This is a genomic window from Adhaeribacter sp. (genome assembly GCF_057359045.1).
In genome coordinates, this window is the sequence record NZ_JBMQUD010000039.1 from 1 (window position 1) to 50,448 (window position 50,448).

Below are 50,448 nucleotides of genomic sequence, written 5' to 3' on the forward strand. Positions count from 1 at the left end.
TACTTGTACCCCAAATAATTGGGCTAAATGCGGAATGGTGCGCAAATGGGTATTTTCGGGTGTAGCCGGGTAAGTGCTGGTGCATTTGAGCAATATTAGTTCCTGGCAGCCCCAGGCGCGTAATGTCCGGACACCTTCGTCGATATCGGCTGCTGTAGCAACCCCCGTAGACATAATAACGGGTTTGCCTGTGGCAGCTACTTTCTTTAGTAAAGGTAAATCGGTATTTTCGAAAGAGGCTATTTTGTAAACCGGCACCTTTAAAGTTTCCAGGAAATCTACCGCCGACTCGTCGAAAGGTGAGCTAAAGGGGATCATGTTCCTTTGCCGGGCGCGTTCAAAAAGCGGCGCGTGCCATTCCCAGGGGGTGTAAGCTTCCTGGTACAAATCGTATAGTTCCCGGCCCTGCCACAACGAGTCTTGGTCCACAATGGTGTAAGCGCCTGGCATGGTCATGGTATCGGCAGTGTAGGTTTGCAACTTTATGGCGTGGGCACCGGCATCGGCGGCGGCATCTACAATGGCCAAAGCCCGTTCTAATGATTGGTTATGGTTGCCCGACATCTCGGCAATAATAAAGGGCTTGTGCCCGGGTCCAATCAAAAAATCACCTATCTTAATGTCGTTCATGCTTATGTTCTGTTCCGTTGCCCTGCGGCAAGTTCTGGCTGAATTTTATTAAATTGGGATGCTGGGCATTGGTATAAGCCTCCTGGTAAAAACCGGCTCTTTCAAAAGCTTTTATCGAGGCCAGGTTATTTTTTTGTACCAATCCACTTATTTTAAAAGCTTTTCCGGTGGCGGCCCCAATAAACGCCTGGGTGCCGGCCTGCAGCAAAGCGGTGCCCAAACCTTTACCCCGGTAATTTATATCCAGCAAATAACTAAGCAGGGCTTCATTTTCGGTTACATCGTACCGGATCATACCCACAGGTTCGTCTCCCAATTCGGCTATAAAGATAAACGAATTTTTGTCGAGGATCTTTTTCCGGAACCAACTTATATGAATCTCACGCGGAATAGGTGCCGGGTTGATGGAAAATTTTCTTACCTCGGGTTCGTTTATCCAATTAAAAAGTATATCGCAATCCGCTTCAGTAGCCGGCCTTAGCCGGAGCCAAAGCGGCAGAACTTGTTTAAAAAATAAGGTTCGCCATTTACTCCTGCTTTGCCCATGAAAATATTGGTGCTGGTTGTTTATTTGGGTTTTAATTAAAGCTGGTAAAGCCGGATGCGACAGAATTGCAAGTAATTGTGCATAAGAAAATGCCAGTTTTTCCTCTAGTAAAAATTTTTCCAGGTTTACCTGGTTATCAGCCGTACGGATTAAAAACAAGAGCCCGCCAATGCAGCACCACTCGTAAGCAACTGTGCTCGGCGGACAAATGGCAGCATCGCAGCTTTGCATAAGCGCACAAATATGCTCGGCACTTAGAGATTGGTGCAGGTTTATGTTGGTCGATTTATTTTGGTCTATAAAATTTTGTAAAGTAGGTAATCCCTGGTAGGCGCTTCCCACAACCACCTCCAGTTGCAGCTTAGGTAAAGCCTGGCTAATTTCTGTTAATATTTGGTAGGTGTGGTTCTGCGGATCGGCACCACCCAGGTTTATAAAAATGCGCTGTACCTTTTTTACGTTTCTTTTACTGGCGGCCGCTTCTAAAAAGGGTTGCCGCAGCAAAGCATAATCAGGCCCGGTGTATAGTTGGGTAGAAGGGGCTAATTGGTACTCGGTAGCTAAAACGCCTCCGGCCGGGTTTATAACCACATCGGCTACAAACGGAAAAATATGAATATCATCGAGGCAAAATAATTTGGCGATGAGCGGTTTTATATAGGACTGGTACGGGGTATTAAAATTATAACCGTCCAGAACCAATACATCGGTAGGTTGTAAAATGTGTTGTTTTAGCCAGGCGGCTTCGGCTAAAAAATTTGCCGTAGTTGGTAAATCTATTAGCTGAATATTGTGGTTCTTAATTAAATTAACTAGGGCCGGACTGGGGTTTTGTACGGCAAAAAACAGTTTAAAGTCCGGCTGCAGCATTTCGGCCAGCGCCAGTAAACGCATTACATGGCCTAATCCAATTTGGCTGTTCCCATCGGCGCGTAAAATTATGCGCATAAATTTAGTTTAATTGTTTAGCCAGCAACGCGGCCGCCCGGTTTAATTCGTTTTGGGTTAATAAGATAATGGCGGCTTTTAATTCACTAACTAAATCCGGAAATATTTTTTTTTGAAAGTTGTGCTGGTTAATATCTAAAATCCAGGGCTGCTGTTGGATTAGTTCTGCCACTTGTTTCAGGCTAAAATCCGAAGTGGTTGGGTAAAGCAGATAATAAATTAAACTGGCCAAAGCATAATCTGATGGATTATCGACGGTTAAACGCCAGCTTTCTTCGCCTAAACCCTGGTTTTGTAAAGATAAAGTGTTCAACCGAAATAACTCCGGGTGTTGCTTCAGATAAGGCGTTACGTGTTCGCGGTGCTCCGGCAAAATGGCCGCCTGTTGCGCTTGGCTTAAAGCTGCGTAACTAAAAACTTCTATGTTGGTGCCTAAAGGTAAACCGGTGGTAACGGTATAGCTATTGTTCTGCGTAAGGTGGGCGTTAAGCGCAGCATCTATAACCGCGGCATCTATAAAAGGATTATCGGCGGTGAGCCGAACAATGGTATCTAATTCAAATTTTTGGGCGGCTTCGTAAAAACGGCCTAATACATCTTCTTCGGAGCCCTGGTAAAATTCCACCTGGTTTTTAAAAGCAGTTTTGGCCAGCTCGGCGTTTTCGGGGTTTGTAGAAGTGGCAATAATTATCGCGGGGTTTAAGCTACTTTTTTTTGCCCTCAATATTATTTGGTCCAGCAAAGTTTGGTCTGAGCCGTAGGGCAGGGGCAGCAACACTTTGTTGGGCAGCCGCGATGAATTTAATCGAGCCTGAATAATAAAGCCTATTTTATTTTCTACCATGCCGTCCAGCCTCCGTCTACCACAAAATTTTGCCCGGTTATGTAATTAGATAACTCTGAACAAAGTAAAACAAAAACGCCTTTTAAATCTTCGGGTTTACCAATGCGGCCCAAAGGTGATTTTTTCTCCAGATTTCTAATAAAACCTATATTTTCCTGTACGGCTTCGCTCGGGAATGGCCCCGGCGTAACCGCATTTACCAGAATATTATCTTGGCCTAAATAGCAGGCGAAATATCGGGTCAGTTGCAAAACACCCGCTTTGGCGGCTCCGTAATGCGGCGGATTTAAACTCTTAGGATGATCCTGGTACACGCTAAAATCCGGCGAAACCATCCCGTACATCGAAGATACATTAATAATGCGGCCGGCCTGTTGGTTTTGCATATAAGGTACTACTTCACGGATGCAACGGTACGTTGCTCCCAAATTACCATCGAGGCCTAAGGCAAATTCGGCATCGGTTAAAGCCAACGGATTTTGCCCCTGCGAATAATAGGCGTTGTTAATTAGCCCATCCAGTTGGCCAAATTTATCATAAACCTGCGCAAAAGCCTCTTTAACCGATTCGGTGCTGCTTACATCGGCAACCTGAAAAAATAATTCGGAGGGAACGGCCGGAAAGGCAGCGTTAAATTTTTCTATACTCCGGCCCAATACCACTACCTGGGCACCGTTTTCCAGCAGACCAGCCGTAATGGCCCGGCCCAGATAGCCGTAGCCACCGGTAATTAATATTACTTTGCCACCTAAAGAAAAAGGGTTCTGCATTAATTTGTTTTCCAGTTAAAGGGTAATAAAAAGGCTTCGTCGGTAATACCTAAACTTTTAAGTTCCGGTAGCAGGGGTTCTACGACCTTTAAATATTTAGTATAAGCTAGGTTAGATATTAAATCGGGTAAACCCGTAACCCCAATTACCAGTTTATTTACCGCTGAAAAAGAATGAGTAAATCCCAAGGCCAAATGGGGTAAAGAAATATTATGCTGCAGGCCCATATTCCGGATTTGCTCTACAACCGGTAATATAGGTTTAAAATAGGGTGATATTACTTCTGGTGGTGTGAGTAAAAGTCCTTGCAAAAACACAGAACGCACGTGCACCTGAATATTTTTTTTCTCCAAGATAGGAAATAAATAGGCAAACCGCTGGTCGAGCAAATTGAATGGTATTTGTATCAGGTCGCAGGGAATATTTTCTGTTAATAATAGTTCTAACTGGTGCGGGTAATACAACGAAAAACCAATATGAGTAATCTGGTTGGCTTCTTTTAATTTTAGCAGTTCGTCTAAAGTTGCGGGGTATTGCTGGTACGTTTTAAAATCGTGGTACAAGTAGCCGTACAGGCGCTTTTGCTTTAAGTGCTGTAACGATTGAGAAACCATTGCCGCAACCTGCCCCGGCTGACTATTGGGTGATAGTTTAGAAATAATATTAAAATTAGCCGGTTGGGCCGCTAAGCAATTGCCTATAACTTCTTCGCTAGTACCGTAAGCGGCTGCCGTATCAATAAAATTTAAATTCTGTTGTTGGCAATAATCCAGAATAGCGCAAACTTCTGTTGGTGGTACCTGACCGCGTTGGTTGCTAATGCCATAAGGTAAGCCAAACTGTACCGTACCCAGGGCTATTTTATTTCCTGCGCCAGCCATTCTTTTACTTTAAGGATAACATAATCCTGCTCCTCGTTGCTTAAACTAGGGTACAGGGGCAAGCTGAGGCAACGTTTATAATAAGCTTCGGCTAGCGGATAACTGCCCAGGTTGGTTCCGGATTGTCGGTAATAAGGCATGTGGGGTACCGGAATGTAATGTACCTGGGCTAAAATATTATTTTGCTGTAAAAAATCATACAGATTTTTTCGGTTATCAACCAGGATAACGTACAGGTGGTAGGCATGAACAAAAGTTTCGGGTGTACCTGTTTTGTTCGCTAGCGGATTTAATATTTGAAGACCATTCAGGTTTTTAAAGGCAGCATCATAGCGTTGTGCTAATTCCCGGCGCCGGGCTAAAGCGGCATCGGCCCGGTTTAGTTGCGAAATACCTAAGGCCGCCAGAATATCGGGCATGCGGTAATTATAACCCAGTTCCTGCATTTCGTAATACCAGCCGCCGTGGTTTTCGTGTAGTAAACCTGGGTCTTTGGTAATGCCATGCGTCCGGAGCATTAATAATTTTTGGTAAAGCTCCGGGTTGTTGGTAGTAATCATGCCGCCCTCGCCGGTGGCAATGTGTTTTACCGGGTGAAAAGAAAATATCGCCAAATCGGCAAACAAGCCGTTACCACTGCGCTGGCTTTTTCCGGTATTATCAATAAAGGCAGCGCCCGGAGCATGGCAGGCATCTTCAATTATCCATAAATCATATTCATCGGCCAGGGCCCGGAAAGCTTCCAGTTGAATGGGGTAACCGGCAAAATCAACCGGAATAAGGCCGGTGAAATAACCTTTGGGTTTACTTTCGAGTAAGGCCCGTACTTTATTTATATCCAGCAGACCCGTTTCGGCATCAATATCGGCAAACCACACCTGACCGCCACAATAACGCACACAATTAGCCGAGGCCGCAAATGTAATAGGAGTGGTAATAACCCGGCTATTTTCGTTAACCCCTAAAGCCAGTGCACACAAATGCAAGGCCGCGGTACCGTTTGCCACCGCTACCGCATATTTACTACCAATGTACTCAGAGAACCGGGTTTCAAATTCTTTTACTTTGGGCCCTTGCGTCAGAAAATCAGATTGCAAGGTGGCCGTTACCGCTTGTATATCTTCTTCTGTAATTAACTGCCGGCCGTAGGGAATGGGATGCATGGGTAAACTTTAATTTTAAACTTAGTGGTAGCCTAGTGAAGCAAAGGTAAAATTAATTTAAACGGGAATAAACAGACTGACCGTTTACTTTAACCGGGAGCGTGAAAATGAAATGGCCGCAACTTTTGTATTGCGGCCATTATATCAAATAATTAATAACTAAATTGATTAAACACTAAAATCCGGATCAACGTGAAGGCGAATTAATTCCCGTAATTGTTCGGGGTTCAACCATGAATCGTTCGATTGGGAATTATACCGGAAGCCAGGTTCTACTTTGCGGCCGTTGAAGGCTGCCAGAAATTCATCGTGAGACCAGCGGAAAGGTGTGGCAGGCAAAATAACGTAATACTTTTCTAGTTCTACGGTGCTAAACGAATCGGTTTCGGTTATCATTTCTTCGTGGAGCTTTTCGCCGGGCCGGATGCCTACCACTTCTTGCTTTGCCTGCGGCGCGATGGCTTCGGCTAAATCGGTTATTTTAAAAGAAGGAATTTTGGGTACAAATATTTCGCCGCCCCAAGCAAACTGTAGGGCATGCAAAACCAAATCTACGCCTTCGTCTAAAGAAATATTAAAGCGGGTCATGTCGGGGTGGGTAATGGGCAGCATGCCATCGTGGCGTTTATCCAGGAAAAAAGGCACCACCGAGCCCCGCGAGCCAATAACGTTGCCGTAGCGCACCACCGAAAAAGCTAAATCGCGGCTGCCTTTCATGTTGTTGGCGGCCACAAATAATTTATCGGAGCAAAGTTTAGTAGCGCCGTATAAATTTATGGGCGCAGCCGCTTTATCCGTAGACAAGGCTACCACCTTTTTTACCCCGCAATCCAAGGCGGCATTTATTACGTTTTCGGCCCCAAAAATATTTGTTTTAATACACTCCATGGGGTTGTACTCGGCGGCCGGTACTTGCTTTAAAGCTGCCGCATGCACAATTACATCAATATTTTCGCAAGCCCGGCGCAGGCGTTCTCCATCGCGTACATCGCCAATAAAAAACCGGATGGCTTTGTATTTACTTTGCGGAAATTGCTGGGCCATTTCGAACTGCTTTAACTCGTCGCGGGAGTAAATAACCAACCGCTTTACCTGCGGGTAGCGCTCTAAAATGGTTTTTACAAATCTTTTGCCAAACGAGCCTGTACCGCCCGTAACCAATATAGAAGTATTATTAAGGTCTAACTGCATTAAATAAATCGTGAAAACAGGTTTAAACTTTCCGGTAAATTATTTAAGTAAAACTTAAACTAACCGGTAGATATTTTATTCTCGAAAAATCAGGTAAAGATAAGAGGTTTGCCGGAGTAAGTACAACAGAAAGCGCCAACTCTCAAGAGAATAAATTTTTGGTTTATAATTATCTGTTCTACTTTTAAGCCTAAATAGCAAAGCCAGTATGGTTTTAAAAAAAATAGCTTTTAAATTATTTTCGTTGCTGAATTATTATTACTGGCCAGATAACCTGAACCGGCACGCTAAAATCGGGTACCAGGAACCAGAGGTGATTTTATTTTCGGAGCCAGAAGCAGCGTTTTTAAAGCTAAGTGCGCAATCGTTTCATTTTAATCCGGATTATGCGCGGGGGTACCGGCCCAAACCCATGTACCTGGCCCAACTAAGCAATGTTACTTTTTTGGGCAATTCGGGAGCAGTGGTGCGGCAGAATAAAATTATCTCCGAATCGGTTTACGACCATTTACGGCTAAGTATTTCTCCGGCTTACCGGAGCCCAGCCTGGATGTGGAGTCGCTCCAAAAAAGGCGTATATACTTCTATTATACATTTGCCCTGGGCCCAAAGCAGTAATTTTCATTGGTTTTTCGATTGCTTGCCGCGCCTGTATTTACTCGCCAAAATGGTTACACAAAATATTCAGGTAATTGTAAACGTCGATTTGCCGGATTTTCAGCGGCAAACGCTGCAATTTATTTTAAAGGATTTGCCCCACTTTAAGCTGGTGTATATCTCAAAAAATGAGAAATGGCACGTAGAGCAGTTTATCTTGCCCTCGTTTATAACCAACCACAACAGCGGCTATTTGCCAGAACCGGTAATTAATTTTATGCGGAATAAAATCTGGCAGGGCTACAACGTGTTAAATGTAACCCAGTCGGCAACGCGGTTGTACATTAGCCGAGGCAAAGCCTCTAAAAGAAAACTCCAGAACGAAAGAGAGTTGCTGCCGATATTAGCCCAAAATAATTTTAAAATTGTTTACGCCGAAGATTTATCGTACCAGGAGCAGGTGCAATTGTTTTACGGCGCTACGCACGTAATTGCCCCGCACGGTGCCGGACTTACCAATATACTATTTGCTAAAAATTGCGCGGTGCTGGAATTACAGGCCGCCGATGTAGTAAAACCGCATTATTTTTTAGCCGCCAAATCTTTGGGGCATTTTTACCACTACCTACTCGGTTCCGCATCCGATAATAAATTAAATTTTACCATTGATCCGGCAGCCTTTTCTGAAAAACTCCAGGAATTCTTAAAAGCTTAATTTCTATATAATATTTCCGGCCCATTTACTTAAGTGAATTCAGCTACTAAACGGCCGAACGGCTAATCTACTGCTTATCTATTCATGATAAATAATTGCACAATAGGGGTGAGACTCCAAATTTTTGAAATGTAGTTGTATTAAATTAGCTTGTTGCCGTCCATTCTGATTATTGAATAATTTAAAGTGACTCGATATAATTTATACTGGTAAGTTTATATAAATATTATAATTGGTATTATGCTAACAGGTTTGTATGTGATTAGTAAAGTGTAATTTTGATAATTGTGTTATTAGTACGAATAATAAATTTATTTTAATAAAATATTCCTTTTAAATCAATTTAATGGTGTTTTATATACTTTACGAGTGCTTGATTCATTTAAGCATAAATAATACTTTTAAAATTATATTTAAAATAATTATAAAACAGATATAATAACTATTTTACGGTTATTGAAAAAATAATATTATAAATGCTTTTAAAATTTAAAACTATCCTTTAATTTTATTTTGTCATTTAAGTTTTGTTACTCTCCTAAGTGGCACTAAAATAATTTTCTGTTTAGTAGCTCAAATTATATTTTATGAATAAATCTTTACCTAAGTATAAAGCTGTATTGCTGATGGTTTTGGCGTGGGGTGGGGTGCAGGTAGCAGAAGCGCAAACCAATCGGTATGTGTCGTCGGCCGGTACAGATACGGGTAATTGCCCGGTGGGTAGCCCTTGTGCATCTATTAATTATGCGGTAGCCGCCGCCGAGCCCGGCGATGTTATCTGGCTGGCTCCTGGTACTTACAATCAACAAGCAGTTATCTCTAAAAGCATTACCTTACAGGGAGCCGGCGCTGGCACCGACCCCGCTGTACATACCATTATTACCGGCGATGCACCTAATCTGGATGGTCGGGGTATTAGTCTGGCGCCCGGCGTAGAAAACATTACTATTAAAAATTTGCGGGTACAGCGCTTTGGCAACGGGAGCGGCATTTATGGGCAGGGCCAGAACAATCATCTTTCCATACAAGGGGTGCAGGTATATTATAACATCGGCAGCAGCAGTGCCGAGGCGGGTATTCACTTAAACGGACCCATTGCACACGTTAATTTAGAAAATATTGATGCCCAGTATAACGGCACCCGCGGCATTGTGATCTGGAACGGCCGGAAAGAAAATATTACTATTACTAATTGTATTGTTAAGTACAACACCGTTGCGGGCCTGGAACTGCAGGATGGGACGGCATCGGGCGTAACCATTTCTAATAATATTGTAGAAAATAACAAAGATTCTGGCATATCGCTGGTAGGTTTATCGGGTGGGGCCGGGGCCAACCTGGTGTCGGGTAATACGGTCTTAAACAACGGCCGCTTTGGTATGGAAATAAAATTACCCAATGGCTCGGGTCAGGAGTCCGGCGACGGTAGTATTTTAATTACCGGCAACCAAGTAGCATTAACCCAGCCAGTTGCCGCTACTGAACTCCGCGACTTAGCGGGCATTGCGGTATACCGCCGTAGCTGGACCGCAGATAATCCGGATGTGCCGCAAGGTGTGATAATTAAACAAAATACCATAAGCGGTTACCGCCAAGTTAGTACCAGCGATGGATTTGGGATTGTGGTAGAAGGCCAAAACATGACTGTGCAGGGCAACACCATTACCGACTGCGATGTGGCAACGCAATTGCAAGGGGGGCATTTACCTTACAGCCCCAATGCTGCTACCGACGGCGACCAAAGCAACCTGGCCGATGAATATTTTGGTCGCGGCAACTCACCTATTGGTTCCGGCAGTATTCAGGATAATATTTACAGCCAAAATACCGAGGATACCCGGTACGTAGGCGTGCCGGCACCGGTCGAAAACCAGATTACCTGGTCCGGTACAACTTCTTCAGAATGGGCCATGGCTACCAACTGGCGGGAAGAAATAGTGCCTAGTTCGGTCAACGATGTGGTTATTCCGGCCGGTACCCCCAACACCCCGGTTATTACTTCAGACCAGGCTGTGGGTAATATTGCGGTGGCCGAAGGCGCCAGCCTGGAAATTAAAAGCGGTAACCTGCAAATTGCCGGCGATTTAAAAAACAATGGCACTGTGGTAAACTCCGGTAGTGGCCAAGTGGCTTTTACCGGTCAGCAACAGCAGGTAGTGGGCAGTACCCAAACGTTAGCCCTTGAAAACTTTACGGTAGGTGCGGCCGGAGTAAAGCTGGAAGGTCCTTTGCTGGTTAAAAATAAATTAGTTTTAAACGGCGATTTAATTACCAATGGGCACGAGGTAACTTTAACTGCCAACCCGGCGGGTGGCGTGCTAATCGAGAACTTGGGGGAAGGCAAAATAATAGGCGCGGTTACAGTACAAAAATCAATGGCAAGCGCTACGGCTAAAGCCGGTAATTACCGTTTAGTTGCGTCTCCTTTTACTGATGCAAGCCTGCCTACTTTACACAAAGCTGGTGTCGAAGAAAATCAGATTACCCCTGAAATTTATTTTTATGCTAATTCGGATGCAGCCGCAAACCAGAATATTTGGCTAAAAGCAGATGATCTAAACCAAAAACTTGCTGCGGGTCAAGGCTTCCGGATTAACAGTTTAGAAGATGGTATAATGTCGCTCAGAGGTAATTTGCAAAATAAACCGGTAAAGGTAAGTGGTTTATCCCGTGCAAACGATTTAAAAGCGGGTTGGCATTTATTGGGTAACCCGTACACATCCTCCTTAGACTGGCGGCAAGTGCAGGTACCAACGGGTATGGGCGCGGCTTTATATACCTTATCGGCGAATGGCCACTACGAAAGTTTTGTAAATGGTATTGGTACTGCCGAGCAGGCTAACCTGATCTCCGCTATGGAAGGTTTCTTTGTGCGGGTGCAGGAAGGTACTGTAGATTTTCAGTTCGACCCTAAACAACTGACGACCAAAAAAACAGAAGCTGCCGCCAAACCCGAGAACCGGCCTTTGCTGAAACTGATAATGGAAGGAGCTAACCAAAAGGATGCCGCCATTTTATATTTTGAGCAGGGTGCCACAGAAAAAGCAGAAGAACGTTACGATGCTTATAAAATACCGGAAAAAAACCAGGATGGTGCCGCCTTGTACACCAAAGCCGGTAACGATTTACTCGCGATTAATGGTTTACCCACTTTGGAACCAGGTAAAAAACTGAGCATTCCTTTAGAAATAATTGTAGCACAAAGTGGTAATTTTAAGCTGAATGTAAATCAGTTTAATAATTTTACCAGCCAGGATTTAATACAGTTAGAAGACCGGCAAACCGGCAATATTTTAAATTTGGCCACTAATGTAACGTACGACTTTTATGCTCCGGCCGGAACCACTGCTAACCGTTTTTACCTGCATTTCCAGGCAACCGAATTAACCGCTTTGCCCCAAATGCCGGTTATTGATAAACCCGGTAAGCTTCTGGTTTACCCCAACCCGGTAATCGACGGAACTTTACAGGTGCTAGTACCCGATGCAACTGCCGGCACCCAATTAGAAGTAACTTTATTTAATAACTTAGGTCAGCCATCGATGAAAAAGAAAATACGGGTTAAAAAAGCCGGCAGCCCCGAAGAGCTTATCTTAAGTGGTTTGAAAAAAGGAATCTACTTCCTGAACCTGCAAACCCCCAAAGGCAATACCCAGCGCCAGATTGTTGTAGAATAAATTTATTCTATAAATGAACGAAAGACATATTTAACTGTAATAATAAATCAAAACAGATTTAAATAAATTATCTGTTTTGTAAATGCAAAAAGGCTTCTTCCCTTTATATTGGGTAAGAAGCCTTTTCTTTTTCAGCAAAGATTACTTAAGCGACATCCTTCTTTTTTGCCCCCTTATTTAGCCGAAATATTAATTCTAAACGTTATTAATCTAACTTACAAGAACGGCCTTAGTCTGGTCTGATAAATACCCGATAAATTATTTTAAAACCTGCTGTTTTGATAAAATGTGATATAATATTTTACGGGCATGTTCGCGGGAGTTTTCGATAAACCAGATATGGGTATCCATGCCGCCGCAAATTACACCGGCCAAATATACCTGTGGCAAATTGGTCTCCATGGTTTCGGGATTATAAAATGGATGCCTTTTCTGATCGGGTGATAATTGAATGCCAATTTTTTCTAAAAATTTAAAATTAGGCTGGTACCCGGTCATGGCCATTACGTAATCGTTGGCAAGGGTAATTGGTCCATCGGGCGTTAAAATATCTACCTCGTCGGGGCGAATTGCCGTAACCCAGGAATGAAAGTAAGCCTTTATCGAGCCTTCCTGAATCCGGTTTTCCAGGTCGGGTTTGGTCCAGTATTTTATGCGGCCCAATTCGGGCTCCCGCACTACCAGCGTCACGTCGGCTCCCTTACGCCAGGTTTCCAGGGCCACATCGGCCGCTGAGTTGTTGGCGCCAATTACCAGCACCTTCTGGCGGTAATAAAAATGTGGGTCAAAATAATAATGTTTTACTTTGGGCAAATCTTCGCCGGGCACGCGCAGTAAATTGGGTAAATCGTAAAAGCCTACCGCAATAATTACGTGCTGCGCCAAATATTCTCTTTTAGAAGTCCGGACGCTATATATATCACCCGCAGCTTGAATATTAGTTACCTCTTCAAACAGATTTATATTCAAACATTTGGTATCGGCTACGCGCCGGTAATATTCTAAAGCTTCAGGGCGGTTGGGCTTGGCGTGGATAGAAGGAAATGGCAGCCCGCCAATTTCCAGCCGGTCGGCCGTTGAAAAAAAAGTCATGTTAAGCGGGTAATTGTACAGCGAATTAACCAAACAACCCTTCTCAATAATTACATGACTTAAATTAGCTTCCTGGGCGGCAATGCCACAGGCTAAACCAATAGGACCGGCTCCTACAATTAATATATCTATTATATCGCTCAAAATAATTCTCTCTTAAAACCAGTAGTTGCTCTATTACTAAATGTTATTAGCATAAACCTAAATCCAGAGCCGGGCTACTTATAAATATTTCGGTAATCTCTACCGGGTAGTAATCTTTTACTCCAATACTTCTACGGTCATGTAAATTTCCTGGCTGGGCCAATCCTGGGTATCTACGGGAACGCGGGCAATTTTATCTACCACGTCCATGCCTTCCAGCACTTCGCCAAAAACGGTGTATTTTGTGTCGAGGGTAGGTACGCCGCCGTTGGTTAAGTAGTTTTTAATTTGGGCCGGTGTGTAAGTAATGCCGTAGCGTTTGCTTACTTCCTGTAGTTCATTTTCTGAAACCGGCGAACCCTGTACCATGTAAAAATTATCGGCCGAAGAAGCTTTGGTCGGGTTAAATTCATCGTCGTAACGGGCCATGGCCACTGCCCCGCGCACGTGCACAAAATCCGGATTTACTTCGGTAGGTACCCCGTATTCACCAATTTTCATTTTCTCGGTGCGCGAATCGCCGCCTTGCACCATGTGCCCTTTTATTACCCGGTGAAAAACAGTGCCGTTGTAATAACCCATTTTAGCTAACCGTATAAAATTAGCCCGGTGCAATGTCGTTTCCGGATATAATTTTAATTTAATATTGCCCATTCCGGTTTTAATCAATACTACTGTTTCCGGGTTTTCGCGGCCAAACTTTAAAAGTTCTTCGCGCACGTTTTCGTTGGTGAGCAGCTTAATATCACCAGCTTTTTTTTTCTCCTGGCAAAAAGTGAATAAAAAGGAAAATAGAGAAAGAAATAAAAAATTAAAAAAATAGTTTTTGCCCCGCATGGTTTACCTGATTTTTTACCCAAAGATACAAATTAGGGAGGTAATCTGTTGGGCCTGGCCAGATAAATGGTAATCGGAAAAATTTCCCATCAGAAAATCTAGAATAAAATAGGTAAAGCTACTGGTAAGCATTTTACCGGAAAGCAGATAGTTTAAAAGCCTGAAAAGAAGTATGTGCGCCAGGGGTGGTGTTATCAGCGCCTATTGATTAGCCTAAATTTTATTTATTATCGATAAAAGCACCAGGCAAGAGCGGCTATATAATTTGGTAATGAGATTGAATATAAGTTTGGTTGTAAATTAAAATTAGGTAAAATTTATAAATACATTAAGTATGGTTTACGGTAAAATATTAATATATAATAAATTCAGTAAACAAGAAATATACCTATTTGTATCTTTCGTTAGGATGAAGTTAAACGGTTTTATACCTTTGTAGAGGCCGGTAATTATTACCAGATTTAAGGTAAAGTAATTTGTTCCGGCTCATTTAAGTGAAAAACTCCCGACCCCACAAATATTTCCGTCGAAAAATAATAAATCCCTTGCTGGCCTTGCTTACCATGGGTATTACCCCACATAAGCTGGCTTTAACCGTAGCTTTGGGGTTTATGGTGGGCATCATGCCGCTGTTTGGGTTGGCTACGTTGCTTTGTACTTTGTTGGGGATTCGGTTTAAATTAAATATTCCGGCTTTGTTGCTGATTTGTTATTTGGCGGCACCCCTGCACTTGTTGTTGTACTTGCCATATATTAAAGCCGGTATTTATATTTTCGGTGCCGAAGAATTTAAGATAACTATCGACGAAATGCTGACTTTGTTCCGGCAGGACTGGTTAAAAACGCTTAAAAAATTGTGGTTGGCCAATTTATTAGGGGTAGCGGCGTGGTTGCTGTTCAGTTTACCGCTTACTACCATTATTTATTACTTAATGCTGCCGGTTTTTAACAAGTATGTGCGGACACCCATAAAAGATTCTGATAATACGATAGAGGTAGATTAGCCGGATATTCTAAAATGTTGCTTTAAGTAGAAGGAAGATTCTATCAATCTAAACCAAAAGCACTTACTGCATCTATTTTTACTCTAAAGCTTATAACCTAAAGGTTTTTGGCCATTATAAAATCATTCATCCAATAAGGGCCAATCGGAATATCTTCTTCGGCAATTACAGCAAAACCTAAGCGTTCATATCTAAGCCGGGCAGCGTTAAAGCGATTTACATTTAAAATTAACTTTTGGCCACCGTTAAGGCGTGCTTCCTGTTCTACGTGCCGCACCAAAAAACCACCAAACCCCTGACCCTGGTAGCTGGGCTTCACGTAGAGTTTATTTAGTTTAAAGGTATAGTTGGGCAAAGGGGAGTAGGAGGCAAACCCAGCGGGTGCCTGGTTAACATATAAAATAAAAAAAATCTGGTTAGCCGCTATTTGCGCTTGTAAAGCCGCCGTATTATAAATTTCATTTTCCATGTAACGGATTTGCTCCGGCGCTAAAATATCGCGGTAAGCGGGTTCCCAGGTCTCCGAAATTATTTCCTGAATATCCGGTATTTGTTCCGGGCCAACTTGTTTAATTTGGAAAGTATACATGGGGTTAATGGCTTAACTTAAGCCGGCACATTTGTTTGTTGCACCACAATATTGTCACCGATTTTAATTTCTGCCCCTAGATTTATCGGTATAACATTTTGCCCGAACAAAACTTTGTTTTTACCGGCTGGGGTACGGTAGGTAGCTAAGGTGCGCAGCGGTTCCGGACCTTTCTGGGCTGTATCCTGATCGATGGTAGTTAAAACGCAACGCGCCGATGGCTTTACTCCTTTAAAATGAACGTCGCCAACTGTAAATTGCTGCCAGGTATCTTCTACAAACGGTTCGCCGCCGGTAAATACTAAATTCGGCCGGAACCGGTTCATGGGCACGGGTTGCTCCAACCGATGATTCAGATCTGCTAAAGAAGCGTCTCCAATTAATAATATAGGAAAGCTATCGGCAAAACTGACCAATTCTCCGGGTTCCGCATAGTCTAAATCGGCTTGCCGTTGGGCATTATCGGGCATATACACCAACCGGCAAAACCGACCTAAAATTTCAGTAAACCATTTATTCGCTTCTTCCGAAACTTCTATTGCTTCAACGGTATCGTCCCATATTTGTACCTGCAAAGAGTGGCTGGTAGTGGGCAAAAAAGGAACCTGCAGTGGGAGCAGATTTTGGGTTTTATGCGTTACCAAAAGCCCGTAGGGTTGTAGTTGCACCTGCAGCAAGGCCATCGGTGCAAAACTTCGCTGGGTTAAAAACTGGTTATGCTCATCTACCAGCAACCAACGGCGGTCGTGCTGCAAACCCCGCAATTCTACCTGGGCGGCCGGCACCGAAATGCCACCCAAGGATTTAATGGGATAAATCAGTATTTCACTTAAAGTTAAAGCTGGCAGCATAACTAACCTACAACCGTTTTAAGCCGTTTACTTATACTTTTTTGGGCGGTAAATCAAAGGCTTCGGCATTGTGCTCAAAATGACCTTTGTGGGAACCATCGCAGAAAGGTTTATTTTTAGACATACCGCACCGGCACATCGAAACCAAGGTCCGTCCGCCTAACCCATAAGCATTGCCATGCTTATCAAAAACTTCAAAATCGCCTTCTATTTTAAGCGAACCGTTATCATTAACCGTTATTTTAGTTGCCATATTGTTTTGTTTAGGTCTGCAAAGTTAAAAACCCCCACCAGTTTTTTTGTATACCCCAGGTTTTAATTCCAAAATAAAACAGCCTTGTAAAAGAAATGCCGGCCAGTAGCTGAATTTATAGATAGGATTTATCTAAACAGGCTCTAAAAATATTGTCTATTTCAACCTCGAATATTATACTCATTTTAGAGCGGCTTTGTGCTACAAAATAAATTATTAATCCGGCTTTGCTGAGAGGCTCTTAGTGGCTCTTGAGAGTTAGTATAAATAAGGGGCTGTTTAAATTTCTGTTGGAGAAAGGCAAATACAAATTTTTAAGCGTTTTGCGCCAGCTAAAACAATTTCTAACCGGATGAGTTAAAGGCTTACTAATCTGTAAAAAACTATGTTAATTCAAAGAGATTTAAAATGGAGCGTCGTGTTCTTTTATACCTGGAAGAGCATGTTATATTATATAATGCTCGCCATTTTGGTTTTTCTGCTGCACGATTATTACGGCGTTTTAAAACTGCATTTACCCTTTAGCACCATTACCGCTCTGAGTACCGCCCTGGCTATATTTTTAGGTTTTAAAAATAACAATGCGTACGATAGGTGGTGGGAAGCCCGCCAGATTTGGGGCACGCTGGTAAATTATAGCCGCGCCTGGACCCGCCAGGTAATTACCATGATTATTCCGACTGACCCCACCGAAGCCGAAGCCGTGAAAGAATTACAATACCGCATGGTTTACCGCCATATTGCTTTTGTGCATGCCCTCCGGGTATTTTTAAGAAGACCACTTGCTTATAACGAAAACAACCAGGAAGAAATATTTGCCGAAACGAACGAATACACCGATACCATATCGTTTCTGGGTAATAATGAATACAAAGTTTTTTGCCACAAAAACAATCCGCCTAATTATTTAATCGAAATGCAGGGCGAGGATTTGCGCCGGGCTTACGACCATGGCTGGCTTTCGGATTATAGGTTTGCCAAGTTAGAAGAAACCCTGGTAGAATTTAACAATGTGCAAGGCCGGAGTGAGCGCATCAAAAATACCCCTTTCCCGCGGCAGTACAGTTTCTTTTCGCGGGTATTTGTTTTTATTCATGCCTCGTTGCTACCTTTTGTTTTTGTAGAAGAAATAGGCTGGGCCAGTATGCCTATATCGGTCATTATTTCTTTTGTGTTCTTGTGCTTAGACTTGGTAGGCGAACGGGCCGAGGATCCTTTTGAAAACCGCCTCGAAGATGTGCCTTTAACCGCGCTGTGCCTTACCATCGAAACCAACGTGAAAGAACAATGGGGCGATAAAAATTTCCCCAAAGCCAAAGATTTCAGCAAGGGAGTTATTTTGTAATAATGCAGTTACTCATTTATTTCTAACCAGCCTTTTTTGGTGGTACAATTGCTGGCGCTCCGGATAAAATAATAATACGTACCCTGGGTAAGATTGCTGCCATCCCAATTATTCAGGTAATTCTTATTTTCGTACACCAGCTTGCCCCACCGGTTATATACCTGCAATTCAGTATTGGGGCCACTGTTTTGGATTACAAAAAAATCGTTTTTACCATCTTTGTTGGGCGTAAAAATATTGGGCACTTCTAAGGCCGGCAGCGCCGCCGCTACGGTTACGCTGTCGGTTAGGGTGCAATTGCCTAAAGTTAAAGCTACCGCGTAAGTACCGGGTTGGGTAACGGTAATGCTTTGTTCCGTCGACCCCGTTGACCATAAATAATTATAGCCCGGATTACCCGCATTTAAAACAACTGTCTGGCTACATAAATATTGCGACTGCCTTGCTAAACTGGGGGCCGGAGGAGCCGCTACTGTAACGGTAAGAGTGGTTGTAGCCTGGGTTATACAACTGGTGGAGTTATTAGCCGCCAATGTTACCTGGTAATTACCTGGTTTCTGGTACGTGTGGCTGGGATTCGCTTCCGTAGAAGGAGGGCTGCCATCGCCAAAGTTCCAGGAATAAGTAACACCATTTTCAGAAGTATTCTTAAACTGCACATTATACGGAGCACAGGAAGGTGGCGGGGTATCGGCCCGGGCAATTATTTGATTAGAGATATAAGGCGAAAACTGGTATTTAATAATAGCGGCATCCGGCGAACTAAAATAAGTAGGATCGTAAGCCCCCGGCGTAACCGGCTGATTAGACGAATAAGTACATTCTATCTGGTGCAGGGTACCGCCCTCCGTAATTAAACTGTTATTGGCCTGGTGAATATGGGTTTGAACATCGGTGCCGCCTAAATAACTGCCGTAAATAAGCTGTTTGGCATCTTTGCTTAGCTGGCACACATACATGGTTTTACGGTTTCGCTCTTGGGCATCGGCGGTAAGCGGCGACACATTTAAAGCGTACCCGGCCAGGTAAATGGTTTCGCAAGTATTTACCCGGAAAGCCGTAGGCACTTTAAGTATATTGCCGTTGGCACCCAAATGCGTGGAAAAGATTGTTGTATTTAAAGTTGGGGAAAGTTTATGAATAAAATATCCGCCCGAAGCATTGGGCGTACCGTACGTTCCGGTGGTTATGGGGTAAGAGCCGGCAGTATAGCCGGTAGCATATACATTTTCGGTTTTGTCTAATTGCAGGTGTTTTACAAAATCGGCCTGGGGTGTACCCAGGAAAGTAGCCATCTCGAGCTGGGTGCCATTCGCCGAAATAATGGCAATAAATCCGTCGCGGTTACCGGCCAAGTTGGTTTGAATTGTACCTGGAGTAACCGGGAAATCCGAGCTAAAAGAACTGCCACCCAGGTAAATTTTACCGGTAACCCCAATTTTAAGGTCGTAAATTAAATCTTCGGAATTGCCCCCAATAAACGACGACCACAGTAAGTTGGTTAAATTATTGTTTAATTTGGCCACTAAGCCGTCGTAACCATTTTTTTTCGTTGTCTGAAAGCCGTTTACAATCCGAAAATCATTAGACATGGTACAACCGCCCACAAATATATTACCCGCATCGTCTAGGGCTAATTGGGCCGGGATGCTCCCAATGGTACCGCCTTCTGGGCCCGCACCACCCAGATAAGTTGAGGCCAGCAAAGCGGTGCCATTAGCTGATAACCGGGCTATAAAATAATCGCGGTTACCGTTGTAGCTGCGGTCGTAGGCCGAGCCGGTCGTCGGGAAATCTTCGGCAGTGGTATGGCCCAAAATATATAACTCGTTTTGCCGGTTAACCACTAAGGCTAACGGATATTCGTCGTTGTTCACGCCCGAGCCACCTAGGTAAGTAGCATATAGCAAGCCGGTTCCCTGTTCATTTAGCTTTGAAATACCTGTGTTATTTCCGCGTCTAACCGTTTGGTAAGCCCCGGTACTTACCGGGTAAAACGGACCCATGGTGCGGCTGGAAATATAAGTATTACCGGCTGCATCGGCGGTGGCACAATTAGCCGACAAGCCGGCATTGGCCCCGGCGTAAGTCATAAATATTAATTCCGGATCAATAATTAAAGGTAAATCGGGGCGGTGGTTACCGGTAATTTTAAAACCTAAAGTACCAGCTTGTAAGGTAAATTCGCAACCCACTTCTTTGCGTTCGCCGGCTATTTCCTGGTAAGCAAAAGGTTTTTCTTCTATTATTTCGCTTAACGAGGTTTTAATATAAAGTCGCCCATTTTGTAAGGTAAGTTTCTGGGCACCTTCGTATTTCATTTTAATGTGATCAATATTGGCCCCGGCTGCTACTACGTAATCGTATTTTAAACCCTTTTTGGCGGTATAAAGCCGTAGGTTTATTCCCGGAAAAATCCCTGAATATAATATTTCGCCGTAAGCTGGTACCGCCTTTGCCCACTGTGCCGGGTTGTTGCCAATAAAATAATTGCGTAAGCCGGAAAGTTTTTGCTGGCCCGAAATTTTGGTTTGCGGGTTGGCATTTATCAACTGCACCCGCAAGCCGTGCCCACGGTAAACATTTTTCTTATTTTCGGTTTCGTCGGCTTCGGTATCAAAATAATCTTTTTCTAGAAAATTATAAGTAAATCCTGCTTTTTCCAGAAACAGCCAGCCCTGCGGTAAGGTGGCGGTAAACAATGCTTTTTCGTCCCATTGACCACTGTTCTGGATAAACTCGGTTGTAAAGCTGCTTTCTGGGGCATGGGCCCAAACTTTAACCAGGCTCAGCCAAAAAAACAAAAGATAAACTAAATGGCGCATATTGTTAGCAATTTCATCAGCTTTAAAGGAGTAGAATTATTCGGGATAGTATATTACTAAATTTATATTAAATCTAAGCGTAAATTTTTTGGCTCAAAATGGTTAAATAATTTTCTAAAATTTGGAGCAGATTTAAAAAATTAAAAGAGAGAAGCTGCCGTTTTAAAAGTATTTAGTTAAAATTAAAAATGCGGTTTGTAACTGGTTACAATATAATATTTTATCCGGCAATTAAGCGGTAAGCCATTAAACAAAACTTTTAACCTATTTATTTAAATTCAATTATGTATTTATCTAAAAGCCAGTATTATATATCTGAATTATTTGTGCCTTGCTAATATTTCTGAAATATCTTATCTTAGTTAAGGTTAATTTTCCGTTGAGAATTTACCAAGGGGTACCAACCAGCTAAATAAATAATAGCTCGAAAAGCAGTTTGCCGGCAGCTACCCAGACGCTAAAGTAAATTTATTTACCTACCCGAATGAAAAAACTTTTACTTATTTTTTTATTGTTACTATCTTTTCGGATTACCTATGCTACCCACATTGTAGGCGGCGAATTTAATCTTAAATATTTAACCGGGTCTACTTATCAGGTAACCCTTAACATGTATTTTGATAAAATTTATGGTAACCCGGGGGCGATCGACCCGTTTATAACGGCCAGTATTTTTGAAAAAGGTACTAACCGCCGGATGGGCAATTTTAATATGTCTAACCCCCGTACTTTTCCGGTGGTGTATACTTCGGTGGCCTGCACCAGTTCCTCACTCAGCACCGACCGTATTGTATATACCCAAAATATTAACTTACCCGACAATGTATTTAACAACCAGAACGGGTACTATTTGGTTTGGGAAAGATGTTGCCGTAACGGCGTAATCACCAATATTACCAATCCGGGTGCAGCCGGGCAAACGTTTTACCTCGAGTTTCCGGCAGTTGTAAAAAATGGTCAGGCTTTCCGCAATTCCTCGCCCGAACTAATATCGGCGGTTAGTGATTATGCCTGCTTAAACGAACTGTTTACGTTTGACTTCAGCGGCAAAGACCCCGACAGCGATTCTTTGGTTTACGAAATGGCCACCCCGTTAAACGGCAGCAGCCGGCAAAATAACCCGGCACCCGTTGCGGCTTCGGCACCGTATTCATTGGTTAGCTGGGTTCCGGGGGTAAATACCGCCAATCAAATTCCGGGTAGCCCCAGCCTTTCGGTAAATGCCAAAACCGGGTTGTTAACGGTAAGGCCATCGCAACTAGGCTTGTTTGTGTTCTCGGTGCTTTGCTCAGAATACCGGAACAAAGTTAAAATTGGCGAAGTACGGCGAGATTACCAATTAATGGTTTTAAACTGCCCCCGCAACGAGCAACCGGGCATTAAAATGAAAACCGCTGATGCCCGCACCTTTTATCAGGAAGGAGAGGTGCTTACCATTTATGGCAACGAAAGCAAATGCCTGAATTTTTACCTGACCGATGTTGAACCGAATTCAGCTTTGAAAATAGAAGCAAAAGGCGTAAATTTTACTTTAACCGACCAACTCTTAAGCGTAAGTAGCGGCATTGTTAACCGGAACGGCCAGCCCGATACCATGGTAACCACCGCCTGTTTTAAACCTTGTCTCGATTCGCAAGGCAAACCTTACGTCGTAGATTTTATTGTTTCGGATAACGGTTGCAGTTTACCTAAAAAAGATACGGTGCGGGTATCGGTAATTTTTGTGCCGGCCCCCGATGTTCCGCCTACTGTCCGGACTACCGCTACCACAAATTTGCTCCAGGCTTACCTGAATGATTTAGTTTCTTTTGATGTGTTGGGCTTAGATACCGACGACGATGACATGACTTTAACTATAACGGGTAAGAATTTTGATATAAGTAAACACGCCATTAGTTTTCAGAATAAATCGGGCAAAGGCCAGGTAAGCAGCCCGTTTAGCTGGCGCATGGATTGCACTACGCTGGACCAGGAGTCTTATATCATCGATTTTAGCGTAGTAACTACTAAATGTGATAAACCGGTGACTCACACCACTACCATCGAAATTAACCCCCTGGGCTTAGGCGAAATTCCGGTATTTAACCCAGCCAATATTTTTACGCCCAATAACGATGGCCTGAACGATTATTTTCAGCTACCTACCTTACCACCCGATTTTTGCGAAAGTGTTTTTGCGGGTATAAAAATTTATAACCGCTGGGGCAAACTGGTGTACGAAACCGCTGAACGCAACTTTAAATGGGACGGCAAAAATGTAAGCGACGGTATTTATTATTACGTTGTAAAATATTCCGACAAAGAGTTTAAAGGCACCGTTACCAAAGTCCGGTAAAATTTATTTAAGCAATACAATATGGAGCAGTAATTTTACTAAAATTATTGCATTAAAGGCATCTTAAAATTTATATAAAAAAATATCTATATAAACCGAACAAAATAGCATAGCAGAAGTAAAACAAAGTATAAATCAGGTACTTAATCCAGATATAGTTTTTCTGAATGATAAAAATTTACTTTTGTTATGCTTCATTTACTTAAATTTTCCAGAACTGTTGTTAAAACCCGCGAAGATATTTACCTGGAGTTTAAGACTTTGGTCAACATGTCGCCGCTGGAACTCGAAAAATGGCTGGAAACCAAAACGGCCCAAATACCGGCGGGCGATAATCCCGAATCGGAATTAATTATAGATAAAAAGTTTTCGAAAAAGCTGATCAAGATTTTACTCAAACGTAAGTTTATGCTTACCAAAGGCGATTACGAGTGCCTGGAGAAAATCACCAATCATATTAACCAGCTTTACAAGCACCAACCTACCGACAACATGCCCATTTCGGCGTGGCGCTACGCGCTCATGAATCTGGGCCACGACCCTTTAAAAGTGCTGGAAAACTGATGCTTTGAAATATCTTAGTACTACCGTAAACAATAATACCTAAAACTGCTAATATGAGATAAAGCCGCCACCATGTAGCGGCTTTATTTTTTACTAACATCCTGCTCATTCCTCCTTTCCTTTAAAATATTATCCTGCACTATTCTGGCTAAACTTTTTAAATAATTCGCTTTAAGATATTCATAACCAATTAATTATCAGTAAATATCCGGTTATTCTGAAAAAATATATTTATTTTTCTGTAACTAATCGCCTGAAGCCTGGTTCCCCTAATCGCTTTAAATATTAAAACCATACACCTCGCTTGGAAGCAGCCACCGATAATGCCTTGATGCTAAAAGTTAAAGCCGGCGATAGCGACCGCCTGGGCTTACTGTTTGAGCGGTACCACCGGGCTTTGTACAGCTTTTTTTACCGGTTAACGGGGCAGTGCGAAGCAAGCGAAGACTTGGTGCAGAATGTTTTTTTGCGGATGTTAAAATATAAGCACACTTATACCGGCGAAGGCGAATTTAAAACCTGGATGTACCACCTGGCCCGGAATGTACATGCCGATTTTTATCGCAAAAACAAGCGCCTGGGCTTTGCCGATGATTATACCAGCCTGGAAAATAAGCTCCGGGACGATTATAACCCCGAGGAGCAAACCAGGCATAACGAGGAAATGCATTTGTTGCAGACGGCATTAAACTGCTTAGAAGTAGAAAAACGAGAGGTGTTGGTTTTGAGCCGTTTTCAAGGATTAAAATATAAAGAAATTGCTGAGCTGTTTAACTGCTCGGAAGGAGCTATTAAAGTAAGAGCCTTTCGGGCGCTCGACGAATTAAAAGCCATTTACTTAAAATTAGAAAGAAGAGAAATAGCCTAATGGAGGAGAAATACGAAAAGTTGGTAGACGCTTACCTGCTGGGAAATCAATCGGAAAACGAAAAACAGGCTTTGGAAAAAGCCATACATGAAGGACATATAGAGCCTAGCCAGCTAAATGAATTTGCCAGATTTAATACCCTACTAACGGCTGCTCCGGTGCCAGAACCATCGGAAAAAATGCGGAGCAATTTTTACCAGATGCTGGCCGAAGAAAAAAGAAAGAGCCAACAAAAACACTGGTTAAACAATTTTATAACCGAATTGCTTAGCAGCCTGCAGCGCGAATTTAGTTTTGGCCGGTTAGCATACGGCTTAATTTTAATGGCCTTAGGAGTTTTGCTCGGGTTACAGTTCCGGCCGATGAAAAACACCGACGATGAAAAATTATTGGCCTTAACCACCGAAATGCAGCAAATGAAAAAAATGATGATGCTGACCTTACTTGAGCAGCCCACGGCTACCGAAAGACTAAAAGCCGTTAACCTGACCAACGGCATGGAATTGGCTGATGATAAAGTAATTAAATCTTTGCTCCAAACCCTGAACTACGATCCCAGCGTGAATGTGCGCTTAGCCGCTATTGAAGCCCTGTACCAACACGCTGAAAATCCGGTGGCCCGCGAAGGGCTGGTAAATGCCATTGCAAAACAAGATTCGCCGCTGGTGCAACTGGCCCTGGCCGATGTAATGGTGGCCATGCAGGAAAAAACTTCGGTGCAAGCGCTTAAACAGCTATTGCAAAAGAAAGACCTGAACGATGCCGTAAAAACCAAAGTGCGCCAAAGCCTGGAAATATTAATATGAGCCGTAATTGTAAGTTATGAAAAAAAGTATAATGCTAATTTGGGGGCTGTGCCTGGCAACAGTAGCCAGTGCCCAAGCCCAATCGCAAAGAGAAACCATAAACCGGAGTGCCTCTTTTTCCAACGCAGCTGCAAGGGTATTATCGGTTGAGAATATTCATGGGTTTGTGCACATAGAAGGTTACAATGGCAATAAAGTGGAGCTGACTGCCGAAAAGAAAATTACCGCCAAATCCACTGCCCTGGTCGAGAAAGGAATGAAGGAAGTAGAAGTAAAGCTGGTGCAGTCGAACGATAGCATTTACGTTTACCTGGAAGCGCCCTTTATTTTCCGGAAGCAGCCCCGGAGCCGCAACATGATGGTAAACTTAGAGGAAAAAGAATACGACTACCAGGTAGATTTAACTTTGCGGGTGCCCAACAATGTAAGCTTAATTGCCTCTACTGTTAACCAGGGCGAAGTGCAGGTAAACAACGTTTCTGGCGATATTCGCGCCCGCCACGTAAACGGCCCTATTAGTTTAACCGGGGTAATGGGCAAAACCGATGCTACTACCGTAAATGGCCGCATTGATGTGTTCTACAAACAAAGTCCGCCGGCCGATTCCCGTTTTAAAACGGTTAACGGAAATATTAATGTATACTATGCGCCCAACATGAACGCCAACGTGGCCTTTAAAACCATGCACGGCCAGTTTTATACAGATTTATCTGAAGTGGAAATGATGCCTGTGAAAGTGGTTAAAAACAGCGATAAACAAGGCGAAGGAACGGTTTACAAAATAGATAAAGCCAACACCTATAAAATTGGGAAAGGTGGCCCCGCCCTTAGTTTCGAAACCCTGAATGGCAATATTTACCTTAAAAAGAATTATTTCTAAATACACGATTTATCCTTAGCTTTTATTTAACTCAATTATATGAATACTTCTTTAATAAGATGTCTGGCCGTGGCATGCTTACTTTGGGGTGGCCTCCCGGCGGCCCAGGCCCAGACCAACGATTCTGATAAATTACAAATTGCTTTAAGTCAGCCGGGAAAAGCCGGCATGTTGCGGGCTAGTTTATTGCAAGGCTCTATTACCGTAACCGGCTACAAAGGCAAAGAAGTTATTATTAATTATACCAGCCGCGAAGGCAAACCCCGCGAACGCGATAGCAACAGCAAAGACGAATCTAACGGTTTACGCCGGCTGCCCAATAATAATTCGGGTTTAGAAGTACGCGAAGAAAATAATACCGTAACCGTTAAAACATCTAATTTTAACCGCGCCATAGATTTACAGATTCAGGTACCCGCCGATTTTTCTTTAAAGCTTAAAACCCTGAACAACGGTGTAATTCTGGTTGATGATGTAAACGGCGAACTGGAATTGGATAACTTAAACGGAAATATTACTTTACGCAACGTAGCCGGCAGTGCCTCGGCCTCTACTTTAAACGGCAATATTTTAGCTAGTTTTAAACAGGTAACGCCTAATATGCCCATGGCTTTTAGTAGCCTGAACGGGAAAATAGACGTTACTTTGCCGCCTTATGCTAAATTTAATGCCAAACTAAAAACTGATAATGGCGATATTTTTACCGATTTTGATATGGCTATGGAAAAGGGCAACGCCAGCTCAACAACTACCAATAATGTGGCTCCTTCGCGGTTACGCAGCACCGATGCTGCTCCCGGCACCCGTATTTACGTAGATAAATGGCTTTATGGGAAAATAAACGGCGGCGGCCCGGATATGTTATTCAAGAATTTTAACGGCAATATTTATATTCGGAAAAGTAAATAAATAACTGAACCCAAATAATTAAAACACATTAAAAAACCGCTTCTTTAACTAGAGCGGTTTTTTGTTTTCTGCTAATATAATAAATCAATATCAATGTAATTGCTAGTAAACCAAGTTATTAAAAGACATTTTAAAACTGCTCAGTCTTTAATTAATTCAAAATGTTTGAGTAATTATTTAATCGCTTCGAAAAGGCGCATGGGTGGGGCGTTCCGGAAACAAAATTCGGTGCTTACTTTAGAGAAGTAAATATCCAGGTAATCTTTCAGGTAGCGGTCCATCTGAAAAAAAGTCTGGTAAGCCAGAAATTTACCCTTCGGCCGTAAACAATTGTAAGATCTTTTTACAATGGTATTGCGGAGCTCGTGGGGCAAAAAAGAGAACGGAATACCCGAAATAATATAATCGGCCTGGGGTTCGTGGCTAAGGGCCAGTAACTCGCCTACATTTTCGGCGCTTTCGTGGTAAATTATTAAACGGGCATCGCGAAAAGAATTTTCCAGAATTTTTATAAAATCCGGATTGCGTTCTATTAAAATTAATTTAGAATCGGCCGTGAGATTATCGAGCAGATAGCGGGTAAAAACGCCGGTACCGGGGCCGTACTCAATAATTACATTGCGTTTGCTAAAATCTATTTTGTCGCAAACCTTTTTTATGCCAAAGATAGAAGTAGGGGTAAAAGATGCGACTTGCTTGTCGCGCAACATGTTTTTTAAATAAACAATGGTATCCATACTTTATCTTTCCCGATAATGATTTTTGGGTTTAATGTAAATTTTGCCGGTACAATAACGTAAAATTTCTCTTAATTCCTATTGATAAAATCGTATAGTACGCGAAGAAAAAAGGCGGGTTTTAAGGCCGCCCTTTAATTAATCGAAGCTGGTGAGCGCATAAGCCAGTATATTGGCCCCCATACGCAAAGCAGCCTGTCTTTTATCTTCAGGGTCGTTGTAGATTTCCTGGTCTTCCCAGCCATTACCTAAATCGCACTCAAACGAATAAAAACACACCAGGCGACCCTGGTACACCAAACCGAAGCCCTGGGGCGGCTTATTATCGTGCTCGTGTACCTTGGGCAAACCTTTCGGGAAATTATATTTCTGGTGGTAAATCGGGTGAGAGAAAGGTAGTTCTACAAAGTCCAGCTCCGGAAAAACTTTTTTCATTTCGGCCCGGATAAATTTATCTAAACCATAATTATCATCGATGTGTAAAAAGCCGCCGCTAATTAAATATTTACGCAAATTTTCGGCTTCGGCATCGGTAAAGGTTACGTTGCCATGCCCGGTCATGTGCACAAATGGGTAAGTAAATATCTCAGAGCTGCCTACTTCTACCACTGCCTCTTCTTTGTTAATATTCATGTTCAGGTTTTGGTTACAAAACCGGATAAGGTTGGGTAAAGACGTTTTGTTGGAGTACCAATCGCCGCCGCCGTTGTATTTTAATTTTGCAATCTGGAAACTAGGATTCTGGGCCCGAACCAGCGAAAAGCTAGCCAGGAGCAGCCAAAGGGTAATCAGGTATTTCATACGTTAGAATGCGTTTAAGCTCTTTTTAATTCAGAAAGTAAGTTAAGGGTATGGCAGGCTACCAGGGCGGCGGTTTCGGTGCGCAGGCGGCTGTTGCCCAAGGTAACCGGCCTAATGCCCTGTTGGTAAGCCAATTCAATTTCAGCCGGCGAAAAATCCCCTTCGGGGCCAATTAATACACAAGTACTGGCCGTTGGGCTTACCTGGTGCAGGGGCAAACGGTCGTGTTCTTCTAAATGCGCAATAAAGGTTTGGGCCGGCTCCACATTTTTAATAAACTGTTTAAAAGGTATCAGGTCGGTAATCTGGGGTTTAAATGCTTTTACCGATTGCTTCATGGCGCTCACCACTACTTTTTCCAACCGCTCCAGGTTAACCTGCTTTCGTTCAGAACGTTCGCAAAGCAAAAAAGATATAGCATCTACTCCAATTTCGGTTGCTTTTTCTAAAAACCATTCTATCCGTTCAATGTTTTTAGTAGGAGCTACGGCAATATGAATGTGGTAAGGTCGTAAACCATAATTTAACTGGCTCTGCGTAATTTCTAAGATACACTTTTTAGGGTTATCAATAACAATTTTTGCCGTGTAAAAACCACCTTTACCATCAACCAGTTGCACCGCATCGCTGATACCCAGCCGCAAAACTTTTATAGCGTGTTTCGATTCTTCTTCGGGTAAGGTTAGCTGGTTGCCGGTAATGTGAGGCGTATAGAAAAGGTGCATGATTTTTATTTTTAGCCTAAGATAATAGGGCGAGTAAATTTGGTACAAATATCGGTAGCTTATATTTAAATTATTTAACGTTTACAGCAGGTATAGCTACTTAACCGCAACGCGAATAAATCATTATAGTAAATTAATAATATTTGGCAAAACCGTGCTTAGGTTGTAGCTTTACTTAAACACAAACAAATAAATCTAATATTTCACGAAAACAATTTAAATGGAACAAACCTTAGACAGGCAACAGCACCCGCCTACCTTATTTATCCTGTTTTTTACCGAAATGTGGGAGCGTTTTAGCTACTATGGTATGCGGGCGCTATTAGTGCTTTTTCTAACCTCTTCTTTAATGAAAGGCGGTTGGGAATGGAGCCGCGAAAGTGCCTTGCAACTTTATGGCTTATATACAGGCCTGGTATATTTAACGCCTATTTTTGGCGGATTAATTGCCGATAGATTATTGGGCTACCGGAATGCCGTAATTTTAGGCGCCTTTATCATGACTTTGGGCCACGCCAGTATGGCTTTAGAAACGCCTTTCTTTTTTTACGCAGGTCTTACCTGTTTAATTTTAGGCAACGGTTTATTTAAACCAAATATTTCTTCCATGGTTGGTCAGTTATATACGGATAATCCGAATAAAAAAGACGCGGCTTATACCATTTTTTATATGGGTATAAACTCCGGTGCCTTTTTAGGTATTTTATTATGTGGTTACATCGGCGAAAAAGTTGGCTGGAGTTATGGCTTTGGCTTAGCAGGTATATTTATGTTTTTAGGTATGCTGCAGTTTACCTTTGCGCAAAAATTATTTGGCTCGGTAGGAGCCAAGCCCGTTAAAACCGATGCCGCTGCGAAGAAAGCTGCCGCTGTTGCGGCTGCAAATGTTAGCGCAGAAGATAAAAAAGTAACCAGTGACCGGGTAATTGTAATTGCCGTATTTGCGTTCTTTACCATATTTTTCTGGATGGCTTTTGAACAGGCCGGCGGCTCCATGACTATTTTTGCCAACGATTATACCAACCGGGTTCTGTCGGGGAGTAGCGCTACAATTTTCCGGTGGGCGAATACCATTCTGGTAGTAGGACCCATGATTATTTTAACCTTTGTGCTGTTTAATTTATTCCGGCAAACCTTTAGTCGCATTGCTTTATCTAATACTATTCTGGGCATTAGTTTTGCTATTATCTGGGCTTTGGTAATCTGGATGCTAAAGCGGGAGTTTGGCGATGAAGCCCCCGAGGTACCGGCTTCGTGGTTTGGTATTCTGAATTCCTTTTTTATTATTTCATTGGCGCCCTTGTTTTCTAAAATTTGGGAAAGCTCTTTTAACCCTTCGGGACCCATTAAATTTGGTTTAGGCTTGATTTTACTGGGTTTGGGTTTTGCCATATTGGCTTACGGTGGTGCCGAAATTCCCCAGGGAGCTAAAACAGCATCGGTGAGCATGGTTTGGCTTATTCTGGCGTATGCTTTCCATACCATGGGCGAACTTTGTGTTTCGCCGGTTGGCTTATCTTACATTAGTAAATTGGCCCCGGTAAAGCTGGTGGGTTTAATGTTTGGAGTTTGGTTTGGTGCTACTTTTGTGGCCAATTACCTGGCCGGTTTAACCGGCTCTTTTATTGATAAAATTACCGAACAATATTCTATGAGTGCCTTCTTCCTGATATTTACCTTTGTGCCTATTCTGGCTGGCTTTGTAATGATGGCCCTGAATGGTGTATTAAAGAAAAAGATGCACGGTATTTATTAATAGCAACTTACGTTTTTATAAAAGCCTCTACCTGTTTTGGATAGAGGCTTTTTTATGGTAATTAGGGAACAAAACTTAAAAAGCTGAGTTGCGTTCATGCACCAAACAGGTTTTGATTTAACAATTATTTATGCTACTACGGAGAATATTCTTTTTGACCTTACTAATGGGTGCGAGCTGCCGGCCAAATGCCAATCTGCCCCAAGGGCAATATTATTCTGCCCAAACTACCGCTATGCAGTTGCGTTTTCCGGGCCAGATAAATAATACGCTTGAGTACGACCAGTTGGGGCGTTCTACCAAACGATTGTACCAACGGCATTTAAATAATTTAGCGCCGGGCCAAAACGATAAAATAATGTATTACGGCCATACCGTAGATGTGCCCGATAAAACACCTTATACCGGATTAGGGAAATTTATTCCATCGCTAGATACTTCGGCAATTAAAGCACAAGGCTTTGTAAACCGGAATATCAATAATCAGCCTTACTGGCACAAAAGAGCCGAGGACCGCAGCCGGAAAATTGTTACCGCCGAGTACGTGGTAAAGGTTGATAGCGGCTATTTTTATCTATTTTCGTACGCGCCTATCCGGCATTTACTGCCCAACGAAGAAGATGTAATTATTGCCCAAGACAGTCTTAACCGGAAGCATGGTGCCATAATAGGCGCCATGAAGGGTAGATGATTTTTTTACTTTGTTTGAGAAAATAAAAAAGCCCCGACAAATGCCGGGGCTTTTCTTATATAAGCATATACAGGAAGAATTACATCATGCCGCCCATGCCGCCCATGCCACCTGGCATACCGCCACCAGCACCAGCTTTCTCTTCTTCTGGTTCGTCAGAAATTACACAGTCGGTAGTTAATAACAGACCGGCAATAGAAGCCGCATTTTCTAAAGCTAAACGAGTAACTTTAGTTGGGTCGATAATACCGGCCGCAAATAAGTTTTCGAATTTATCTTCACGGGCATTGTAACCATAGTCACCGGAGCCTTCGCGTACTTTCTGAATAATTACAGAACCCTCGCCACCAGCGTTAGAAACAATGGTACGCAAAGGAGATTCTAACGCCGTACGGATAATGTTAACACCGGTTAATTGGTCGTCGTTATCTACTTTAACGTCTTTTAAAGCTTCAATAGCGCGTACCAAAGCTACACCACCACCAGCTACAATACCTTCTTCAACGGCCGCACGGGTAGCATGTAAAGCATCGTCAACGCGGTCTTTTTTCTCTTTCATTTCTACTTCAGTAGAAGCACCAATGTAAAGAATAGCCACACCACCTGATAATTTAGCTAAACGCTCTTGCAATTTTTCGCGGTCGTAGTCAGAAGTTGTGGTTTCCATTTGCGCTTTAATTTGGTTAACGCGGCCTACAATGGTTTCTTTCTGACCTTTACCGTTTACAATAGTGGTATTGTCTTTGTCGATGATAATTTTTTCGGCCTGGCCTAAATAATCCAGGGTAGCGTTTTCCAGTTTAAAGCCTCTTTCTTCTGAAATTACTTCACCACCGGTTAATACGGCAATGTCTTCCAGCATCGCTTTCCGACGGTCGCCGAAGCCAGGAGCTTTAACAGCGGCAATTTTTAAAGAACCACGCAGCTTGTTCACTACCAAAGTAGCTAAAGCTTCGCCGTCTACGTCTTCGGCCACAATAACCAAAGGCTTACCTGTCTGAACTACTTGCTCTAATACGGGCAGTAATTCTTTCATGGTAGATACTTTTTTGTCGTAGATCAGGATAAATGGATTATCCAGGTCGGCTTCCATTTTCTCGGGGTTGGTTACAAAGTAAGGCGACAGGTAACCGCGGTCGAACTGCATACCTTCTACCGTTTTTACTTCGGTTTCGGTACCTTTGGCTTCTTCAACGGTGATTACACCATCTTTACCAACTTTGTCCATGGCATCGGCAATCATCTGACCGATTTCGGCATCGTTGTTAGCAGAGATAGTACCTACTTGAGAAATTTCGCTTGAATTTTCGATTTTTTTAGATTGTGAACGCAGGTTCTCAACAACAGCAGTAACGGCTTTGTCGATACCTCTTTTCAAATCCATGGGGTTGGCACCGGCCGCTACGTTTTTGCTACCAGCTGTATAGATAGCCTGAGCTAATACAGTAGCAGTGGTAGTTCCGTCACCAGCTTGATCGGCCGTTTTAGAAGCAACTTCTTTTACTAACTGAGCACCCATGTTTTCAATAGGATCTTTCAGTTCAATTTCTTTAGCAACGGTTACACCGTCTTTGGTGATTGAAGGTGCACCAAATTTTTTATCTATAACTACGTTGCGGCCTTTAGGACCTAAAGTAACTTTAACGGCATTCGCTAATTTGTCAACGCCAGCCTTCACTTTGTTACGGGCTTCGGTATCAAACGAAATATTTTTAGCCATAATTTTATTTTTTAATTATTTATTTAACAATGGTTTGCTTTACAGCTTACTAACTTCTTCTAACTATTAAATTACAAAACAGCAAAAATGTCCGATTCTTTCATGATCAGGTAATCGGTGCCATCGATAGAAATTTCGGTACCGGCATATTTACCATATAATACTTGGTCGCCAACTTTTAACTGTGGTTTTACTAATACACCTTGGTCCGACATTTTGCCTTCTCCTACAGCTACTATTTCGCCCCGCTGTGGTTTTTCTTTTGCGGTATCCGGAATAATAATGCCTGATTTGGTTTTTTCTTCGGCTGCAGCAGGAGCTACAATTACGCGATCTGCTAACGGTTTAATGTTTACTGCCATAATTTTCTATTACTTTTTAGTTTTAATAATGATTATGATTTGTTCAGGTGTTTTAGATTTGTTTTAAACCTAAACGGGTACTAACATTTCCTGTGCCATTGCTGATAAAACTGTCAGATTAGGTCAAAATTTCAGTTTAGAGCAGTTTAGGCCTGTCAGGGTACTGTGCAAGTTTGTCACGGCTGCCAATGGGCAATTATCTTTTTGGCAAACTAACAGATAAAAAAAATCCGGTGAAGGAAGAACTCAATTCACCGGATATAATATATGTAAGCTTGGCTTAGCGTGCACTATCTGCAGGTGCCGGAGTGGCCGGAGCGGCATTGTTGGTAGCCGGTGCCGGGGTGTTGGAACCCGCTGGTGTACCGGTATTAGGTATGGTTTGTGGTACTACCGGAGCTGCAGCTGGTGCCGTTCCTTGCTGGCTGGCGCGTTCCTGGTTTACACTACGGGCCTGAATGGCACCGGCATTTTCATCCAGGATAATGTTGGTTCCTAAAGTAAGCACCACTAAAGCAATGGCAAATCCCCAGGTTAACTTTTCTAACAAGTCGCCAGTGCGTTTTACGCCAATTAAATTGCTGGAGCCGGCACCAAACTGGTTAGATAAACCGCCACCTTTAGAGTTTTGCGAAAGTACTACCAACACCAACAAGATTGAAATAAAGATGATAATACTGATAAGAGCAATGTACATTTTAAGTCAGCTTTTGTAATTTTTCAATTTGAGACACAAAGTAAGCCTTTTTCTCCGGAATTTTCAAGATAAGGTGTTCATATATTTTTATGGCTTTCTTGATTTTACCTTGTTTTATTAAAATATTTGCTAACGTTTCAGAAGCTACGTTTTTCTTTATTTTGGTGCTCTTCGACGATAAGTCTTCCATGGGCTCGGCTTTAATTTTAACCTGCGCCATAGATTTTAATTTAGGGTTTAACCGTAAAAACTGGTCGATTATTTCTACCTGGCGGTTTAACGGCCCTTCGGGTGGGGGTAAATAAGATTCCAGCTCGTGTTGTTTGCTGTATTCCAGAATTAAATCCGGCTGAAAAAAGTATGGCTGGGCGGGGGTAAGTTCGTCTTTTAATTGCAGGGTTTCACCTAAACGGCTGGAGTCCATCCAGTAGCCCAGTTCATTCTGCGTAAATATTTTATAAACAATTTCTTCTTTATACGGTGTGGTCGTTACTGTTTCGGCCTCCGCTACTGTTTCAACTTCTTTTTCCGGCTTAAATAAATATTCATCAAACTGGGTAAGGGTCGTGTCCGGGCTATCGGGGTTATTAATTGCTACGGGTGCGGAGGCACTATTTTCCTGGTTTATATCTTCTGCTTCCGGTTCTGTATTTTCCTGCTGTTCGGCTACTGGTTTATTTGGCGCCAGAATAACATCATCTGTCAGATCAATCTGTTCGGTGGTAAAACTTTCCGGTTCAGTAAAAACCAAATTGTTAATAAAATCGGTTACCGGGTCGCGGTAAGGGGCCGCCGGATTTAAGTTTTCAATTAAAAACAAACCATCCTGGTAATCAGAAAAATCGTTTTCAGTTTCTTCTTCCGAACTTACCATTTCGGTAAGTTCTGTTTTTGTATTTATTTCGGCTTCTAATTCATTGGCCGTGGGATTTGCCGCAATTATTTCAACTTCGGCTATTACTTCAGTTGGAACTTCTTCTGATTCCGCTTGCCTTTCTGCTTCGGTTTCTGGTTCAACGTTTAACTCTCCGCTGCTTTCATTCTCTGCTTCGGGTAAAGTTATTTCATTGCTTACGATAGGGTGTTCAGCAACTTCCGGCGTAGCTAATATTTCCGCAGCAGCATTGGCTTCAGCTTCCTGGCTGTCAGGTGCTACCGCTTCCGGGGTGGGGGCAATTTCAATATTTGCTTCGAGTATTTCGGTTATGACAGGTGTTATTTCCGGCGCGGCAATTTCGGGTTCGACAATAGGTATAATTTCTACTTCGGCAGCGGCAGTGTAAATTAGTTTTTTGAGCAACTGCCGGTTGGCGGCACAAGCGGCCGCCCGGCGTAGTTTCTGATTAGATAACATACTGCCGTGGTCATAAGCCGCTTTGGCCAGTAACAGGTGCGCTGTTTGGCAATACGGAAAATTTACGGCCAATTTTTCCAGTTCGGCCACTTCTTGTTCCGAAATAGTTGCTACGTGGTTTATTATGTCTAAAAATGCTGCTTTATTCATGCCGCGTGTTTACCGGTAGTGCCGGGCCATTTTAGGCCGGAAGTAAGTAAAATTAACTAAAACCCAAAAATTTAGGGCTTTTAAGTTAAATAGATAAGAGGCAAGTCCCGGAAAAGAGATCAGGTTTAAAAATATTTTAACTTTGATTAAGAACCTATAATTACCAGTTAGCCAAAGTTTTATTAAATACATCCTGAACCATTCGTTCAACAATAGTCCGGATAGATCTTTCATCGATTTGGGAAATATTCTGGTTCTGCGGAAAATCCTGGAACGCTGAAAAAGCCTGGTCGAAATCTTGTTTGGGATCTTTGGTGTTGTGGTAGCGTACCTGCAACCGGATAGTTAGGCGGTTTACGCCCGCAATATCTTGTCCGTTTTCGCGCTGAATAGAAGCCGGGCTAAAGTTATACGCCAGAATTTGTCCTTCTAACTGAATGTCGCCGTTTTGGGGCAATAATTTAAGGTTAGAATTTCGTTGAAAATAATTCCGGAATTCCTCGCTAACCGTATTCGTTAGGGTAGACGGGCCTTCACCGGAGTTGTTTTCAAAGTTTTGGATCGACATACTTTTAATATCGGGCGATACATTGGTGCCCGTAAACGAGTACGTAATACAGCTGGTCGAAATTAAAGCAAGCATTAACAAAAAGAAGTAAAAAAATGGCTTTTTAATCTTCCAAACCATATTGTTTTAGTTTTCGGTAAAGGGTTCTTTCAGAAATACCTAAGTCTTGGGCCGCGTATTTCCGTTTATTATTGTGTTTGCGGAGCGCTTTAATAATCATCTCCTTTTCTTTTTTATCCAGCGAAAGAACTTCTTCTTCGGTTTCGTGCGGAATATCTTCTACTTTGTCCTGGTCGTAATCGGGTTGTTCTTTTACCGCTAAATAAAAATTATCGGCATTTTCGGGATGAGGCGGATAGGGCCGTTGCTCAAAATTGCCCATGTTTTCGAATAAATGCGCGTGTTCTTTCAGAAAATCGCCGTTGCCGGTATGCTGCGGATTAATTAAATCAAACACCAGCTTTTTCAGGTCGGTCACGTCGCGCTTCATATCAAACAAAACTTTGTACAGAATATCGCGTTCCGAAATGTTTTTGTCGGTTAATTTGTCGCGCCCCACCAACATGGGTAACTGGCTGTTTTGCTCCTGCGGCAAATAATCGCGCAATTTAGCGGCATCTATTTCCCGGTTCTCATATTCCAGAACGGAAATCTGCTCTACAATATTTTTCAATTGCCGGATATTACCCGGAAAACGGAAACGCAGCAAAACCGCTATGGCCTCGGGCGTTAAGGTTATGGGTTTTACTTTGTATTTTTCAGAAAAATCGGAAGCAAATTTCCGAAATAATAAATAAATATCGTCGCCGCGTTCGCGTAATGGTGGCACACTAATCGGAACGGTATTTAAGCGGTAATATAAATCTTCGCGAAAAGCGCCCTCGCTTACGGCATTTAATAAGTTTACGTTAGTGGCAGCTACTACCCGTACATCGGTTTTTTGCACCTTAGATGAACCAACTTTAATAAACTCGCCGTTCTCGAGCACCCGTAATAACCGGGCTTGTGTGCCCAATGGCATTTCGCCAATTTCGTCCAGGAAAATAGTACCGCCGTTGGTTACCTCAAAATAACCTTTCCGCAAATCGGTAGCGCCGGTAAAAGCACCTTTTTCGTGCCCGAATAATTCTGAATCGATGGTGCCTTCGGGAATGGCACCGCAGTTAATGGCAATAAACTGGCCGTGTTTGCGGGGGCTCAGGTGATGAATAATTTTGGAGAACGATTCTTTACCGCTACCGCTTTCGCCGGTAATCAGAACCGTCATGTCGGTGGGAGCCACCTGGGCCGCTACCTGAATGGCATAATTGAGTAACGGCGAATTACCAATAATACCAAACCTTTGTTTTATACTCTGTATTTCTACTGGATTCATGAAATATCGTTTAGAAGATTTGAAAAGGGCTGGATTTAATATAACCGGAAGAATATTTTAAAATAAACTACCGGTTATATTAAGCCTGAGCGGCAGAAAATTTAGGAGAGTGATGTAAACCACTTACTGCCGGAACTTAAAACCTATTTTCAAATCAAACAGGTTCACCGAAAAGGGTACCTACCGAGCAGGAAGTTACGTATACATCTACGTAATCGCCTTTCTGGTAATTTCCTTTCGGAAAAATAACCATCTTGTTCTGGTCGTTACGACCACTTAAATCATTATCGGATTTTTTAGAAAAACCTTCTACTAATACCCGGTGAATTTTACCAATATCTTGCTGGTTGCGCAGCAGCGATAATTCACGTTGTTTATCGATAATTTCCTGCAAGCGACGTTTCTTCGTTTCTAAAGGCACATCGTCAGTTAACTTACGCGCAGCGAGGGTACCGGGTCTTTCGGAATAGAAAAACATATACGAATAATCGTACTGTACGTAATCCATCAGGCTCAGTGTATCCTGGTGCTCCTCTTCAGTTTCAGAACAAAAACCAGCAATCATATCAGAAGATATGCCGCACTCGGTTCCTAAAATCCGTCGGATGGCGTCTACCCGGTCCAGGTACCACGCGCGGTCATAGGTCCGGTTCATCAGTTCTAGAATGCGCGAATTACCACTTTGCACCGGCAGGTGAATGTACTTACAGATGTTTGGGTATTTTTTAATGGTGTAAAGGACCTCGTCGGTTATGTCTTTGGGGTGCGAAGTCGAAAAACGAACCCGCAAATCGGGGCTGATTAAGGCAACGCGTTCGAGTAAACCGGCAAAATTAACTTTTTCGGTGCCGTCGGCTGATGTCCATTTATATGAATCTACATTTTGGCCCAGTAGCGTTACTTCTTTATAGCCGCTGGCAACCAGGTGCTGGGCTTCGGCCAGAATAGAATGCGCATCGCGGCTGCGTTCGCGGCCCCGGGTAAACGGCACTACGCAAAAGGAGCACATGTTGTCGCAGCCCCGCATAATGGAAATAAACGCACTTACTCCGTTAGAATTTAACCGGATTGGGTTAATATCGGCGTAGGTTTCTTCGCGCGAAAGCAAAACGTTAACGGCCCGCTGGCCACCGTCTACTTCGTTTATCAGGGAAGGTAGTTCGCGGTAAGCATCGGGTCCAACCACCATATCCACCAGTTTTTCTTCTTCCAGCAATTTGGCTTTCAGTCGTTCGGCCATACAGCCCAAAACACCCACAATTAGACCGGGCCGGTGTTTTTTTAAGGCATTAATCTGGCGTAGGCGGGCACGTACGGTTTGTTCGGCTTTTTCGCGGATAGAACAGGTATTCAGGAAAACCACATCCGCATTATTTAAATCGGCAGTGGTATCAAAACCTTCTTTATATAAAATAGAAGATACAATTTCACTGTCCGAGAAATTCATCTGGCAGCCGTAGCTTTCGATGTATAACTTTCGGGAACGGCCGGTGTTGGTTTCGGCGGTTACTTTTGTCTCACAAGCAGCGTTATCGGTTGGCTTGCTTTCCGGTAAAAAATCTATATCGGTTAAAAGCGTATTCATAAGCATCTAAATTGGATGCAAAGGTAAATAATTTTACGCTTCTAAATGACATAATGGCAGTAAATATTCTTATTTACTTACCCAATTCTGTAGAATATAAGACTTTATGTGGTAGTTAAACTTTAAAATACCTTTTAGGCTAACAAGAAACGTAAGGGAGCTGCCGTAACTGACGAAAATAATACCAGTCCGGTTTGGGTTTGGCCCGGAAGCAGGGTTTTGTAAAAAATATTTTCTGCTTTAAGTTTAGCAAATACGTTCAGGAGTTTAGTGCTGCCTACAAAAACATCGTTAGCATCAGCCGCCGGTAATAAAGCGGCCGGAGTCTGTAAAGTTGCATAAACTTCGTTGGCTGAAAGAGAAGTAGCCGAACCGGTTAATTTTTGATGCAGCAACTTGTACATAAAATAAACCGAAATGGCTTGTCTTTCGCCGAGGGCCGGCGGCATAAAATTTATAGACTTTTTGGGATAATCTTTGGTGGTAATGGTGAGGTTATTTTTTAGATTAATGGTTTGGCTGGTATTGTTGGTGAGGGTAACCGCCGCCACTCTTAAGCCAATTACCGGCCGTTCTTCTGCTGCTACCAGTTGCATAACAGCAGTAGTAGTACCACCTGCATACTGACTGTTTAAAGAAACTTTGTTCAGATTTTTTTGCGCAAAACTAGAAGTAACCGAACTTTTGACCAGGGGTAAAAAAGTGCTCAGGCAAGCTGCCGGCAGAACATGAGTCATAAAATTTATTTAACCGAAAAATACCAGTGCAAATCTAAAAAAAATTAAGAAAAGAAATAATTTTTAAATATATTATTTTTCTAATATTTTACGAATTGCGGCGGCTTTTAATAAACATTCGGCGTATTCCTGTTCCGGGTCTGAGTCGTAGGTTATGGCACTGCCTACCATGTACGAGAGGTATTTACTTTGGGCGTTGTATTGCAGGCTCCGGATAACCACGTTAAAATCAAAATCGCTGTTGGGTTTAATGTAGCCCATACTGCCCGAGAATAAACCCCGGCGGGTATTTTCGTACCGTTCTATTAACTCCATGGCCTTAATTTTGGGCGCACCGGTCATGCTGCCCATCGGGAATGCGTTTTTAATAATTTCGGCTACCGGAAAATTAATTTTTATTTGAGCAGTTACGGTTGTAATCATCTGGTAAAGGTGCGCAAAACCATAAATACCAAACATTTCTTCTACCTGTACCGAGCCAATCTCAGCCGACTTGCTCAGATCATTCCGGACCAAATCCATGATCATCATGTTTTCGGCAATTTCTTTCTCGCTGGTTTGTAACTGCTGTCTTAATTGGGCATCAATTACAGGGTCGGGGCTGCGTTTAATGGTGCCCTTAATAGGCTGCGATATTAGTTGCCGGCCTTCTTTTTTTAAGGAACGTTCCGGCGAGGCACAAAGCAAATATTTATCTATTATTTTAAAAAAGCCGGCAAAAGGCATCGGCGAGGCCGCATTCAATTCGCCAAATAAAGCAACTGGGTCAAACGATACATTTTCGGTATAAAACTCGTGACAAAAATTAATCTCGTACACATCGCCTTCAAGAATATGTTGTTGCAGTGCCCGGACTTGGTGGAGATAATCCTGTCGACTTACCCGTTGTTTTATTTTTATTGGCCGGTGCTTTTCAGGTAAAAATTGGGTGTTTAGTATCTGGTCAATCACTTCGGCAGGGGAGGGGATAAAAGAATTTACCTGAAACCCCTCACTTGTAAATTCCAGGAAAATGTCGGGCCGGAAAAAGTAAATGGAAGGAAAGTTTATAAAATCCGGGTGGTGGCTCGTTAGTTTTTCGATTTGGTTTTTAAGATCGTAGCTTAAAATGCCGCAAAGCAAAGTTTGATTATTTTCCAGCACATTTTGTAAACTGGTAAAAGCCCGGAGGGGATCAATTAGATTTTCAGTACGATTGGTTACAGCCAGTAAATTATCGAAACCACCATACGGAAAATCTATGCCATTATTAGCATAATAAGCTACTACCCCAAAGCGGTTGGCCCAGGTTAAAGCTTTTAATTTAAAATCTTCGGCTGTAATATTTAAACTCCGGAAAGTAAAATATTCTCTTTGCATAATGATTGTCTATTGACAGCAACGCCAATAATATTCTCTGAATATATTGAACTGGCCCAGTTATTAACAGTTGCTGAATCTTTTTTTACTATGGCAGGAGCAGAAAGGATAATTTTAAATGGTTTAAGTTTTTAACTTAAATATTTGGCCTTAAAAGAGAGTAACCTACGGATATAAATAATGAACTTGTTTAGTGTTTTGTAAAATAGCAGGAACCGCTGCCATTGGTGGTGTTATCACCGCCAATATTTTAGCTTCTGCCGGACTACTTGCTGGTGAAAACATGCGGCAAGGGCAAATGCTAATACCATTTACAAAACCCTAAACAGCTGCAATTTAATAAATCGGTTAAACGAAGCTATGAAACTAAAAAAGGATGGCAACGGGCCATCCTTTTTTAGTGTATAGTCTAAACGGTAAAGTTAGTATTAAGCCACTTTTTGTTCTACATCGGCAAAAATACGGCCGCAATGTTCACAAACAATAATTTTCTTATGCGAACCAATATCCGATTGGCGTTGGGGTGGTACGGTATTAAAGCAACCACCGCAAGCATCGCGTTTTACCGTTACTACGGCCAAACCGTTGCGTACATTTTGCCGGATACGGGTATAAGCAGTAAGCAAGCGGTCTTCAATGGCTTTGGTGGCTTCTTCGCGCTGCTCTAATAAATTTCTTTCTTCTTCCTCGCTCTCCGAAACAATAACCTGTAGCTCGCCATTCTTAGAGGCCAAATCTTTTTGGCGTTCTTCCAGCTTTTGTTTGGTACCGGCTATTTCGTTGTTTTTCTGCTCTATCTGATAGTATCCTTCTTTTATTTTCTTTTCGGAAATCTGAATTTCTAAACGCTGCAGTTCAATTTCTTTCGTAATGGCATCGTACTCGCGGTTGTTCCGAACGTTGGTTTGCTGGTCTTCGTACTTGCGGATTAAATTTTCAGAATCTTTAATCGCTTGTTTACGGGCGGCAATAGAATCGTTAATGCTCTGAATTTCTTCGTCAAATTTACGAACCCGCACTTCGTAGCCGGCAATTTCATCTTCCAAATCCCGGACTTCTTCCGGTAAATCGCCCCGCACCCTTCTTATTTCATCAAGTTGAGAATCAATGGTCTGAAGCCGCATCAGGGCCTCTAATTTATTAGCAACGGTACTTTCCATGTAGTGCTTTAAGTGTATCTGACAGGATTAGTATTGACAGTGGATTTTAAGACTGCAAAATTAGTAAACTTTTTTCTAATATTATCATAAAATATTTCCTTTGTAAAAACTTCACTTTCATAATGCCCAATATCGGCCAGAATGAGCTTGCCTTCGGGGGCAAAAAACTCGTGGTATTTCAGGTCGGCGGTTACAAAAATATCGGCTCCCTGGACCAATGCTTCTTTTATCAAAAAGCTACCGGCGCCTCCACAAACGGCTACTTTGCTAATTATTCTATTCTCTAATTCGGTGTGCCGGATGGTTTGCAGGTGCATGCTGGCCTTTAAATGATTTAGAAAATCTGCGGCCGGCAGGGGAGTAGGTAAATAACCAATCATGCCGGCACCTGTTTCCTGGTTTATATTTTCGAGGCGGTACACATCGTAAGCGACTTCTTCATAAGGGTGCGCAGCCCACAAAGCTTTTAGAACCTGGCTTTGCAAATATTCCGGGAATATTACCTCAATGCGGTTTTCGGCTACTTCTGCTTGCTTATTCGTTTGGCCAATGTGCGGATTGGTACCGGGCGTAGGCATAAAGCTGCCGGTACCGCTTACTTGAAAGCTACAATTTTTGTATTCGCCAATCTGGCCGGCACCGGCCTGGTGCAAGGCTGCCAGTACTTTAGGCGCATCGGCATCGGGTACAAAGGTAACCAGCTTGCGTAAGTTGCCGCTTTGGGGAGCCAGGATAGAATATTTATGCAAGCCAATTTTTTCGCAAATTTTAGCGTTTACCCCGGTAAGTACATTATCGAGGTTGGTGTGGCTGGCATAAATAGCTATGTCGTGGCGAATGGCTTTAATAATAATTTTTTCGACCTCGTTGCGGCCGGTGAGCTGCTTTAATGGCCGGAAAATAACGGGGTGGTGGGCAATTACCAGGTTACAACCATTTTGAATGGCTTCATCTAATACCGCTAAGGTACAATCTAAAGTTACCAGTACGCCGGTAACTTCTGTATTAGCATCGCCGGTTTGTAAACCAGCATTATCGTAACTTTCCTGCAATTGCAAAGGCGCCATTTGCTGCAACAGACCCACTATTTCTTTTATTTTGGTCATAACCGAATATTAAGACTTACTGCTGGTAAAACACAAATTTAGGTTTTCTTCTTATTTAAGGACGTATTGCAGCCGATAATGCCCTAAATTAATGTTAATTTTGCCCCGAAAGCTGGCTGCATGAAAATATCTGCGTATCCGTTACTACCATTTTCTTTTTTGTACGATGGCATAACCCGCACCCGCAATTGGTTATTCGACCAGGAAATATTGCCGGCGGTGCGTTTTCCGGTTCCGGTAATTTGCGTGGGTAATTTAACGGTAGGCGGCACAGGTAAAACCCCCCACGTAGAATATCTGGTGCGCCAATTGGAAAGCTATAAGTTGGCTATTCTGAGCCGGGGCTACAAACGCGAAACCAAAGGTTTTGTACTGGCCAGGCCGGGCGCCAACGCCCGTACCCTCGGCGACGAGCCTTATAATTATTGCCAAAATTTTCCGGAGGTGCTGGTAGCCGTTTGCGAAGACCGGGTCTACGGCATTCGCCAACTTCTGGCGCAGCCGCAGCCACCGCAACTTATTATCCTGGACGATGCTTTTCAGCATAGGGCGGTTAAGGCCCAGTTTAATATTTTAATTACCGATTACCACCGGTTATTTTACCAGGATTATTTATTGCCGGCCGGCCGCTTGCGCGAAAGCCGGGAAGGAGCCCAACGCGCCGACGTGGTAGTGGTAAGCAAATCGCCCGAAAATATTACCTCAGCTCGCAAAAGAGAAATAAAGCAGCAAATAGCGGCGTATACCCGTGCAGGCGTTCCGGTTTTCTTTACTACCTACACTTACCAGGTGCCGGTAAGCTTTGGCCTACCGGCGCAATTAAAAAATAATATTATATTAATAACCGGTATAGCCCAGCCGCAGCCACTTTTAGCTTATTTAAAAGCCCAGAGTTTTACCGTTCGTCACCACTTTAATTTTCCGGATCATCATGCTTACACACAAGAGAATTTAAAGCAAATTTATAATTTTGTGCAATCGGAGCCGGCCGGTACGGTAATCGTGCTTACTACCCAAAAAGATTGGACCAAACTGAGTCAGCCGGAATTTAATAAGTGGCGCGACCAAATGCCTTTTTTTTATATACCTATACAAGTCAGATTTTTAGAAAACGAAGACTTGTTTAAACAATTAATTTTAGAAACAGCCGTAATAGCTAAATAACTCTTATTAATATTTCGACCCGCGTGAAGAGATCTTTTTTTTACCTGCTGCTGTTTTTACTACTCGTTAACTTTTCTGCAACGGCCCAAATTCTAAACGATTCTACCCAAAATATTTACGGCACCAAAACCACTAAAATTTATTACGAAGATGATTATTTGCGCGGTAATTACAATTTATTGCCGGTTGATACCTCGCTAACCAATTTACACCAGAGCCGCAACTGGTACCACGATTCTACTTTTTTCCAGGATTTGGGCAATGTGGGTACCGCCGCCAAACCGCTATTGTGGCGGTCGCCGCAACGCATTGGGGTACGCCTGGGCCGGAATGCTTTTGACCGCTATGCTTACGACCCGTCCCGGATTAACTATTTTGATACCAAATCGCCGTATACGCATTTGTTTTACGTGCAGGGTGGTTTAGGCGAGCAGATTTTTGAAGCAAAACACAGCCGTAGCTTTAAAAAGTTAGCCAATTTTGGTTTTTCTTTTGAACGGATGTCCGGCGAACGGCAATTTGGCGGGGCCCGAACAAATGAGTCGCAACTGCAGCACACGGGTTTTGTGTTTTTTACGCACCTGCAAAACGAATCGGGCAAGTACCACCTGTTTGCCAACTACGTAAAATTCGACCATGATATTGTAGAACCGGGCGGCATTAAACTAGTTGATAATCCGACCGAAACCGACGTATTTGATTTTGACGATGGCCCCGTGTTGCTAAACCAGGCCGCCAATGAAGAGAAGCGTGATAATATTCACCTGACGCAGTTTTATACCCTGGCCAAAGAGTATATCAAAGTTTTTCATAGCCTAGATTACCGGCACCAGACAAATAAATTTTTTGATAATGAGATAAACCCGGAAAACAATCCGGCTTTCCCAATTATTTACCCGGCCTTTCGGGCCGATCATAATAAAACAAATGATTTAAGTGTTTACCGTGAATTTGAAAATACGGTGGGTATAACGGGTAATCACCCGTTGTTTGTTTATAAATTATATGCCCGCCGCCGCGATGCCACTATTCGCTTATCAACAGATTCTACGGGTACCAATCCCGATACTACTTTGGTGTTTGAATCGTTGAAGCGCAAATACGGCCAGAATTTTATTGGCGGCGAAACCCAGTTCCGGTTAAAAGATATTTTTAATATTAATGTAAATGCTGAGTACCAGCTTTTTCAGGATTATGTAATTACGGCCGCTGCCAAAATCAAATATTTTACTTTTGCGCAATCGCGCAGTTCGTATTCTCCCAGTATTACCCAGCAGTACATGGTTTCTAACCATTTTAAGTGGGATAATAATTTCGACAATATTGTATCGGACCGGACCTCGGCCATGCTGGAAGGAACGTTGTGGCGCAATACCTTAAAAGCCGAGGTAGCCCGGGTAAACCTGCAGAATTACGTTATTTATAATACCGAGGCAAAGCCAGAGCAATTAGGTAAGCAATTGTCGTTTTATACGGGGTACCTGCAACACCACTTGCGTTTAAAAAACTTTAATGCCACGCATATATTCAGCTACAATCACTTGCGCAATGCCGAGGAAATCCGGCTGCCCAAATGGTTAATCAGTTCCCGGATTTACTACCAGGGCGCTTTGTTTAAAAATGCGCTTTTTGGCCAGGTGGGGGTTGAAACTTACGTTACCGACGATTATTATGCCGATGCTTATTCGCCGGTTACCCAGCAGTTTTATCTGCAAAACAATTTTAAAGTACCTACTTTTAACGACAAAGTTTACCCGGTAGTAGATTTGTTTCTGGCTGTAGACATTAAAAATTTTAACGGTTTTATTAAAATGTCGCACATAAACCAGGGCTTCCCTAAAAACAGTTATTTTAGTACGCCTTATTACCCGGGGCTGGGCCGCAGCCTGGTTTTTGGTATAAAATGGATGTTTTTTGATTAAAAAATGCTGGTAACAAGCTACTGGCCGGCCTTAATATTAAATGCTGGCCTTTTAAGCAGTAATATTGGTTTAGTTACGCCTTGTATATTTCGTTAGCGTCATGTCTGAATTAAATCTAAATAAATCAATTTTAAAATTAAAATTACCTACCGACCCCCGTTGGGTAAATATTGCCGAAAAAAATATCCGGGATATATTGGTAGACCATGCGTATTGCGAACAAAAAGCGGCCACATCAGGTATTTCGCTGATTGTAAAATATCCCGATAAAACCAAACTGGTAGAAGAAATGACCGCTTTGGTAGCCGAAGAATGGAGTCATTTTGAGCGGGTACTGGATGAACTCAAAAAACGTGGGTACGAGTTAGGCCGCAACCGCCCCGACGAGTATGTGGTAGAATTAGCTAAACACATCCGGAAAGGAGACAAGCGCGAACGCCAATTAATGGACCATTTGCTGATAAATGCCTTAATAGAAGCCCGCAGCTGCGAACGTTTTAAACTGCTCTGGAAGAATATCCAGGACGAAGGATTACAAAAGTTTTACTATGAATTAATGGTCTCGGAAGCCGGGCATTTTGTAAGTTTTGTAAAACTGGCCAAAGAATATATGCCCGCCGTCGTAGTAGATGCCCGCTTACAGGAGTTGCTCAAAATAGAAGCCAACATTATCGCCAACCTGGAGCACCGCCCGGATAGAATGCATTGATTTCGTTGTTCGTTCTTAGTTAAACGTATTCAGGCATAAAATGCGAGAGCAACTTTTAACCCTAAAAGTTGCTCTCGCATTTTACATTCGAATAAATATATATATTTCTGGTGCAGAAATACGAGATGGAGAATATACTTCAAAAGTACCAGATCCAATCGAAGCTAACCAGATAATTATGGAAGAGCTTTCCTGGACACGTAAAGATCCAGAACCTTATTTGGGAGATAAAACAGTAGTATCTAAAATTCTCAACCGAAAACGCGAATCAACCTTGGAGATGATACGTCGTCTCCATATTGATCTTCTAATCCTAGCTGAATTGCTGATTGGCGCTACTTCTTAAGGTGATGATTGAAGGTAAAGTAAACTTAGATAAGAAGTTTTAGGGTTCTCTTTTTATTTGGGATTTACTACTCTTTAGGTTCCTTTTATAACTAGCCAAAATGGCCTTTACTTAACATAAATAAACTTATAGGCTATCTATATAAATGTAACTGGCCGCAAACAACCATTATTATATCTTCAATTAAAGTGCAATAACCTAGCTCTAGTCCATACTTTGATAGGCCTCTCTTTTTTAAGAGAGGTTTTTTTTATAAAAAGCAAAAACATAACTACAAAAATAGTTGTATAACTACAAAAATAGTTATAAGTTTAAACATCCGAAATTTAATAGGACACATGAAAGAATTAACCAGAGCAGAAGAACAGATTATGCAGATCCTTTGGGATTTAAAACAAGGATTTGTTAAAGATGTGCTGGAGCACTTTCCTGAGCCTAAACCGGCTTATAACACTATCTCTACCATTATCAGAACCCTGGAGAAGAAAGGATTTGTTTCTTACAAAGCTTACGGCAAAACCCATGAATACTACCCATTAGTACAGAAGAAGGATTACCAGCGCTACTTCATGAAGAATTTTTTAAATGGCTATTTCGGTGGCTCTTTCAAGAGAATGGTCTCCTTTTTTGCTCATGAAGATAATCTGAATGTTCAAGAGCTAGAAGAAGTACTGCAGCATATAAAGCAAGATCAAAACCAAGCCAAAGATGAATAGCAACATACTACAGTTCTTACTGGAATCCGGAACTTGCCTGGCCGCATTCTATTTTTTGTATCTGGTGACGTTAAAGAAGGAAACTTCTTTTCAGTATAATCGCTTCTACCTGCTGCTCGCTTCACTTTTGTCTTTTCTGTTGCCTTTGTTAAAGCTGCCTTTGCTACCTTATCACACTATAGATACCTTCCGGCCTCTTACTTTCCAACTAGAACCTATCCTAATTTATGCTAGGGCAGAAAATACAATAGATGCTAGTACAAGTATAGGTATAGGTATAGACAGTAGTAGCAGTATAGGTTGGCCGAAGATATCAGGGATGATCTATGTCCTTGGGGTTTGCTTCTTTACCTTTAGGTTGCTGCGGCAATTATTTGCTATTTACCAGTTTATCCGTCAGCACAAAAATGAGGTAGTCCGCTGGAATGGCATCAAGCTGATCCAAACGAATGGTGAGTTTGCTACCTTCTCCTTCCTTAGCTACATCTTCTGGGACAATAGCCAGCAACTCACTCATGCAGAGCAAGAGCAGGTGCTACAACACGAATCGGTCCATGTATTACAGGGCCATAGTTACGATATGCTATACCTGGAAATGCTGCAGATCATCTTCTGGTTTAACCCGCTGCTGCTGCTCTACAAGAAAGCCCTCCTCAGTACCCACGAATTTATTGCCGATGCCCAGGTACTCCAGACCACAGACAAGCAGGAGTATACACGCCTACTGGCCAAGCAAGTCTGCCTTAAAATGGAATTCTCAATTGGTAATTACTTTAATAAATCGCTCACTCTAAAACGCATGAAAATGATACAGACAACTAACCATCACGCCCCCTTGTTTAAGAAGATAATGGCTTTACCGCTATTAGCCGGTCTCCTATTTGTATTTTCTTCTAACACCTTACCTGTTACAGAACTTACAATAAATGGTGCTGAAAACACGAAATTTCCGGTTGCAGCAATCAGGGCCGAAACAGATGCAAATCAAACATTTACCCTAGAAGAATTAATTACAATATTTACTTCTAACAAAGAAAAAGTTGGAGAACATTTAGGAGCAAAAGGCTGGAACGCAAAAGAAGTGGTTAAACATAAATCATTGCCGGTTGGAGAAGGATGGAATATTTTCCCCTGGACTAATGGCAATAACATGTTGAGTTTAACTGAACGTGATGGAAAAAGAATGCGTGTTATTTACCAGACTAGCGAGTCCGAGACAAAAGCAATCCAAGCTCAGGCAATAGAATTAAAAATGACAAATCCCAGAAATGGACTTGATACAGAGGGCACTAAGTATATTATTTATGTTGGCGCTAAGTATGGGGTAAGGATTGCCACTAGAATAGATGGTACCAATACGGTAATGATACTCAAGAAGGAAGATTTACGTTATATTTAAGGTAGATCGCGGTTTGATGTTATAGCCTTGGAGAATTGAAAATA

General features: G+C 42.5%; 45 protein-coding genes. 18 read left to right on the top strand and 27 right to left on the bottom strand.

The window, feature by feature from the left end; translation table 11 throughout:
• The 7 genes from ACO1R6_RS06535 to pseB all read right to left on the bottom strand — a co-directional run.
• The coding region (locus ACO1R6_RS06535) for an N-acetylneuraminate synthase family protein (protein WP_486263225.1) at positions 1 to 630 on the bottom strand (630 nt) is incomplete at its 3' end.
• Complete coding sequence (gene pseG / locus ACO1R6_RS06540) at positions 617 to 2,125, bottom strand: UDP-2,4-diacetamido-2,4,6-trideoxy-beta-L-altropyranose hydrolase (protein ID WP_486263226.1); 1,509 nt, start codon at positions 2,123 to 2,125, stop codon at positions 617 to 619. The genes ACO1R6_RS06535 and pseG, both read right to left, overlap by 14 nt.
• 4 nt (positions 2,126 to 2,129) lie before the next feature.
• Positions 2,130 to 2,969 (bottom strand): cytidylyltransferase domain-containing protein, encoded by an 840-nt coding sequence (locus ACO1R6_RS06545; protein WP_486263228.1) that lies wholly within the window; start codon positions 2,967 to 2,969, stop codon positions 2,130 to 2,132.
• Entirely contained in the window at positions 2,963 to 3,739 is a 777-nt protein-coding gene (locus ACO1R6_RS06550; RefSeq protein ID WP_486263230.1) for an SDR family NAD(P)-dependent oxidoreductase, read from the bottom strand. Before ACO1R6_RS06550 ends, ACO1R6_RS06545 begins: the two co-directional genes overlap by 7 nt.
• Positions 3,739 to 4,620: an aldo/keto reductase gene (locus ACO1R6_RS06555; protein ID WP_486263232.1), complete on the bottom strand. Its 882-nt coding sequence runs from the start codon at positions 4,618 to 4,620 to the stop codon at positions 3,739 to 3,741. Before ACO1R6_RS06555 ends, ACO1R6_RS06550 begins: the two co-directional genes overlap by 1 nt.
• Positions 4,596 to 5,783, bottom strand: a complete 1,188-nt coding sequence (gene pseC, locus ACO1R6_RS06560; protein WP_486263234.1) for a UDP-4-amino-4,6-dideoxy-N-acetyl-beta-L-altrosamine transaminase — start codon at positions 5,781 to 5,783, stop codon at positions 4,596 to 4,598. Before pseC ends, ACO1R6_RS06555 begins: the two co-directional genes overlap by 25 nt.
• A 168-nt stretch (positions 5,784 to 5,951) precedes the next feature.
• The gene (pseB, locus tag ACO1R6_RS06565) at positions 5,952 to 6,974 is read right to left on the bottom strand and encodes a UDP-N-acetylglucosamine 4,6-dehydratase (inverting) (protein WP_486263236.1); all 1,023 of its coding nucleotides are present in this window, start codon (positions 6,972 to 6,974) and stop codon (positions 5,952 to 5,954) included.
• 208 nt (positions 6,975 to 7,182) lie between these two features.
• Between pseB and ACO1R6_RS06570 the strand changes: the two genes are divergently transcribed.
• Together ACO1R6_RS06570 and ACO1R6_RS06575 are read left to right on the top strand one after the other, a co-directional pair.
• Positions 7,183 to 8,286: a glycosyltransferase family 61 protein gene (locus ACO1R6_RS06570; RefSeq protein WP_486263238.1), complete on the top strand. Its 1,104-nt coding sequence runs from the start codon at positions 7,183 to 7,185 to the stop codon at positions 8,284 to 8,286.
• Positions 8,287 to 8,873: 587 nt separating this feature from the next.
• Entirely contained in the window at positions 8,874 to 11,963 is a 3,090-nt protein-coding gene (locus ACO1R6_RS06575; RefSeq protein WP_486263240.1) for a right-handed parallel beta-helix repeat-containing protein, read from the top strand.
• A 258-nt stretch (positions 11,964 to 12,221) separates the two neighbouring features.
• On the opposite strand, the gene ACO1R6_RS06580 is transcribed toward ACO1R6_RS06575, so the two are convergent.
• On the bottom strand, positions 12,222 to 13,199 hold the full coding sequence (locus ACO1R6_RS06580; protein WP_486263241.1) for a YpdA family putative bacillithiol disulfide reductase: 978 nt from the start codon (positions 13,197 to 13,199) through the stop codon (positions 12,222 to 12,224).
• 117 nt (positions 13,200 to 13,316) lie between these two features.
• Positions 13,317 to 14,036, bottom strand: coding sequence for a peptidylprolyl isomerase (locus ACO1R6_RS06585; protein ID WP_486263242.1), 720 nt, complete (start codon positions 14,034 to 14,036; stop codon positions 13,317 to 13,319).
• 494 nt (positions 14,037 to 14,530) lie between these two features.
• Here ACO1R6_RS06585 and ACO1R6_RS06590 point away from each other — a divergent pair, with 494 nt between their 5' ends.
• The gene (locus tag ACO1R6_RS06590; protein WP_486263243.1) at positions 14,531 to 15,040 is read left to right on the top strand and encodes a DUF2062 domain-containing protein; all 510 of its coding nucleotides are present in this window, start codon (positions 14,531 to 14,533) and stop codon (positions 15,038 to 15,040) included.
• A gap of 97 nt (positions 15,041 to 15,137) precedes the next feature.
• Here the strand turns inward: ACO1R6_RS06590 and ACO1R6_RS06595 are convergent, their stop codons facing one another.
• Genes ACO1R6_RS06595 through ACO1R6_RS06605 form a run of 3 tightly spaced genes read right to left on the bottom strand, consistent with a single transcriptional unit; the run spans position 15,138 to position 16,733 of the window.
• Positions 15,138 to 15,629 carry a GNAT family N-acetyltransferase gene (locus ACO1R6_RS06595; RefSeq protein WP_486263244.1) on the bottom strand — a complete coding sequence of 164 codons (492 nt, stop codon included), beginning with the start codon at positions 15,627 to 15,629 and terminating at the stop codon, positions 15,138 to 15,140.
• A gap of 17 nt (positions 15,630 to 15,646) precedes the next feature.
• A complete protein-coding gene (locus tag ACO1R6_RS06600; RefSeq protein WP_486263245.1) occupies positions 15,647 to 16,480 on the bottom strand; it encodes an MOSC domain-containing protein in 834 nt (277 codons plus the stop codon).
• Positions 16,481 to 16,511: 31 nt separating this feature from the next.
• The gene (locus ACO1R6_RS06605) at positions 16,512 to 16,733 is read right to left on the bottom strand and encodes a CDGSH iron-sulfur domain-containing protein (RefSeq protein ID WP_486263246.1); all 222 of its coding nucleotides are present in this window, start codon (positions 16,731 to 16,733) and stop codon (positions 16,512 to 16,514) included.
• A gap of 442 nt (positions 16,734 to 17,175) precedes the next feature.
• On the opposite strand from ACO1R6_RS06605, the gene ACO1R6_RS06610 reads away from it, so the two are divergent.
• A complete protein-coding gene (locus ACO1R6_RS06610; protein WP_486263248.1) occupies positions 17,176 to 18,078 on the top strand; it encodes a bestrophin family protein in 903 nt (300 codons plus the stop codon).
• An 8-nt stretch (positions 18,079 to 18,086) separates the two neighbouring features.
• On the opposite strand, the gene ACO1R6_RS06615 is transcribed toward ACO1R6_RS06610, so the two are convergent.
• A complete protein-coding gene (locus ACO1R6_RS06615; RefSeq protein WP_486263249.1) occupies positions 18,087 to 20,903 on the bottom strand; it encodes a DUF7948 domain-containing protein in 2,817 nt (938 codons plus the stop codon).
• Between the two features lie 484 nt (positions 20,904 to 21,387).
• Here ACO1R6_RS06615 and ACO1R6_RS06620 point away from each other — a divergent pair, with 484 nt between their 5' ends.
• The 6 genes from ACO1R6_RS06620 to ACO1R6_RS06645 all read left to right on the top strand — a co-directional run bounded on the left by ACO1R6_RS06620 (position 21,388) and on the right by ACO1R6_RS06645 (position 27,265).
• Positions 21,388 to 23,238: a T9SS type B sorting domain-containing protein gene (locus tag ACO1R6_RS06620; protein WP_486263251.1), complete on the top strand. Its 1,851-nt coding sequence runs from the start codon at positions 21,388 to 21,390 to the stop codon at positions 23,236 to 23,238.
• A gap of 189 nt (positions 23,239 to 23,427) precedes the next feature.
• Positions 23,428 to 23,802: a DUF3140 domain-containing protein gene (locus ACO1R6_RS06625; protein ID WP_486263253.1), complete on the top strand. Its 375-nt coding sequence runs from the start codon at positions 23,428 to 23,430 to the stop codon at positions 23,800 to 23,802.
• Positions 23,803 to 24,133: 331 nt separating this feature from the next.
• Positions 24,134 to 24,670 (top strand): RNA polymerase sigma factor, encoded by a 537-nt coding sequence (locus ACO1R6_RS06630; RefSeq protein ID WP_486263291.1) that lies wholly within the window; start codon positions 24,134 to 24,136, stop codon positions 24,668 to 24,670.
• On the top strand, positions 24,670 to 25,476 hold the full coding sequence (locus tag ACO1R6_RS06635; RefSeq protein ID WP_486263255.1) for a HEAT repeat domain-containing protein: 807 nt from the start codon (positions 24,670 to 24,672) through the stop codon (positions 25,474 to 25,476). Before ACO1R6_RS06630 ends, ACO1R6_RS06635 begins: the two co-directional genes overlap by 1 nt.
• 16 nt (positions 25,477 to 25,492) lie before the next feature.
• Positions 25,493 to 26,356, top strand: coding sequence for a DUF4097 family beta strand repeat-containing protein (locus ACO1R6_RS06640; RefSeq protein WP_486263257.1), 864 nt, complete (start codon positions 25,493 to 25,495; stop codon positions 26,354 to 26,356).
• Between the two features lie 39 nt (positions 26,357 to 26,395).
• Positions 26,396 to 27,265, top strand: coding sequence for a DUF4097 family beta strand repeat-containing protein (locus ACO1R6_RS06645; protein ID WP_486263258.1), 870 nt, complete (start codon positions 26,396 to 26,398; stop codon positions 27,263 to 27,265).
• Positions 27,266 to 27,438: 173 nt separating this feature from the next.
• Here the strand turns inward: ACO1R6_RS06645 and ACO1R6_RS06650 are convergent, their stop codons facing one another.
• The 3 genes from ACO1R6_RS06650 to ACO1R6_RS06660 all read right to left on the bottom strand — a co-directional run bounded on the left by ACO1R6_RS06650 (position 27,439) and on the right by ACO1R6_RS06660 (position 29,528).
• Entirely contained in the window at positions 27,439 to 28,002 is a 564-nt protein-coding gene (locus tag ACO1R6_RS06650; RefSeq protein ID WP_486263260.1) for a class I SAM-dependent methyltransferase, read from the bottom strand.
• A 138-nt stretch (positions 28,003 to 28,140) separates the two neighbouring features.
• Positions 28,141 to 28,803, bottom strand: a complete 663-nt coding sequence (locus tag ACO1R6_RS06655; RefSeq protein WP_486263261.1) for a DUF4159 domain-containing protein — start codon at positions 28,801 to 28,803, stop codon at positions 28,141 to 28,143.
• 14 nt (positions 28,804 to 28,817) lie between these two features.
• Positions 28,818 to 29,528 (bottom strand): 16S rRNA (uracil(1498)-N(3))-methyltransferase, encoded by a 711-nt coding sequence (locus tag ACO1R6_RS06660; protein ID WP_486263262.1) that lies wholly within the window; start codon positions 29,526 to 29,528, stop codon positions 28,818 to 28,820.
• 220 nt (positions 29,529 to 29,748) lie between these two features.
• On the opposite strand from ACO1R6_RS06660, the gene ACO1R6_RS06665 reads away from it, so the two are divergent.
• On the top strand, positions 29,749 to 31,284 hold the full coding sequence (locus tag ACO1R6_RS06665; RefSeq protein WP_486263263.1) for a peptide MFS transporter: 1,536 nt from the start codon (positions 29,749 to 29,751) through the stop codon (positions 31,282 to 31,284).
• Positions 31,285 to 31,414: 130 nt separating this feature from the next.
• A complete protein-coding gene (locus tag ACO1R6_RS06670; protein ID WP_486263264.1) occupies positions 31,415 to 31,975 on the top strand; it encodes a hypothetical protein in 561 nt (186 codons plus the stop codon).
• 79 nt (positions 31,976 to 32,054) lie between these two features.
• Here the strand turns inward: ACO1R6_RS06670 and groL are convergent, their stop codons facing one another.
• The 11 genes from groL to ACO1R6_RS06725 all read right to left on the bottom strand — a co-directional run bounded on the left by groL (position 32,055) and on the right by ACO1R6_RS06725 (position 44,148).
• On the bottom strand, positions 32,055 to 33,695 hold the full coding sequence (gene groL / locus ACO1R6_RS06675; RefSeq protein WP_486263266.1) for a chaperonin GroEL: 1,641 nt from the start codon (positions 33,693 to 33,695) through the stop codon (positions 32,055 to 32,057).
• 71 nt (positions 33,696 to 33,766) lie between these two features.
• Positions 33,767 to 34,060 (bottom strand): co-chaperone GroES, encoded by a 294-nt coding sequence (groES, locus tag ACO1R6_RS06680; protein WP_486263292.1) that lies wholly within the window; start codon positions 34,058 to 34,060, stop codon positions 33,767 to 33,769.
• A 277-nt stretch (positions 34,061 to 34,337) separates the two neighbouring features.
• Complete coding sequence (secG, locus tag ACO1R6_RS06685) at positions 34,338 to 34,754, bottom strand: preprotein translocase subunit SecG (RefSeq protein ID WP_486263268.1); 417 nt, start codon at positions 34,752 to 34,754, stop codon at positions 34,338 to 34,340.
• A 1-nt stretch (position 34,755) separates the two neighbouring features.
• Complete coding sequence (locus tag ACO1R6_RS06690) at positions 34,756 to 36,258, bottom strand: hypothetical protein (RefSeq protein WP_486263269.1); 1,503 nt, start codon at positions 36,256 to 36,258, stop codon at positions 34,756 to 34,758.
• Between the two features lie 160 nt (positions 36,259 to 36,418).
• Positions 36,419 to 36,901 carry an LptE family protein gene (locus ACO1R6_RS06695; RefSeq protein ID WP_486263271.1) on the bottom strand — a complete coding sequence of 161 codons (483 nt, stop codon included), beginning with the start codon at positions 36,899 to 36,901 and terminating at the stop codon, positions 36,419 to 36,421.
• Between the two features lie 28 nt (positions 36,902 to 36,929).
• Positions 36,930 to 38,201, bottom strand: a complete 1,272-nt coding sequence (locus ACO1R6_RS06700) for a sigma-54 interaction domain-containing protein (protein WP_486263273.1) — start codon at positions 38,199 to 38,201, stop codon at positions 36,930 to 36,932.
• A gap of 154 nt (positions 38,202 to 38,355) precedes the next feature.
• Positions 38,356 to 39,786, bottom strand: coding sequence for a tRNA (N6-isopentenyl adenosine(37)-C2)-methylthiotransferase MiaB (miaB, locus tag ACO1R6_RS06705; protein WP_486263274.1), 1,431 nt, complete (start codon positions 39,784 to 39,786; stop codon positions 38,356 to 38,358).
• A 134-nt stretch (positions 39,787 to 39,920) separates the two neighbouring features.
• Positions 39,921 to 40,523 (bottom strand): hypothetical protein, encoded by a 603-nt coding sequence (locus tag ACO1R6_RS06710; protein WP_486263275.1) that lies wholly within the window; start codon positions 40,521 to 40,523, stop codon positions 39,921 to 39,923.
• 72 nt (positions 40,524 to 40,595) lie between these two features.
• Positions 40,596 to 41,882: an anthranilate synthase component I family protein gene (locus ACO1R6_RS06715; RefSeq protein WP_486263277.1), complete on the bottom strand. Its 1,287-nt coding sequence runs from the start codon at positions 41,880 to 41,882 to the stop codon at positions 40,596 to 40,598.
• 428 nt (positions 41,883 to 42,310) lie between these two features.
• Positions 42,311 to 43,042, bottom strand: a complete 732-nt coding sequence (locus ACO1R6_RS06720; RefSeq protein WP_486263278.1) for a zinc ribbon domain-containing protein — start codon at positions 43,040 to 43,042, stop codon at positions 42,311 to 42,313.
• Between the two features lie 8 nt (positions 43,043 to 43,050).
• Positions 43,051 to 44,148, bottom strand: a complete 1,098-nt coding sequence (locus tag ACO1R6_RS06725) for a Nif3-like dinuclear metal center hexameric protein (RefSeq protein WP_486263279.1) — start codon at positions 44,146 to 44,148, stop codon at positions 43,051 to 43,053.
• A 120-nt stretch (positions 44,149 to 44,268) separates the two neighbouring features.
• Between ACO1R6_RS06725 and lpxK the strand changes: the two genes are divergently transcribed.
• The 6 genes from lpxK to ACO1R6_RS06755 all read left to right on the top strand — a co-directional run bounded on the left by lpxK (position 44,269) and on the right by ACO1R6_RS06755 (position 50,404).
• Positions 44,269 to 45,312, top strand: a complete 1,044-nt coding sequence (gene lpxK, locus ACO1R6_RS06730) for a tetraacyldisaccharide 4'-kinase (RefSeq protein WP_486263281.1) — start codon at positions 44,269 to 44,271, stop codon at positions 45,310 to 45,312.
• 23 nt (positions 45,313 to 45,335) lie between these two features.
• On the top strand, positions 45,336 to 47,234 hold the full coding sequence (locus ACO1R6_RS06735; protein ID WP_486263282.1) for a putative porin: 1,899 nt from the start codon (positions 45,336 to 45,338) through the stop codon (positions 47,232 to 47,234).
• A 100-nt stretch (positions 47,235 to 47,334) separates the two neighbouring features.
• Complete coding sequence (locus ACO1R6_RS06740) at positions 47,335 to 47,943, top strand: MiaE family protein (RefSeq protein ID WP_486263284.1); 609 nt, start codon at positions 47,335 to 47,337, stop codon at positions 47,941 to 47,943.
• A 40-nt stretch (positions 47,944 to 47,983) separates the two neighbouring features.
• Positions 47,984 to 48,289 (top strand): hypothetical protein, encoded by a 306-nt coding sequence (locus tag ACO1R6_RS06745; RefSeq protein WP_486263286.1) that lies wholly within the window; start codon positions 47,984 to 47,986, stop codon positions 48,287 to 48,289.
• 338 nt (positions 48,290 to 48,627) lie between these two features.
• Entirely contained in the window at positions 48,628 to 49,005 is a 378-nt protein-coding gene (locus ACO1R6_RS06750; protein ID WP_486263288.1) for a BlaI/MecI/CopY family transcriptional regulator, read from the top strand.
• The gene (locus tag ACO1R6_RS06755) at positions 48,998 to 50,404 is read left to right on the top strand and encodes a M56 family metallopeptidase (RefSeq protein WP_486263289.1); all 1,407 of its coding nucleotides are present in this window, start codon (positions 48,998 to 49,000) and stop codon (positions 50,402 to 50,404) included. The genes ACO1R6_RS06750 and ACO1R6_RS06755 overlap by 8 nt, the downstream gene beginning before the upstream one ends.
• Positions 50,405 to 50,448: the final 44 nt, after the last annotated feature.

Coding starts and splice junctions, on each gene's coding strand:
- pseG (WP_486263226.1), bottom strand. CDS start 2,125: ATGCGCATAATTTTACGCGCCGATGGGAACAGCCAAATTGGATTAGGC.
- ACO1R6_RS06650 (WP_486263260.1), bottom strand. CDS start 28,002: ATGGATACCATTGTTTATTTAAAAAACATGTTGCGCGACAAGCAAGTC.
- lpxK (WP_486263281.1), top strand. CDS start 44,269: ATGAAAATATCTGCGTATCCGTTACTACCATTTTCTTTTTTGTACGAT.
- ACO1R6_RS06710 (WP_486263275.1), bottom strand. CDS start 40,523: ATGACTCATGTTCTGCCGGCAGCTTGCCTGAGCACTTTTTTACCCCTG.
- ACO1R6_RS06600 (WP_486263245.1), bottom strand. CDS start 16,480: ATGCTGCCAGCTTTAACTTTAAGTGAAATACTGATTTATCCCATTAAA.
- ACO1R6_RS06570 (WP_486263238.1), top strand. CDS start 7,183: ATGGTTTTAAAAAAAATAGCTTTTAAATTATTTTCGTTGCTGAATTAT.
- ACO1R6_RS06620 (WP_486263251.1), top strand. CDS start 21,388: ATGAAAAAACTTTTACTTATTTTTTTATTGTTACTATCTTTTCGGATT.
- ACO1R6_RS06655 (WP_486263261.1), bottom strand. CDS start 28,803: ATGAAATACCTGATTACCCTTTGGCTGCTCCTGGCTAGCTTTTCGCTG.
- ACO1R6_RS06575 (WP_486263240.1), top strand. CDS start 8,874: ATGAATAAATCTTTACCTAAGTATAAAGCTGTATTGCTGATGGTTTTG.
- ACO1R6_RS06700 (WP_486263273.1), bottom strand. CDS start 38,201: ATGAATCCAGTAGAAATACAGAGTATAAAACAAAGGTTTGGTATTATT.
- pseB (WP_486263236.1), bottom strand. CDS start 6,974: ATGCAGTTAGACCTTAATAATACTTCTATATTGGTTACGGGCGGTACA.
- ACO1R6_RS06610 (WP_486263248.1), top strand. CDS start 17,176: ATGTTATATTATATAATGCTCGCCATTTTGGTTTTTCTGCTGCACGAT.
- ACO1R6_RS06595 (WP_486263244.1), bottom strand. CDS start 15,629: ATGTATACTTTCCAAATTAAACAAGTTGGCCCGGAACAAATACCGGAT.
- ACO1R6_RS06695 (WP_486263271.1), bottom strand. CDS start 36,901: ATGCTTGCTTTAATTTCGACCAGCTGTATTACGTACTCGTTTACGGGC.
- ACO1R6_RS06630 (WP_486263291.1), top strand. CDS start 24,134: ATGCTAAAAGTTAAAGCCGGCGATAGCGACCGCCTGGGCTTACTGTTT.
- miaB (WP_486263274.1), bottom strand. CDS start 39,786: ATGAATACGCTTTTAACCGATATAGATTTTTTACCGGAAAGCAAGCCA.
- ACO1R6_RS06660 (WP_486263262.1), bottom strand. CDS start 29,528: ATGCACCTTTTCTATACGCCTCACATTACCGGCAACCAGCTAACCTTA.
- secG (WP_486263268.1), bottom strand. CDS start 34,754: ATGTACATTGCTCTTATCAGTATTATCATCTTTATTTCAATCTTGTTG.
- ACO1R6_RS06605 (WP_486263246.1), bottom strand. CDS start 16,733: ATGGCAACTAAAATAACGGTTAATGATAACGGTTCGCTTAAAATAGAA.
- ACO1R6_RS06715 (WP_486263277.1), bottom strand. CDS start 41,882: ATGCAAAGAGAATATTTTACTTTCCGGAGTTTAAATATTACAGCCGAA.
- ACO1R6_RS06740 (WP_486263284.1), top strand. CDS start 47,335: ATGTCTGAATTAAATCTAAATAAATCAATTTTAAAATTAAAATTACCT.
- ACO1R6_RS06615 (WP_486263249.1), bottom strand. CDS start 20,903: ATGCGCCATTTAGTTTATCTTTTGTTTTTTTGGCTGAGCCTGGTTAAA.
- ACO1R6_RS06725 (WP_486263279.1), bottom strand. CDS start 44,148: ATGACCAAAATAAAAGAAATAGTGGGTCTGTTGCAGCAAATGGCGCCT.
- ACO1R6_RS06635 (WP_486263255.1), top strand. CDS start 24,670: ATGGAGGAGAAATACGAAAAGTTGGTAGACGCTTACCTGCTGGGAAAT.
- ACO1R6_RS06625 (WP_486263253.1), top strand. CDS start 23,428: ATGCTTCATTTACTTAAATTTTCCAGAACTGTTGTTAAAACCCGCGAA.
- ACO1R6_RS06720 (WP_486263278.1), bottom strand. CDS start 43,042: ATGGAAAGTACCGTTGCTAATAAATTAGAGGCCCTGATGCGGCTTCAG.
- ACO1R6_RS06745 (WP_486263286.1), top strand. CDS start 47,984: ATGCGAGAGCAACTTTTAACCCTAAAAGTTGCTCTCGCATTTTACATT.
- ACO1R6_RS06750 (WP_486263288.1), top strand. CDS start 48,628: ATGAAAGAATTAACCAGAGCAGAAGAACAGATTATGCAGATCCTTTGG.
- pseC (WP_486263234.1), bottom strand. CDS start 5,783: ATGCATCCCATTCCCTACGGCCGGCAGTTAATTACAGAAGAAGATATA.
- ACO1R6_RS06585 (WP_486263242.1), bottom strand. CDS start 14,036: ATGCGGGGCAAAAACTATTTTTTTAATTTTTTATTTCTTTCTCTATTT.
- ACO1R6_RS06670 (WP_486263264.1), top strand. CDS start 31,415: ATGCTACTACGGAGAATATTCTTTTTGACCTTACTAATGGGTGCGAGC.
- ACO1R6_RS06545 (WP_486263228.1), bottom strand. CDS start 2,969: ATGGTAGAAAATAAAATAGGCTTTATTATTCAGGCTCGATTAAATTCA.
- ACO1R6_RS06640 (WP_486263257.1), top strand. CDS start 25,493: ATGAAAAAAAGTATAATGCTAATTTGGGGGCTGTGCCTGGCAACAGTA.
- ACO1R6_RS06550 (WP_486263230.1), bottom strand. CDS start 3,739: ATGCAGAACCCTTTTTCTTTAGGTGGCAAAGTAATATTAATTACCGGT.
- ACO1R6_RS06755 (WP_486263289.1), top strand. CDS start 48,998: ATGAATAGCAACATACTACAGTTCTTACTGGAATCCGGAACTTGCCTG.
- ACO1R6_RS06555 (WP_486263232.1), bottom strand. CDS start 4,620: ATGGCTGGCGCAGGAAATAAAATAGCCCTGGGTACGGTACAGTTTGGC.
- ACO1R6_RS06645 (WP_486263258.1), top strand. CDS start 26,396: ATGAATACTTCTTTAATAAGATGTCTGGCCGTGGCATGCTTACTTTGG.
- ACO1R6_RS06665 (WP_486263263.1), top strand. CDS start 29,749: ATGGAACAAACCTTAGACAGGCAACAGCACCCGCCTACCTTATTTATC.
- ACO1R6_RS06690 (WP_486263269.1), bottom strand. CDS start 36,258: ATGAATAAAGCAGCATTTTTAGACATAATAAACCACGTAGCAACTATT.
- groL (WP_486263266.1), bottom strand. CDS start 33,695: ATGGCTAAAAATATTTCGTTTGATACCGAAGCCCGTAACAAAGTGAAG.